Origin of the sequence: Streptomyces sp. NPDC020996 (assembly GCF_040641355.1) — a bacterium.
Classification (GTDB): domain Bacteria; phylum Actinomycetota; class Actinomycetes; order Streptomycetales; family Streptomycetaceae; genus Streptomyces.
Window position 1 is genome coordinate 114,402 of record NZ_JBFADM010000003.1, and the last position, 56,972, is coordinate 171,373.

51 protein-coding genes and 1 tRNA gene (1 of these 52 only partly in view) are annotated in these 56,972 nt (G+C 72.0%); 31 read left to right on the plus strand and 21 right to left on the minus strand.

Going from position 1 to position 56,972, the window contains the following annotated elements; genetic code table 11:
* Nucleotides 1-96: 96 nt before the first annotated feature.
* The 3 genes from AB0G63_RS03380 to AB0G63_RS03390 all read right to left on the minus strand — a co-directional run bounded on the left by AB0G63_RS03380 (nt 97) and on the right by AB0G63_RS03390 (nt 3,067).
* On the minus strand, nt 97-1,320 hold the full coding sequence (locus AB0G63_RS03380) for an Ig-like domain-containing protein (protein ID WP_360743502.1): 1,224 nt from the start codon (nt 1,318-1,320) through the stop codon (nt 97-99).
* A 237-nt stretch (nt 1,321-1,557) separates the two neighbouring features.
* Nucleotides 1,558-2,586 (minus strand): P1 family peptidase, encoded by a 1,029-nt coding sequence (locus AB0G63_RS03385; RefSeq protein WP_360743505.1) that lies wholly within the window; start codon nt 2,584-2,586, stop codon nt 1,558-1,560.
* Nucleotides 2,576-3,067, minus strand: a complete 492-nt coding sequence (locus AB0G63_RS03390) for a low temperature requirement protein A (RefSeq protein WP_360743508.1) — start codon at nt 3,065-3,067, stop codon at nt 2,576-2,578. Before AB0G63_RS03390 ends, AB0G63_RS03385 begins: the two co-directional genes overlap by 11 nt.
* A 24-nt stretch (nt 3,068-3,091) precedes the next feature.
* On the opposite strand from AB0G63_RS03390, the gene pflB reads away from it, so the two are divergent.
* From pflB to AB0G63_RS03405, 3 genes are read left to right on the plus strand one after another with little or no spacing between them, the layout of a single operon-like run.
* The gene (gene pflB / locus AB0G63_RS03395) at nt 3,092-5,392 is read left to right on the plus strand and encodes a formate C-acetyltransferase (protein WP_360743511.1); all 2,301 of its coding nucleotides are present in this window, start codon (nt 3,092-3,094) and stop codon (nt 5,390-5,392) included.
* A 12-nt stretch (nt 5,393-5,404) separates the two neighbouring features.
* Nucleotides 5,405-6,232 carry a pyruvate formate-lyase-activating protein gene (gene pflA, locus AB0G63_RS03400; RefSeq protein WP_360743514.1) on the plus strand — a complete coding sequence of 276 codons (828 nt, stop codon included), beginning with the start codon at nt 5,405-5,407 and terminating at the stop codon, nt 6,230-6,232.
* Between the two features lie 43 nt (nt 6,233-6,275).
* Nucleotides 6,276-6,470 (plus strand): hypothetical protein, encoded by a 195-nt coding sequence (locus AB0G63_RS03405; protein WP_360743517.1) that lies wholly within the window; start codon nt 6,276-6,278, stop codon nt 6,468-6,470.
* 43 nt (nt 6,471-6,513) lie between these two features.
* On the opposite strand, the gene mscL is transcribed toward AB0G63_RS03405, so the two are convergent.
* From mscL to AB0G63_RS03435, 6 genes are all read right to left on the minus strand, one after another.
* Entirely contained in the window at nt 6,514-6,996 is a 483-nt protein-coding gene (gene mscL / locus AB0G63_RS03410) for a large conductance mechanosensitive channel protein MscL (RefSeq protein ID WP_360743520.1), read from the minus strand.
* 138 nt (nt 6,997-7,134) lie between these two features.
* Nucleotides 7,135-7,674 (minus strand): hypothetical protein, encoded by a 540-nt coding sequence (locus tag AB0G63_RS03415; protein WP_360743523.1) that lies wholly within the window; start codon nt 7,672-7,674, stop codon nt 7,135-7,137.
* Between the two features lie 202 nt (nt 7,675-7,876).
* A complete protein-coding gene (locus AB0G63_RS03420; protein ID WP_360743526.1) occupies nt 7,877-8,719 on the minus strand; it encodes an S-methyl-5'-thioadenosine phosphorylase in 843 nt (280 codons plus the stop codon).
* Nucleotides 8,720-8,798: 79 nt separating this feature from the next.
* Nucleotides 8,799-9,089: an FmdB family zinc ribbon protein gene (locus AB0G63_RS03425; RefSeq protein WP_360743529.1), complete on the minus strand. Its 291-nt coding sequence runs from the start codon at nt 9,087-9,089 to the stop codon at nt 8,799-8,801.
* 67 nt (nt 9,090-9,156) lie between these two features.
* The gene (locus AB0G63_RS03430) at nt 9,157-10,449 is read right to left on the minus strand and encodes an MFS transporter (RefSeq protein WP_360743532.1); all 1,293 of its coding nucleotides are present in this window, start codon (nt 10,447-10,449) and stop codon (nt 9,157-9,159) included.
* Nucleotides 10,450-10,857: 408 nt separating this feature from the next.
* Nucleotides 10,858-12,393, minus strand: a complete 1,536-nt coding sequence (locus AB0G63_RS03435; RefSeq protein WP_360743870.1) for a potassium/proton antiporter — start codon at nt 12,391-12,393, stop codon at nt 10,858-10,860.
* Nucleotides 12,394-12,621: 228 nt separating this feature from the next.
* Between AB0G63_RS03435 and AB0G63_RS03440 the strand changes: the two genes are divergently transcribed.
* Complete coding sequence (locus tag AB0G63_RS03440) at nt 12,622-15,462, plus strand: penicillin acylase family protein (protein WP_360743535.1); 2,841 nt, start codon at nt 12,622-12,624, stop codon at nt 15,460-15,462.
* Nucleotides 15,463-15,618: 156 nt separating this feature from the next.
* On the opposite strand, the gene AB0G63_RS03445 is transcribed toward AB0G63_RS03440, so the two are convergent.
* Entirely contained in the window at nt 15,619-16,260 is a 642-nt protein-coding gene (locus AB0G63_RS03445) for a 5-formyltetrahydrofolate cyclo-ligase (protein WP_360743537.1), read from the minus strand.
* A gap of 94 nt (nt 16,261-16,354) precedes the next feature.
* On the opposite strand from AB0G63_RS03445, the gene galU reads away from it, so the two are divergent.
* The 7 genes from galU to AB0G63_RS03480 all read left to right on the plus strand — a co-directional run bounded on the left by galU (nt 16,355) and on the right by AB0G63_RS03480 (nt 22,086).
* A complete protein-coding gene (gene galU, locus AB0G63_RS03450; protein ID WP_360743541.1) occupies nt 16,355-17,257 on the plus strand; it encodes a UTP--glucose-1-phosphate uridylyltransferase GalU in 903 nt (300 codons plus the stop codon).
* 4 nt (nt 17,258-17,261) lie between these two features.
* Complete coding sequence (gene glp, locus AB0G63_RS03455; protein ID WP_360743544.1) at nt 17,262-18,584, plus strand: gephyrin-like molybdotransferase Glp; 1,323 nt, start codon at nt 17,262-17,264, stop codon at nt 18,582-18,584.
* 132 nt (nt 18,585-18,716) lie between these two features.
* On the plus strand, nt 18,717-19,196 hold the full coding sequence (gene moaC, locus AB0G63_RS03460; RefSeq protein WP_360743547.1) for a cyclic pyranopterin monophosphate synthase MoaC: 480 nt from the start codon (nt 18,717-18,719) through the stop codon (nt 19,194-19,196).
* Complete coding sequence (locus AB0G63_RS03465) at nt 19,193-19,735, plus strand: MogA/MoaB family molybdenum cofactor biosynthesis protein (protein WP_360743550.1); 543 nt, start codon at nt 19,193-19,195, stop codon at nt 19,733-19,735. The genes moaC and AB0G63_RS03465 overlap by 4 nt, the downstream gene beginning before the upstream one ends.
* 20 nt (nt 19,736-19,755) lie before the next feature.
* The gene (locus AB0G63_RS03470) at nt 19,756-20,412 is read left to right on the plus strand and encodes a GNAT family protein (protein WP_360743552.1); all 657 of its coding nucleotides are present in this window, start codon (nt 19,756-19,758) and stop codon (nt 20,410-20,412) included.
* A 186-nt stretch (nt 20,413-20,598) separates the two neighbouring features.
* On the plus strand, nt 20,599-21,909 hold the full coding sequence (gene glpR, locus AB0G63_RS03475; RefSeq protein ID WP_360743555.1) for a gephyrin-like molybdotransferase receptor GlpR: 1,311 nt from the start codon (nt 20,599-20,601) through the stop codon (nt 21,907-21,909).
* Nucleotides 21,910-22,012: 103 nt separating this feature from the next.
* Nucleotides 22,013-22,086 (plus strand) — tRNA-Ala (locus tag AB0G63_RS03480).
* Between the two features lie 88 nt (nt 22,087-22,174).
* On the opposite strand, the gene AB0G63_RS03485 is transcribed toward AB0G63_RS03480, so the two are convergent.
* Nucleotides 22,175-22,528 carry a hypothetical protein gene (locus AB0G63_RS03485; protein ID WP_360743558.1) on the minus strand — a complete coding sequence of 118 codons (354 nt, stop codon included), beginning with the start codon at nt 22,526-22,528 and terminating at the stop codon, nt 22,175-22,177.
* Nucleotides 22,529-22,872: 344 nt separating this feature from the next.
* Here AB0G63_RS03485 and AB0G63_RS03490 point away from each other — a divergent pair, with 344 nt between their 5' ends.
* Nucleotides 22,873-24,102 carry an MFS transporter gene (locus AB0G63_RS03490; protein WP_360743561.1) on the plus strand — a complete coding sequence of 410 codons (1,230 nt, stop codon included), beginning with the start codon at nt 22,873-22,875 and terminating at the stop codon, nt 24,100-24,102.
* Here AB0G63_RS03490 and AB0G63_RS03495 read toward each other — a convergent pair.
* A complete protein-coding gene (locus AB0G63_RS03495) occupies nt 24,092-24,574 on the minus strand; it encodes a GNAT family N-acetyltransferase (RefSeq protein ID WP_360743564.1) in 483 nt (160 codons plus the stop codon). The two genes, AB0G63_RS03490 and AB0G63_RS03495, sit on opposite strands and share 11 nt — an antisense overlap.
* Nucleotides 24,575-24,640: 66 nt before the next feature.
* On the opposite strand from AB0G63_RS03495, the gene AB0G63_RS03500 reads away from it, so the two are divergent.
* Nucleotides 24,641-25,444: an exodeoxyribonuclease III gene (locus tag AB0G63_RS03500; RefSeq protein WP_360743567.1), complete on the plus strand. Its 804-nt coding sequence runs from the start codon at nt 24,641-24,643 to the stop codon at nt 25,442-25,444.
* A gap of 78 nt (nt 25,445-25,522) precedes the next feature.
* Here AB0G63_RS03500 and AB0G63_RS03505 read toward each other — a convergent pair whose 3' ends face one another.
* Nucleotides 25,523-26,173, minus strand: a complete 651-nt coding sequence (locus AB0G63_RS03505; protein ID WP_324783243.1) for a MerR family transcriptional regulator — start codon at nt 26,171-26,173, stop codon at nt 25,523-25,525.
* A gap of 134 nt (nt 26,174-26,307) precedes the next feature.
* On the opposite strand from AB0G63_RS03505, the gene AB0G63_RS03510 reads away from it, so the two are divergent.
* The 4 genes from AB0G63_RS03510 to AB0G63_RS03525 all read left to right on the plus strand — a co-directional run bounded on the left by AB0G63_RS03510 (nt 26,308) and on the right by AB0G63_RS03525 (nt 30,064).
* Nucleotides 26,308-27,951: an NAD(P)/FAD-dependent oxidoreductase gene (locus AB0G63_RS03510; RefSeq protein ID WP_360743570.1), complete on the plus strand. Its 1,644-nt coding sequence runs from the start codon at nt 26,308-26,310 to the stop codon at nt 27,949-27,951.
* The gene (locus tag AB0G63_RS03515) at nt 27,948-28,865 is read left to right on the plus strand and encodes an alpha/beta hydrolase (protein WP_360743573.1); all 918 of its coding nucleotides are present in this window, start codon (nt 27,948-27,950) and stop codon (nt 28,863-28,865) included. The genes AB0G63_RS03510 and AB0G63_RS03515 overlap by 4 nt, the downstream gene beginning before the upstream one ends.
* Nucleotides 28,862-29,746 (plus strand): SDR family oxidoreductase, encoded by an 885-nt coding sequence (locus tag AB0G63_RS03520; RefSeq protein WP_360743576.1) that lies wholly within the window; start codon nt 28,862-28,864, stop codon nt 29,744-29,746. Before AB0G63_RS03515 ends, AB0G63_RS03520 begins: the two co-directional genes overlap by 4 nt.
* Nucleotides 29,747-29,833: 87 nt before the next feature.
* Nucleotides 29,834-30,064, plus strand: coding sequence for a hypothetical protein (locus AB0G63_RS03525; protein ID WP_360743579.1), 231 nt, complete (start codon nt 29,834-29,836; stop codon nt 30,062-30,064).
* Between the two features lie 103 nt (nt 30,065-30,167).
* Here the strand turns inward: AB0G63_RS03525 and AB0G63_RS03530 are convergent, their stop codons facing one another.
* Entirely contained in the window at nt 30,168-33,539 is a 3,372-nt protein-coding gene (locus AB0G63_RS03530) for a S41 family peptidase (protein ID WP_360743581.1), read from the minus strand.
* A gap of 181 nt (nt 33,540-33,720) precedes the next feature.
* Here AB0G63_RS03530 and AB0G63_RS03535 point away from each other — a divergent pair, with 181 nt between their 5' ends.
* From AB0G63_RS03535 to AB0G63_RS03560, 6 genes are all read left to right on the plus strand, one after another.
* Nucleotides 33,721-34,323 carry a TetR/AcrR family transcriptional regulator gene (locus AB0G63_RS03535; RefSeq protein ID WP_360743584.1) on the plus strand — a complete coding sequence of 201 codons (603 nt, stop codon included), beginning with the start codon at nt 33,721-33,723 and terminating at the stop codon, nt 34,321-34,323.
* Nucleotides 34,324-34,558: 235 nt separating this feature from the next.
* On the plus strand, nt 34,559-36,823 hold the full coding sequence (locus AB0G63_RS03540) for an MMPL family transporter (protein WP_360743587.1): 2,265 nt from the start codon (nt 34,559-34,561) through the stop codon (nt 36,821-36,823).
* Between the two features lie 128 nt (nt 36,824-36,951).
* On the plus strand, nt 36,952-37,461 hold the full coding sequence (locus tag AB0G63_RS03545; protein WP_360743590.1) for a YbaK/EbsC family protein: 510 nt from the start codon (nt 36,952-36,954) through the stop codon (nt 37,459-37,461).
* Nucleotides 37,458-38,303, plus strand: coding sequence for an EamA family transporter (locus tag AB0G63_RS03550; RefSeq protein WP_360743593.1), 846 nt, complete (start codon nt 37,458-37,460; stop codon nt 38,301-38,303). Before AB0G63_RS03545 ends, AB0G63_RS03550 begins: the two co-directional genes overlap by 4 nt.
* A gap of 243 nt (nt 38,304-38,546) precedes the next feature.
* Nucleotides 38,547-38,894, plus strand: a complete 348-nt coding sequence (locus tag AB0G63_RS03555) for a hypothetical protein (protein ID WP_360743596.1) — start codon at nt 38,547-38,549, stop codon at nt 38,892-38,894.
* A gap of 111 nt (nt 38,895-39,005) precedes the next feature.
* Nucleotides 39,006-39,281: a DUF1876 domain-containing protein gene (locus AB0G63_RS03560; RefSeq protein WP_360743599.1), complete on the plus strand. Its 276-nt coding sequence runs from the start codon at nt 39,006-39,008 to the stop codon at nt 39,279-39,281.
* Nucleotides 39,282-39,325: 44 nt separating this feature from the next.
* On the opposite strand, the gene AB0G63_RS03565 is transcribed toward AB0G63_RS03560, so the two are convergent.
* The 4 genes from AB0G63_RS03565 to AB0G63_RS03580 form a co-directional block, all read right to left on the minus strand.
* Nucleotides 39,326-40,492: a serine hydrolase domain-containing protein gene (locus AB0G63_RS03565; protein ID WP_360743601.1), complete on the minus strand. Its 1,167-nt coding sequence runs from the start codon at nt 40,490-40,492 to the stop codon at nt 39,326-39,328.
* 288 nt (nt 40,493-40,780) lie between these two features.
* Nucleotides 40,781-41,548 (minus strand): ABC transporter ATP-binding protein, encoded by a 768-nt coding sequence (locus tag AB0G63_RS03570; protein WP_360743604.1) that lies wholly within the window; start codon nt 41,546-41,548, stop codon nt 40,781-40,783.
* Nucleotides 41,536-42,297 (minus strand): cobalt ECF transporter T component CbiQ, encoded by a 762-nt coding sequence (cbiQ, locus tag AB0G63_RS03575; protein WP_360743607.1) that lies wholly within the window; start codon nt 42,295-42,297, stop codon nt 41,536-41,538. Before cbiQ ends, AB0G63_RS03570 begins: the two co-directional genes overlap by 13 nt.
* A 1-nt stretch (nt 42,298) precedes the next feature.
* Nucleotides 42,299-43,354 carry an energy-coupling factor ABC transporter permease gene (locus AB0G63_RS03580; RefSeq protein ID WP_360743610.1) on the minus strand — a complete coding sequence of 352 codons (1,056 nt, stop codon included), beginning with the start codon at nt 43,352-43,354 and terminating at the stop codon, nt 42,299-42,301.
* A gap of 196 nt (nt 43,355-43,550) precedes the next feature.
* On the opposite strand from AB0G63_RS03580, the gene AB0G63_RS03585 reads away from it, so the two are divergent.
* The gene (locus AB0G63_RS03585) at nt 43,551-43,904 is read left to right on the plus strand and encodes an SsgA family sporulation/cell division regulator (protein WP_360743613.1); all 354 of its coding nucleotides are present in this window, start codon (nt 43,551-43,553) and stop codon (nt 43,902-43,904) included.
* A gap of 126 nt (nt 43,905-44,030) precedes the next feature.
* On the opposite strand, the gene AB0G63_RS03590 is transcribed toward AB0G63_RS03585, so the two are convergent.
* From AB0G63_RS03590 to AB0G63_RS03600, 3 genes are all read right to left on the minus strand, one after another.
* Complete coding sequence (locus AB0G63_RS03590) at nt 44,031-45,719, minus strand: penicillin-binding transpeptidase domain-containing protein (protein ID WP_360743616.1); 1,689 nt, start codon at nt 45,717-45,719, stop codon at nt 44,031-44,033.
* 94 nt (nt 45,720-45,813) lie between these two features.
* A complete protein-coding gene (locus AB0G63_RS03595; RefSeq protein ID WP_360743619.1) occupies nt 45,814-47,439 on the minus strand; it encodes a penicillin-binding transpeptidase domain-containing protein in 1,626 nt (541 codons plus the stop codon).
* Nucleotides 47,440-47,543: 104 nt separating this feature from the next.
* Nucleotides 47,544-49,298 (minus strand): phospholipid carrier-dependent glycosyltransferase, encoded by a 1,755-nt coding sequence (locus AB0G63_RS03600; protein ID WP_360743622.1) that lies wholly within the window; start codon nt 49,296-49,298, stop codon nt 47,544-47,546.
* A gap of 96 nt (nt 49,299-49,394) precedes the next feature.
* Between AB0G63_RS03600 and rsmI the strand changes: the two genes are divergently transcribed.
* The 7 genes from rsmI to AB0G63_RS03635 all read left to right on the plus strand — a co-directional run.
* The gene (gene rsmI, locus AB0G63_RS03605) at nt 49,395-50,255 is read left to right on the plus strand and encodes a 16S rRNA (cytidine(1402)-2'-O)-methyltransferase (RefSeq protein WP_360743625.1); all 861 of its coding nucleotides are present in this window, start codon (nt 49,395-49,397) and stop codon (nt 50,253-50,255) included.
* Nucleotides 50,256-50,488: 233 nt separating this feature from the next.
* Entirely contained in the window at nt 50,489-50,968 is a 480-nt protein-coding gene (locus AB0G63_RS03610) for a hypothetical protein (protein ID WP_360743628.1), read from the plus strand.
* Nucleotides 50,969-51,009: 41 nt separating this feature from the next.
* The gene (locus tag AB0G63_RS03615; RefSeq protein ID WP_360743631.1) at nt 51,010-51,924 is read left to right on the plus strand and encodes a TatD family hydrolase; all 915 of its coding nucleotides are present in this window, start codon (nt 51,010-51,012) and stop codon (nt 51,922-51,924) included.
* Between the two features lie 129 nt (nt 51,925-52,053).
* Nucleotides 52,054-52,920, plus strand: coding sequence for a 16S rRNA (adenine(1518)-N(6)/adenine(1519)-N(6))-dimethyltransferase RsmA (gene rsmA / locus AB0G63_RS03620; protein WP_360743634.1), 867 nt, complete (start codon nt 52,054-52,056; stop codon nt 52,918-52,920).
* Between the two features lie 130 nt (nt 52,921-53,050).
* Complete coding sequence (locus AB0G63_RS03625; protein ID WP_360743637.1) at nt 53,051-53,980, plus strand: 4-(cytidine 5'-diphospho)-2-C-methyl-D-erythritol kinase; 930 nt, start codon at nt 53,051-53,053, stop codon at nt 53,978-53,980.
* A gap of 489 nt (nt 53,981-54,469) precedes the next feature.
* Entirely contained in the window at nt 54,470-56,287 is a 1,818-nt protein-coding gene (locus AB0G63_RS03630; RefSeq protein WP_360743640.1) for an ABC-F family ATP-binding cassette domain-containing protein, read from the plus strand.
* Nucleotides 56,288-56,532: 245 nt separating this feature from the next.
* Nucleotides 56,533-56,972: the beginning of a PQQ-binding-like beta-propeller repeat protein gene (locus AB0G63_RS03635; RefSeq protein WP_360743642.1), read on the plus strand. Its footprint extends 1,417 nt past the window's final position; the window shows 440 of its 1,857 coding nt (coding positions 1-440); it begins with the start codon at nt 56,533-56,535; its stop codon lies off the right edge, out of view.

Below are 56,972 nucleotides of genomic sequence, written 5' to 3' on the forward strand. Positions count from 1 at the left end.
CCCGGGCCGCGCGAGTTGTTCCCCGCGCGGCCCTTGGATCCGCCAAAATCCGCTGTGCGCACGGAACTTGGGTCGATCAGGCGCCCAGTGCCGTGATCACGCCGCGCTGCCCGCGGTCCACTCGCTCCACGACATGTTCCAGCCGTTGAGCCCGTTGTCCGGCGCCACCGTCTTGTCGGGAGAGTTCTTGACGATCACGACGTCACCGATGAGCGAGTTGTCGTAGAACCACTTCGACGGCGTGGCGCCCTGCGCGCCCTCCACGTCCGCGAGCCCGACGCAGCCGTGGCTGGAACCCACCCTGCCGAACGGCGGGTTGCCCCTGTTGTACCAGTAGTTGCCGTGGATGAACGTGCCCGACGACGTCAGGCGCATCGCGTGCGGCACGTTCGCGATGTCGTACTCGGAGCCCAGGCCGACGGTCTGGCTGTTCATGCGGGTCTGCACGAACTTCTCGGAGATCACCATCTGCCCGTTGTACGTGGTGTGCTGAGGGTCACCCGTCGAGACGGGCACCGTCTTGAGGGTCTTGCCGTCCCGCACGACCGTCATCGTCTGCGTGGCGGTGTCGACGGTGGAGACCTGCGAGCGCCCGATGGTGAAGGTGACGGTCTTCTTCTGCACCCCGTAGACGCCGTTCGCGCCCTCCACGCCGTCCAGGTCGATCTTCATCGTGACCTTGGAGCCGGCCTTCCAGTACTCCTCGGGCCGGAAGTCGAGCCGCTGCGACCCGAACCAGTGCCCCACCACCTCCTGCCCGCTGCTCGAGGTGACGTCGATGTGCGACTGCACGGCCTTCTTGTCGCTGATCGCCTTGTCGAAGGTGAACGACACCGGCATCCCGACACCGACCGTCGTGCCGTTGTCCGGCGTGTACGTGCCGATGAAGCTGTTCCCCGAAGAGACGGTCGTGAAGATGGAGTTGGCCGCGGACGTGTGACCGCCCGCATTCTTGGCGGTCGCCGATATCTGGTATTTGGTCCCGCGCTCCAGTTGCTCCTTCGGCTTCCAGCTGGTGCCGTCCGCGGACAACGAGCCCGGCACGGTCTGTCCCGTCCCCGCCACCGTCATCTTCACCTCGGTCAGCTTGCCTCCGCTGACCTTCACCCCGGTCGTGTTGATCGACGCGCCGGTCGATCCGTCCTTCGCCGAGATGACGATCTTCGCTGCCGACGTCTTGGAGGCACTCCTGCCGCCCTTGCCGTCGGTCTTGGAATCGGCTTTGGCGTTGCCGCCGCAGGCGGTCAGGGTGAGGGCGCCGACCATCAGGGCGGCACAGGCCCCCAGTGCGCGCCGCGCTGCTATGTTCGGCGTTGTCACGGGCTGCTCCAGGTTCGTGTGATGTGCGTGATCCGCTCCAGTGCGTGGAGAAAGAGGGCGGCAACGGCCGGAGAGGTTCCCGCCGCTCGTCCGGAACGGCGACACGTGACAGAACCGGGACAATCGGAGGCGTGCGGCGCGTCCGCACCCGCCGGTGCGGCGAGCCGCGGTTCCCCGCCCACCTGCCAGCCCCCGCCCCGGACGGCGTGCGAGAGAGCCGAGCAGGGCCCCGTCGTGTCACACCCTCCCGTACAACTCCTCGTACGACGGCCACACTCCACCCGGCCCGTCCACCGACTCCGCGGCTCGCACGGCGCGCACGATGGCGCGGGTCACCACGTCCGCGCCGGCCGCGAGGATCTCGTTCAGTGCGAGGAGGTTGTCGGCGTCGAGGGGACGCGCCCCTGTCGCCAGCGCGAACACCGTGTCGCCGTCGTTGAGCAGGTGCACCGGCCGCACGGCGCGCGCGATGCCGTCGTGCGCCGTGCCGGCCAGCTTCTGCGCCTGCGCCTTCGACAGGTCGGCGTCGGTGGCGACCACGGCGAGTGTCGTGTTGAGCGGGGGGCGCCCGTTCGCCGCCGCGATGTCGGTGAGGCGTCGGCGCGCGGCCGCATGGACGCGCGCCTCCGGATAGTTCACGCGCCCCTGGAGCAACTCCCCGTACAGAACGCCCGTCTCGGGATCCATCGCCGACCCGGCCGCATTGGCCACCACCAGCGCGGCCACCGTGATCCCGGACTCCAGTACGACGCTCGCGCTGCCGACCCCGCCCTTCAGTGCGCCCACGACGGCTCCCGCACCGGCGCCCACGCACCCTTCCGGCACTCGCGCGCCCGAGCCGCTCTCCGCCGCCGCCTCGACCGCGGCGCGGCCGGTGGACGCGTCCGGCCGGGCGGAGAAGTCGCCGCCCCGCCCCAGATCGAAGACGCACGCGGCGGGCACCACCGGCACGACATGCGCGGGATCGGTCCCGACGCGAACGCCACGCCGCTGTTCTTCCAGCCAGGCCATCACCCCGGACGCCGAGTCGAGCCCGTAGGCGCTCCCGCCCGTCAGCACGATCGCGTCGACCCTCTGCACGAGATTGCGCGGGTCGAGGGCGTCGGTCTCCTTCGTCCCGGGGCCGCCGCCCCGTACGTCCACGGCGGCGACGGCCCCGCCCTCCGGCGCGAGCACGACCGTGGTGCCGGTGAGCCAACCGGCGCCGATGCGCGTCGCATGGCCCACTCGCACTCCCGCGACGTCCGTCAAAGCGTCAACTGTCATGGCCCCAGTCTGGCCCGGCCCGCCGCGCGGACGGCCGTCTCCCGCGCCGTCCGCGCCCGCCCCCCGCTCGCCGCACGTCTCCTCGCGCCGCCCGCCCCTTCGCGGGAAGCCCGAAGTCCATCCACGCCCACCAGACGGCGAGCAGGACTCCTGCGAATCTCAGTACCCCCGTGCCCGCGTGCCCGTCTGCGGCGGTGTCCAGCAGTGAGACGCACGCCTGGGCGAGAGTCACGACGAAACAGAGATCGAGAAACAGTCCGAGTGCGCTGCGCGTCGAGCGTCCAAGCACCGCGGCCGACCGGCCCAGAGTTTTGTGAAGCATTTCACAAGGCGCTGGCCTGTCCCTTCTCCGGCGAATAGGCCAGGTCAGACCCTTCGCGCCGGAGACTGATCGATTATCGATAGGACCTTTGGACCCCGATAGGGGACCAACGCGACTCCCGGACGCGCCCTCACTGACGTGCAATGGAATCGACCCCATGAAGCGATGTGGAAGGTGCGGGCCATGACTGCCACTCCTGCGGAGACCACCAACGTCACTCCCGCCGCGCCCCGGACGGCGCCTGAGCCGTCGGCGCAGGGAGACGCCTGGGCCGGCTTCCGAGGCGGCCTGTGGCGCGACGCCATCGACGTCCGGGACTTCGTGCAGCACAACTACACCCCCTACGAGGGTGACGGAGCCTTCCTCGCCGGACCCACCGAGCGCACCACCAAGGTCTGGAACAAGCTCCTCGCCATGTTCCCGACCGAGATCGAGCGCGGCATCTACGACGTCGACGCCAAGACGCCCTCCCGCATCGACGCTTTCGCCCCCGGCTACGTCGACCGCGACCTCGACCTCATCGTCGGCCTCCAGACCGACGCCCCGCTCAAGCGCGCCATCATGCCCAACGGCGGCTGGCGGATGGTCGAGGGTGCCCTCAACGCCTACGGGTACGAGGCCGACCCCACCGTGCGGGAGATCTACACCAAGCTCCGCAAGACCCACAACGACGGTGTCTTCGACGCCTACACCCCCGAGATCCGCGCCTGTCGCTCCTCCGGCATCATCACCGGCCTCCCGGACGCCTACGGCCGCGGCCGCATCATCGGCGACTACCGTCGCGTAGCCCTCTACGGTGTGGACCGGCTCATCGCGGCAAAGCGAGCGGACAAGCTCGCCCTCGAAGTCGAGTGGCCGAGTGCGGAGGTGATCCAGGAACGCGAGGAAGTCGCCGAGCAGATCCGCGCCCTCCAGGAACTCAAGGTGATGGCTCTCTCCTACGGCTACGACATCTCCGGTCCCGCCCGGACCGGCCGCGAGGCCATCCAGTGGCTGTACTTCGCCTACCTCGCCGCCGTCAAGGAGCAGAACGGCGCCGCCATGTCGATCGGCCGCATCGACGCCTTCCTCGACGTCTACCTGCAACGGGACATCGAGGCCGGCGTGCTCACCGAGGCCGCGGCCCAGGAGCTCATCGACGACTTCGTCGTCAAGCTGCGCATCGTCCGCTTCCTGCGCACCCCCGAGTACAACGAGCTCTACTCCGGCGACCCCACCTGGGTCACCTGGTCCATGGGCGGCATCGGGGACGACGGGCGGCCGCTGGTCACCCGTACCACCTTCCGCGCCCTGAACACCCTCTACAACCTCGGCCCGGCGCCCGAGCCCAACCTCACCGTCTTCTGGTCCCCGCGCCTGCCCGAGGGCTTCAAGAAGTACGCCGCCCGGGTCGCCATCGACACCAGCGCCCTGCAGTTCGAGTCCGACGAGCTGATGCGCCCCAAGTACGGTGACGACACCGCCATCGCCTGCTGCGTCTCCGCGATGGCCATGGGCAAGCAGATGCAGTTCTTCGGCGCCCGCGTCAACGTCGCCAAGGCCCTGCTGTACGCCATCAACGGCGGCCGCGACGAGAAGTCCGGCAAGACGGTCGTCGAGGGCTTCGAGCCGATCACCGACGAGTACCTCGACTACGACACGGTCCTCGCACGCTACGACGCCATGCTCGGCTGGCTCGCGAAGACCTACGTCCACGCGCTCAACGTCATCCACTACATGCACGACAAGTACGCCTACGAGCGCCTGGAGATGGCCCTGCACGACCGGGCGATCCTGCGCACCATGGCATGCGGCATCGCCGGCCTGTCGGTCGCCGCCGACTCGCTGTCCGCCATCAAGCACGCACGCGTGAAGGTGATCCGGGACGAGACCGGCCTCGCCGTCGACTACGTCATCGAGGGCAGCTACCCGGCGTACGGCAACAACGACGACCGGGCCGACTCCATCGCCCAGTGGATCGTCCACGAGTTCATGGAGAAGGTCCGCCGGTACCCGACGTACCGCAACGCGGTGCACACCCAGTCGGTCCTGACGATCACCTCGAACGTCGTCTACGGCAAGAAGACCGGCAACACGCCCGACGGCCGCCGCGCGGGCACCCCCTTCGCGCCCGGCGCCAACCCGATGAACGGGCGTGACGAGCACGGATACATCGCTTCGGCGCTCTCCGTCGCCAAGCTCCCGTACGACGACGCGGAGGACGGCATCTCGCTGACCAACACGATCACCCCGGACGCCCTCGGCCGCACTCCCGAGGAGCGCGTCGCCAACCTCTCCGGCGTCCTGGACGGGTTCATCGCCAGCGACGGCTTCCACATGAACGTCAACGTGCTCGACAAGGTGACCCTCGAGGACGCGATGGAGCACCCCGAGAAGTACCCGCAGCTGACCATCCGGGTCTCCGGCTACGCGGTCAACTTCATCCGCCTCACGCGCGAGCAGCAGCTCGACGTCATCAACCGCACCTTCCACGGTTCGCTGTAAGGGAGCACGGCGATGACCACGCTTCATCCGCCGGCGTCGGCTCTGCCGACGCCGGCCGGCGGGCCCGTTTCCGCGGCGGCCACCCCGGCCGCCGCGGCGACCCGCCGCCCGGTCGTCGGAACCGTCCACTCGTGGGACCTGTCGACCGGCGTCGACGGTCCGGGCACCCGCTTCGTCACCTTCCTGTCGGGCTGCCCGCTGTCCTGCCTGTACTGCCACAACCCCGACACCTGGCGGATGCGCGACGGCAAGCGCACCACGGCCGACGAGATCGTCGCCGAAGCCCGCAAGTACACGCGGTTCATCGCGGCCGCCGGCGGCGGCGCCACCATCAGCGGAGGGGAACCGCTGCTGCAACCCGTGTTCACCGGCGAACTGCTGCACCGCTTCAAGAACGAACTCGGCCTGCACACCGCCCTCGACACCTCGGGCTTCCTCGGCGTTCGCGCCACCGACGCCCTCCTGCGCGACACCGACCTGGTCCTGCTCGACATCAAGTCCTGGGACCCCGCCACCTACCGCAAGGTCACCGGTCGCCCCCTGCGCCCCACCCTCGACTTCGCCCGGCGCCTCGCCGACCTGGGCCAGGAGGTCCACGTCCGCTTCGTGCTCGTGCCCGGACTGACCGACGCCCCCGACAACATCGACGGAGTCGCCGCCTTCGCCGCCTCTCTCGGCAACGTCACACGCGTCGACGTCCTGCCCTTCCACAAGCTGGGCGAGGCCAAGTGGCAGGCGCTCGGGCGGCCGTTCGTGCTGCACGACACGCCCTCCCCGACCGCTGAGCAGACCGCTGTGGCCAGGAGCATCTTCGCGGCCCACGGCCTCAACGCCGTCTGAGCCGCCGGGGCCCGGCCCGCGCTCGGAGCCGTACTCTGGACGCATGAGCACCGCCCCCGAGCCCGAGCCCGAGTCCGCGCCGCGCGAGCCGAAGGCCTCGCTGATCTTCGACGACCCGCTGGACCAGCAGTCCTCGGACGACACGGACCGCGGATGGGGCGAGCGGCCCGGCCCTGACGGCGGTGACGCCTCGGACCTGAAGCGTTTCCTCGACGAGAAGCCGCCCCACCACCTGTGAGCCACGCGGGCCACGGCCCGCCATGCACGGCGGGCCGCTGTCCCTACCGCTCGTCGGGCACTGTCCCGCGTCCGCGCTGGGCGACCAGGGCGTCGCGGATCTCCTTCAACACCTCCAGCTCGGTCACCTCGATGACCTCCTGCGTGCCCTCCCGCGCCTTCCGGCGGGCCTCCTGCCGTGCCAGGTACTTCGACATCGGCAGGACCATCAGGAAGTAGACCACCGCTGCCGCGGTCACGAAGCTGAGCGTCGCACCGAGCACGGAGCCCCACATGATCGGTATTCCGCTCTTCACCGTGCCGTCCGCTGCAACCTGGCACGGAGCCTCCAGGCACGAGCTGTAGCCGTCGAGGCTCTTCGTCCCGATCGCACCGACGAGCGGATTGATGATCCCCTTCACCACCGAGTTGACGATGTTGGTGAACGCGGCGCCGATGACCACCGCCACTGCCAGGTCGACGACGTTCCCGCGCATCAGGAAAGCCTTGAAGCCCTGCCAGACGCTCGGTTTCTTCTTCTCGCTCACCGCGGGGCCTCTCCTCGCACGCACAGGGTGTGGAACAAACAGCTCCGCAACCTACGTCAACGCGACGCGCGCCGGTACGGCCGGGTGGCTTCCAAGAGGGACTTGACAGCATTTCACGCAGGATGCGGGAGACCCTGTTCAGCACAGCGTCACCGCCAACCGGGCCGCCGCGCCCGCACCCGCGAGGCGCGCCGCGGTCGACCGGGGCACCGAGAGCACGACCAGCGCGCCGCTGTCGGCCGCACCGTCCAGGGGTTCCGGCACCTGTGCGACCCGAGCCCCGCGCGCGACCACACGGGCATCGCCGCCCGTCGCCGTCTCCTGCGCGGCGATGACGTCCACCCGGTCACCCGGCCGCAGCAGGCGGACCGTGGCCGCGTCGGCGATCCGCACCGGAGCGGACACCGTCTCGACGGCACGATGCCTGCGGACGGGATCCGCCGCCGGATGCCCGCGCGCCCGGTCGGCGTCCCGCGGCACGGCCGCCACCAGCGCGGCCGCGGTCACGGCGAGGCCGACCGTCAGTGCCCGCCTCCGGTGCCCCAGGAGCCGGCGCAGCTGGTACCGCCCGCCGCGCACCCGCACGGGAGCGAAGTGCGGAACCTCGCATGTGGCGGGAGCGTCCGCACCCGGCGGGCGCGGAGGGGGCGGGGAGAGGGACGGATGGTGCAGGGACATCGCGGATCACCACCTGCGAAGAGGAATCGGCTGGCGAGCCCACGATGAGGCTTCGCGCCGCCGCTCGCCGGAGCCGGTGGATTACCGACGGGTTGTGGACAACCTGCCCACCCGCACGAGGGAACGAGTGGATGAGTGGACGAGCGCATGCGCGCTGTCATAGGGCCCGCAGTAACCTCCCCCGGTTCCCCGTTTCTGCTCCCTACGGCAGAGCGAAGCCCGGATCCATCCCGCCCAGCGCGTTCCTGCACAGGCAGTCCCGCTCCTCGTTCGCGGGCAGACCGGCCACCACGTCGAACAGCACGCCGCGCAGCCGGTCGACGTTGGCCGCGAACACTCGCAGCACCTCTTCGTGTGAGACGCCCTCGCCGGTCTCGGCGCCCGCGTCGAGGTCGGTGACCAGCGTCATGGACGTGTAGCAGAGTTCGAGTTCGCGGGCGAGCGCCGCCTCGGGATGCCCGGTCATGCCGACGACGGACCAACCCTGCGCCTGGTGCCACAAGGATTCGGCACGGGTCGAGAAACGGGGCCCCTCGACCACGACGAGTGTGCCGCCGTCCACCGGCTCCCAGTCCCGGCCGCGTGCGGCCTTCAGCGCTGCCGTGCGCCCTGCGGGGCAGTAGGGGTCGGCCAGGGAGACGTGCACGACGTTCGGGACGGTCCCGTCGGGAAGCGGCAGCCCGTCGAAGTACGTCCCCGCCCTGGATTTCGTACGGTCGACGAGCTGGTCCGGCACGAGCAGCGTGCCCGGGCCGTACTCGGGGCGCAGACCGCCCACCGCGCACGGGCCGAGGACCTGGCGCACCCCGACCGACCGCAGCGCCCAGAGGTTGGCCCGGTAGTTGATGCGGTGCGGCGGCAGGTGGTGCCCGCGTCCGTGCCGGGGCAGGAAGGCGACCCGTCGGCCGGCGACCTCCCCGAGGAAGAGGGAGTCGCTGGGTGGCCCGTAGGGGGTGTCCACCTGTATCTCGGTCACGTCGTCGAGGAACGAGTAGAAACCGGAGCCGCCGATCACGCCGATCTCGGCGTTCGCCTTGTTCGCCATGCTCCGCACCCTAGCCGCCGCAGGAAGCGCCGAAGACCCTGCCGTCGGATGACGGCAGGGTCCCGCAAGAAGTGGTTGCCTACGCGGCGGAGCTGCTGGAGGCGGAGCCGGTGCTGGACGGCTTCGCGTCCGAGGACGACGAAGAAGACGACGTCGACGGCTTCGAGGACGCCGGCGAGCTGCTGGACGACGAGCCGCGGCTGTCGTTCCGGTAGAAGCCGGAACCCTTGAAGACAATGCCGACCGCGGAGAACACCTTCTTGAGGCGGCCACCGCAATTGGGGCACTCGGTCAGGGCGTCGTCGGTGAACTTCTGCACCGCCTCGAGGCCCTCGCCACACTCGGTGCACTGGTACTGGTAGGTGGGCACTGTCTTCCTCCTGGCACTCTCACTCAATGAGTGCTAACGAGGATCCATAGTGACGTATTCCTGAGGATCAGTCCACTGCGACGGCCTCGCGGTGACCGACGCCACGTGCGACGGTCACCTGCCTGGGCCGGGCCGCGAGCCGCGAGCGGAGGGTGAGCAGGGTCACCAGGGCGAGCACCGTGCCGCCCATCGGGACGAGGAATCCGGCGCCGTCCCGGAGGCGGTCCTCCAGCTGTCCGGCGACCGTGACGGCGGCCGCCTGGCCGAGCGCCACCGCCCCCGTCAGCCAGGTGAAGGCCTCCGTGCGGGCGCCGGCCGGCACCAGGCCGTCGACCAGTGTGTAGCCGGTGATCAGCGTGGGCGCGATGCACATGCCGACGAGCAGGCCGAGCCCCGCGAGGAGCGGCGCCGAGTGCGCGGCCCACAGACCGGAGGCCGCCAGCGCCAGCGCGCCGTACCCGACCACGAGACGCTGCCGCGGAGCCGCCTTCCAGGCGATCGCACCGCAGACGACGCCGGAGAGCATGTTGCCCGCGGCGAAGATCCCGTACAGCACGCCGTTCAACCCGGGCTCGCCGATCGACTCGGCGAAGGCCGCCAGCGAGACCTGCATGCCCCCGAAGACGGAGCCGATGCCCAGGAAGGCGACGACGAGCACGCGCACGCCGGGCACACGCAGTGCCGACCCGTGCTTCACGCGCGCGTGCCCGGTGCCGGTCACCGCGGGCTCCGTGTTCTTCTGCGCCGCGAACAGCAGGCCGCCGAGCAGTGTGAGCGCGGCTTCCGTCACCAGGCCCGCGGCCGGGTCCACGGCGGTGCACAGGGCGGTGGCCAGCAGCGGGCCGATGACGAAGGTCAGTTCGTCCGTGACCGACTCGAAGGCCGCGGCAGTGGTCATCAGGGGCGAGTCCTGGAGCCTCACGCCCCAGCGGGCGCGCACCATCGGCCCGATCTGCGGCACCGAGGCGCCGGTGGGCACGGCCGCGGCGAACAGCGCCCACAAGGGCGCGTGTCCCAGCGCGAGCGCCGTCAGAGCCAGGCCCGACAGCGCGTGCAGCGTCACGCCCGGCACGAGTACGGCGCGCTGCCCGTACCGGTCGGCGAGCCGGCCGCTGAAGGGCGCGAACAGCGCCATGGAGACGCCGGTGACCGCCGCGGCGGCGCCCGCCGCGCCGTACGAGCCGGTGGTGTGCTGCACGAGCAGCACGATGGAGATGGTGAGCATCGCGAACGGCTGCCGCGCCGCGAAGCCCGGAATCAGGAACGTCCAGGCGCCACGGGTGCGCAGCAGTTGCCCGTATCCCGGACGGGAGGATGCCGACGAGTCCTTCGACGACTCGCTGGTGACCGTGGATGCCACGGCCCGTGCCTTTCCGCCGCCTGGTAGCGCGCCGTTGCGGAAGCGCCGAGAGCTGTCCTCATGCGCGGACTGCGGTAGATGCCGGCGCTGATGCGAGGAGCGTCCCGGCCGCCATACGGTCGCGCCAGCTCTGCGTCAGGCAGAGTTGGTTCGATCAGGGTGCGCCTTCAGCATACAAGGATCACGGCCGGTGGGCCTGTGAAAGCGAGCACCATGAGGTCGTCAGCCTGCGATTGCCGGGGTGGTGAACCGTATGAAACACGCCCTTAACGGAAGGCTGCGCCGTTCTGCGCGCTGCGCACGCCCCTCACGCCCGCGCCGCGGACCAATACAGCCGGCGCCTGCGCGCGCGTCCGTGAATGGCCGCCGCGCCGCGCACGCCCGGCGCGAGCGCGACGCCCTCCGCCCTCAGCCCCTCGCCTCCGCGCCGTCCGTCCCCAGCCATCCGGCCAGCTTTCCACCGCGTCCCACGGCGCGCAGTCGGCGCTCCGCCGCGTCCCGCACCGGGTCGGTGGCGACGACCAGGAGTTCGTCCCCGCGCCGCAGCACCGTCGCGGGAAGCGGGACGAACGATTTTCCGTCACGTACGACGAGCGTGACGGCGGATCCGGCCGGCAGGCGCAGTTCGTTGATCTCGACGCCGTGCATCTTCGACCCCTCGGCGATGGTGACGGACAGCAGATGTCCGCGCAGCCGCTCCAGGGGCGCCGACTCGATGCCCAGGTCAGCCGCCTCGCCGCTCTTGCCCAGGCCGAGGGTACGGGCGACCCAGGGCAGCGTCGGCCCCTGGATGAGGGTGTAGACGACGACCAGGACGAAGACGATGTTGAAGATCCGGCGGCTGGCGTCGACGCCCTCCACCATGGGGATCGTCGCCAGGATGATGGGCACGGCGCCGCGCAGTCCGGCCCAGGACAGCAGGACCTGCTCCGACCGGGGCACCCGGAAGGGTGTGAGACACGCCACGACGCTGAGCGGACGCGCCACCATGGTCAGCACCAGCCCGATGACGAGGGCGGGCCAGACGTCGTCGCCCAGGTCGTGCGGGGTGACCAGCAGGCCGAGCAGGACGAACATGCCGATCTGGGCGATCCAGCCGAGCCCTTCGGCGAACCCGCGCGTGGCGGGCCAGTGCGGCAGCTTCGCGTTGCCCAACACCATCGAGGCGAGGTAGACGGCGAGGAAGCCGCTGCCGTGCGCCAGCGCGCCCGCCGCGTACGCCGTGACGGCGATGGCCATGACGGCGATGGGGTAAAGGCCGGAGGCGGGCAGGGCCACGTGCCGAAGGCCCCAGGAGCCGAGCAGGCCCACCGCGAGGCCGACGGCCGCGCCGATGGCCAGCTCGAGGGCTATCTCGCCCAGCAGTGTGTACCAGTGGTCGATCGGGCCGGCGGTGGAGAAGGCGACGACCAGGATGACCACGGGTGCGTCGTTGAAGCCGGACTCGGCCTCCAGGGTGCCCGTCACGCGCGCGGGCAGAGGTATTTTCCGCAGCACCGAGAAGACCGCCGCCGCGTCCGTGGAGGACACGACCGCCCCGATGATGAGCGCCTGCCGCCATGGCAGACCCGTGAGGTAGTGCGCCCCCGTCGCGGTGACTCCCACGCTGACCGCGACCCCGACCAGCGCCAGTGCGGAGGCGGCAGGCAGGGCCGGCCTGACCTCGTTCCACTTCGTGCCCAGACCGCCTTCGGCGAGGATCACGACGAGGGCGGCGTATCCGATGACCTGGGTCAGTTCGGCGTTGTCGAAGTGGACGTGGCCGATTCCGTCCTGGCCCATGAGGACCCCGATCCCCAGGTACACGAGCAGGCTGGGGAGCCCGCTGCGCGAGGAGATCCGGACCGCTGCCACGGCGACGAGCAGGACGAGCGAGCAGACGAGCAGAAGCTGGTTGAGGTGGTGGACAGTCAGCGGCCGTTCCCTTCGACGGCTCGCGCGCATCCCGCGCGGGAGCTCTCGTACATAGGACACGAAGCGGGGTAACTCCGCACCCAAGTACTTTGTTACCTTACCTAACTCTTGACGATCTCTTGACGCTTGCACGGCAAGATCGAACGCTCATCCGGGCCGGTTCCCGACTCCGCGTCAAGTGGTGTCGGGCCCTGCGCCTATGGTTGCTCCAGCACTCCAGGACCGCCTGCCGCTCGCGTTAGGACAGCAAGGACAGCGATGCCCCCCAACACCACCGCCTCAACGGGTCAGCAGCCCGGCAAGTCCGGCAGGAAGAAGGGGCGCAGAGCCCGCCTGCTCGTCCTCGTCCTCGTGCTGGCCATCGTCGGAGGCGTCGCGTACGGGGCGTACTGGTCAGTCAGTACGGTCCGGGCCTCCTTCCCGCAGACGAAGGGCTCGGTCACCATCGAGGGCCTGTCGGGGCCCGTGGACGTCAAACGCGACGGCTACGGCATCCCGCAGATCTACGCCTCCTCCGAAGAGGACCTGTTCATGGCGCAGGGCTACGTGCAGGCGCAGGACCGGTTCTACGAGATGGACGTGCGCCGTCACATGACCTCCGGGCGCCTGTCGGAGATGTTCGGCAAGAGCCAGGTCGGCAACGACGAGTTCCTGCGCACGCTCGGCTGGGACCGGGTGGCGAAGAAGGAGTACGACACCAAGCTGTCGGCCTCCACGAAGAAGTACCTCCAGGCGTACGCCAAGGGAGTCAACGCCTACCTCAAGGGCAGGGACGGCAAGGAGATCTCCCTCGAATACGCCGCTCTGGGCTTCACCAACGACTACAAGCCCGAGAAGTGGACCCCCGTCGACTCGGTCTCCTGGCTGAAGGCGATGGCCTGGGACCTGCGCGGCAACATGCAGGACGAGATCGACCGCGCCCTGATGACCAGCAGGCTCGGCCCCAAGCAGATCAAGGACCTGTACCCGGACTACCCGTACAGCCGCAACAAGGCGATCGTGCAGGAAGGTCAGTACGACGAGCTGACGAAGACGTTCCAGAAGGCCGGCAGCACGTCGACCGCCGGGACGTCCACGAGCGGTACGACCGGTACGACCGGTACGACCGGTGCGTCGGGTACGTCGGGTACGTCGGGTACGTCGGGCACGACCGGCACGACGGGCACGGCCTCGCCGGCCTCGGCGACCGGGTCCTCCGCCCTGGAGAGCCAGCTGTCGGGCCTCTACGACGTCCTGGACGACGTGCCCGCGGCGGTCGGGGTGAACGGCCAGGGCATCGGCTCGAACTCCTGGGTCGTGGCGGGGAAGTACACCATCACCGGCAAGCCCCTGCTGGCCAATGACCCGCACCTGTCGGCCTCGCTGCCGTCCGTGTGGTACCAGATGGGCCTGCACTGCCGGACCGTCTCCAGCAAGTGCCGGTACGACGTCACCGGTTACACCTTCGCCGGCATGCCCGGCGTGGTCATAGGCCACAACCAGAACATCGCCTGGGGCATGACGAACTCCGGAGTCGACGTCACCGACCTGTACCTGGAGAAGCTCAGCGGCGACGGCTACCTGTACGACGGCAAGGTGAAGCCCTTCACCACCCGCGAGGAGACCATCAAGGTCGCCGGCGGCAAGTCGAAGAAGATCGTCGTCCGGGAGACCAACAACGGACCCCTGCTGTCCGACCGCGACAACGAACTCGTGAAGGTGGGCAAGAAGGCCACCGTCGACACCGCGGCGCCCGACCGCGGCGACGGCTACGGCATCGCCCTGCGCTGGACCGCCCTCGACGCGGGTACCACCATGGACGCCGTCTTCGCTATGGACAGGGCGGCCGACTGGAGCGGCTTCCGGGCCGCCGCCACCCTGTTCGACGTGCCCTCGCAGAACCTGATCTACGCCGACACCAAGAACCACATCGGCTACACGCTGCCCGGAAAGATCCCCCTGCGCGCGCAGGGCCACGACGGCTCCATCCCGGCGCCCGGCTGGGACTCCAAGTACGAGTGGACCGGATACATCCCGCAGGACGCGCTGCCCTACGAGTTCGACCCGGAGCGCGGCTACATCGTCACCGCCAATCAGGCCGTCGTCGACGAGGACAAGTACCCCTACACGCTCACCACGGACTGGGGCTACGGCACTCGCAGCCAGCGCATCACCGACCTGATCGAGTCGAAGATCAAGGGCGGCGGCAAGATCTCCACCGACGACATGCGCCAGATGCAGATGGACAACAGCAGCCAGATCGCCAAGCTGCTCGTGCCCAAGCTGCTCAAGATCGACATCGATGACAAGGCGGTCCGCGACGCGCAGGAGCTGCTCGAGGGCTGGGACTACACCCAGGACGCCGACTCGGCCGCGGCCGCCTACTTCAACGCCGTCTGGCGCAACATCCTCAAGCTCGCCTTCGGCAACAAGCTCCCCAAGGAGCTGCGGGTCAAGGGACAGTGCCTGTGGGTCGACCCGGTCAACACCACCGGCCCCGTGGACGACACCGAGAAGGTGCGGGAGTGCGGCCAGCGCGACACCGACCAGGCGCAGCCCGACGGCGGCGACCGCTGGTTCGAGGTGGTCCGCAACCTCATGGACGACGAGAACAGCGACTGGTGGAGGACCCCGGGCGGGGTCGGCGACCGCCCGAAGGCCGAGAACCGCGACCAGCTGTTCAAGCGCGCCATGATCGACGCTCGCTGGGAGCTGACCGCCAAGCTCGGCAAGGACACCGACACCTGGAGCTGGGGCCGGCTGCACCGCCTGTTCCTGAAGAACCAGACGCTCGGCACCGAGGGCCCCGGCTTCCTGCAGTACGTCCTCAACCGCGGACCCTGGAAGCTCAGCGGCGGCGAGGCCACGGTCAACGCCAGCGGATGGAACGCCGCCGGAGGCTACGGCGTCGTGTGGGTGCCGTCGATGCGGATGGTGGTCAACCTCGGCGACCTCGACAAGTCGAAGTGGATCAACCTCACCGGAGCGTCCGGGCACGCCTACAGCGCCCACTACACCGACCAGACCGGCAAGTGGGCCAAGGGCGAACTGCTGCCGTGGTCCTTCTCGGGCGACGCGGTCGACAAGGGCACGAGCGACACGCTGGTGCTGAAGCCGTGAGCCGTCCCCGGGGCTGAGGCCGCGAGGCGCGCGAAGGGGCCCTCCACGCACGCGTGGAGGGCCCCTTCGCGCGCCGGGGCGCGTGCGTGGGGGTGTGCGCCGGGCGCGGCAGGCGTGCGCGAGGTGTCCGGCTGGTGCCGTGCGCCTGCCGGACGGTCACGCGCCGCCGCTGCCGTCCTCACCACCACCGAAGCGGCGCACGCCCGACGGTGTCACCACCGCGTGCACCGGCCGGTCGTGCGCCTCCTCCGGCACGCGCGCGACGACTTCCGAGTCGTAGAGCAGTACCAAGAGCGCGGGGCGTGCGCCCGCGCGTTCCAGCCGCGCGAGCACACGGTCGTACGATCCTCCGCCGCGCCCCAGCCGCAGCCCGCGCGTGTCGACCGCCAGCCCCGGCAGCAGCACCACGTCCGCCTCGGCCACGGCATCCGGCCCCAGTCGGTCGCCGACCGGCTCGAAGAGCGCCATCTTCCCGCCGTGCCGCACCCGCGCGAGGGAGCCCTCGCCGGCGTACGCACTCCAGTCCAGGTCGTTGTCCGGGAGGAGCACCGGGAGCAGTACGCGCACGCCCCGCGCGCGCAGCGCGTCCAACAGGGCGACAGTTCCCGGCTCGGTTCCCACCGAGACGTACGCCGCCACCGTGCGCGCGTGCGCCAACTCCGGCAGTTCGAGCGCGCGCCCGGCCAGCGCGTTCGCCGCCTCCTGCACGTCATCCGCGGTCAACCTGCTTCTCACCGTCAGGATCTCTCGCCGCAACATCCGCTTGCCAGGCTCGGCAGCACGTCCGATGTGATTCACAGGTCGTACCTGTACCTTTCCTAATGTGCTCAAATAAGGGCCAATTAACTGAAGCTACAGATTCCTTGCAAAGGCACCGGATAAGGTTGCGGGCATGACCCAGTCGCACCTCAGGATCAGCAAGGCTGTCATTCCCGCAGCGGGCCTCGGTACCCGGTTCCTGCCGGCCACCAAAGCCACTCCCAAGGAGATGCTGCCGGTCGTCGACAAGCCGGCGATCCAGTATGTGGTCGAGGAGGCCGTCTCCGCGGGCCTCGACGACGTCCTCATGATCACGGGCCGCAACAAGCGCCCCCTGGAGGACCACTTCGACCGCAACTACGAGCTCGAGTCGGCTCTCCAGAGGAAGGGCGACGCCGGCCGGCTCGCCAAGGTCCAGGCCTCGAGCGACCTGGCGACCATGCACTACGTGCGACAGGGCGACCCCAAGGGCCTCGGCCACGCCGTCCTGTGCGCGGCCCCGCACGTCGGCCAGGAGCCCTTCGCCGTCCTGCTCGGTGACGACCTGATCGACCCGCGCGACCCGCTCCTCGCGCGCATGGTCGAGGTGCAGGAGCAGCGCGGCGGCAGCGTCATCGCGCTGATGGAGGTCGCCCCGGAGCAGATCCACCTCTACGGGTGCGCGGCCGTCGAGCCCACCGAGGACAGCGACGTCGTCAAGGTGACCGGCATGGTCGAGAAGCCCGACGCGGCCGACGCGCCGTCCAACTACGCGGTCATCGGACGATATGTGCTCGACCCGCACATCTTCGACATACTGCGCAAGACCGAGCCGGGCCGTGGCGGCGAGATCCAGCTCACCGACGCCCTTCAGCAGCTCGCGGAGGGCGACAAGGCCGGCGGCCCGGTGCACGGCGTCGTCTTCAAGGGCCGTCGCTATGACACCGGTGACCGTGGCGACTACTTGCGTGCCATTGTCAGACTCGCGTGCGAACGTGAAGACCTGGGCCCGGACTTCCGGGCCTGGCTTCGCAGTTACGTAGCCGAGGAGATGTAGCGATTTGAACAGCGCCGCGCCCCGCACCGTCGGCCAGGACCACTTGTGGTCGGTGGACGAGCACCTGGAGGACATCCTCGCGACCGTCCGTCCTCTCGAACCCATCGAGCTGAACCTGCTGGACGCACAGGGCTGCGTCCTGGTCGAGGACGTCACGGTGCCGGTCTCGCTGCCGCCGTTCGACAACAGCTCCATGGACGGCTACGCGGTGCGGGTCGCGGATGTCGCGGGCGCGAGCGAGGAGTTCCCCGCCGTCCTGGACGTCGTCGGGGACGTCGCGGCGGGCCAGGCCGATCTGATCCACGTGGGTCCCGGCCAGGCCGCGCGCATCATGACGGGCGCCCCGCTGCCGCCCGGCGCCGAGACCGTCGTCCCTGTCGAGTGGACCGACGGGGGCCTCGGCGAGGGCCCGGTCACGGGCATGCGTGCCAGCAGCCTGGCGCCCGAGGGCGCCGAGGGACAGGTGCACGTGTACCGGCCCGCGGAGGCACGCGCGCACGTGCGCGCGACGGGCAGCGACGTCAAGGCCGGCGACCGCGCGCTCGATGCCGGCACCGTCCTCGGGCCCCCGCAGATCGCTCTGCTGGCGTCCATCGGCCGGGGAACGGTACGCGTACGCCCGCGCCCGCGCGTGGTCGTCCTGTCCACCGGCAGCGAACTCGTCCAGCCCGACGAGGAACTGGGCAGCGGCCAGATCTACGACTCCAACAGCTTCGCCCTCACCGCCGCCGCCCGCGACGCCGGCGCCATCGCCTACCGGGTGGGCGCCGTGGTCGACGACGCCGAGATCCTGCGCTCCACCATCGAGGACCAGCTCGTCCGCGCCGACCTGATGGTCACCACGGGCGGTGTCAGCGTCGGGGCGTACGACGTCGTCAAGGAGGCGCTGTCGCACGTCGGCGACGAGGACGAGGCCGGCAGCGGCGTCGAGTTCCGCAAGCTCGCCATGCAGCCCGGCAAGCCCCAGGGCTTCGGCTCCGTCGGCCCCGACCACATCCCGCTGCTCGCACTGCCGGGCAACCCCGTCTCGTCGTACGTCTCCTTCGAACTCTTCGTCCGTCCCGCGATCCGCACTCTCATGGGACTCGACGACGTCCACCGGCCGAGGACCCGCGCCACCCTGACCACCGGCAAGGCGCTGACCTCGCCCAAGGGGCGCAGGCAGTTCCTGCGGGGCGAGTACGCCGATGGTTCCGTGACCCCGGTCGGCGGGGCCGGCTCGCACCTGGTCGCCGCCCTCGCGCGCGCGGACGCGCTGATCGTCGTTCCGGAGGACGTGGAGTCCGTCGAACCCGGTGCCGAGGTCGAGGTCGTCCTGCTCCGCTGAGCGCACGCGCGTGTGGCGGTCCGCGGGGACGGGTCCTGGTCCGCTGTCCGCGCCGTCTTGGCGGTACCGTGTCGCGCACAGCAGGCCTGCGCGCCGTACCGCGGCGGGCCCGGACCGGGAGTGCCACACAGCATGAGTACGCAGGACCGCTTGACGCACATCGACGACGCCGGCGCCGCCCGCATGGTCGACGTCTCGGACAAGGACGTCACCGCGCGCACCGCCCGCGCCAGCGGACGCGTCCTCGTCTCACCGCGCGTGGTCGAGCTGCTGCGCGGCGAGGGAGTCCCCAAGGGCGACGCGCTCGCCACGGCGCGGATCGCGGGCATCATGGGCGCCAAGCGCACACCGGACCTCATCCCGCTGTGTCACCCCTTGTCGCTGTCCGGTGTGAAGCTGGATCTGTCGGTCGCGGACGACGCCGTGGAGATCCGCGCCACGGTGAAGACGACGGACCGCACGGGCGTCGAGATGGAGGCCCTCACCGCGGTCTCCGTCGCCGCGCTCACCGTGATCGACATGGTCAAGGCCGTCGACAAGGGAGCGGTCATCACGGACGTCCGGGTGGAGGAGAAGACGGGCGGCAAATCGGGCGACTGGAGCCGGGCGTGAGCGCCGGGGCGCACGCCGGGAGCGGCACGCCCGCGCCCTATCGTGCGCTCGTCGTGACCGCGTCCAACCGTGCCGCTGCCGGCGTCTACGAGGACCGGGGCGGCCCGCTGATCGCCGAGGGCCTCGCGGGCTTCGGCTTCGCCGTCGAGGGGCCGCAGATCGTGCCCGACGGGGATCCCGTGGAGGCCGCGCTGCGTGCCGCGGTCGAGGCCGGGTACGACGTCGTCGTCACGACCGGCGGCACCGGCATCTCGCCGACCGACCGGACGCCCGAGGCGACGCGCCGGGTGATCGACTTCGAGGTGCCGGGCATTGCCGAGGCCATCAGGGCGTTCGGACGGGAGAAGGTGCCGACCGCCGTGCTCTCCCGGGGCCTGTCGGGAGTGGCGGGGCGGACGCTGATCGTCAATCTGCCGGGTTCGGCCGGCGGGGTGAAGGACGGGCTGGCCGTCCTCGAGCCCCTGCTGATCCATGCCGTCGACCAGGTCCGTGGCGGTGACCACCCGAGACCCGGCCCCACCCCTGGGGGTGCGAGCTGAACAGCCCATCCTGGCCCGTCGTGCTGGCGGACGGCGACGTCGTCCTCCGGCCGATAAGAATGCGCGACCAGCGGGCCTGGCGCGAGGTCAACCGGCGCAACCGGGACTGGCTGCGCCCCTGGGAGGCGACCATCCCGCCGCCCACGCCCAGCGGGCCCGTCACGCACCGGCCGACCTACCGCCAGATGGTCCGTCATCTGCGGTCGGAGGCCAACGCGCACCGGATGCTGCCCTTCGTCATCGAGTACCAGGGACGGCTGGTCGGGCAGTTGACGGTCGCCGGGATCACCTGGGGCTCGATGTGCTCGGGACACGTCGGCTACTGGGTCGACGAGGCGGTCGCCGGACGCGGTGTGATGCCGACGGCCGTGGCGCTCGCCGTGGACCACTGTTTCCGGACCGTCGGTCTGCACCGCATCGAGGTCTGCATTCGCCCCGAGAACGGGCCCAGCCGCCGGGTCGTGGAAAAACTCGGATTCCGTGAGGAGGGCCTGCGGCCGCGTTATCTCCACATCGACGGAGCCTGGCGCGACCACCTCGTCTTCGCGCTCACCGCGGAAGAGGTTCCGGACGGACTGCTGAGCCGCTGGCATCGGGCACGCTCCCAGCAGACGTCGCCGGGGACCTCGCGAGGCACTCCGCGGAACCCGCAGAACACGCCGGGTAATCCCGCCTAGTCCCAGGAATTGAATAAACGTTCGAATTCGGTGGCGCGTCGACCGTCTCCGGGCATTAATTCTCCGGTGGGTGGTGGACTGCTGATCGCGTCGGTCACAAAAAAAGTTCGAAATATCAGCCAGATCGTGCGACACACCGGCTCAATTGGCGGATGGCCTCACGCAAACCCCTCTACCGTGTGAGGCGTGAGCAGCAGCGGCCTCATCTACGCAGTCATTGTCGGGGCCTGGGCCGCCTACTTGGTGCCGATGTGGCTCCGTAGGCAGGACGAGCTGAACGAGGCCCGTCCGACGGAACGCTTCAGCACAGCCATCCGGTTGCTGTCCGGACGGGCGGGGATGGAGCGCCGGTACGCCAAGGACCTGCGCGCGCGCTCCGCCGACGAGGGGGAGCCCGACGCCGACGCTCCGGACGCCGTCACCGACTCGGTGGACGTCCGGGCCTTCGCCATGCCCCCGACCCGCCCGCAGGCCCGCGCAGAGGTGCAGGCGCGGGCGGCCGGGCGTGCGCAACCGGCGCACGAACCCTCGGACGCGCCGGCGTCGGCATCCGGTTCCGCACCGGCGCGCGCATCCGGTTCCGCGCCGGCGCCCGCACAGAACTCCGCACCGGCGCGCAAGCGCGTTCCCGCCGCCAGGCGTACGCCCTCGGCGGAAGCGGCCGCAGCGCGCGCCCGGCGCACGAAGGTGCTCGCGCGCCGCCGACGCACGACCGTCGTGCTGTTCCTCGCCTTCACCCTCGGCGCGATCGTCGCGGCCGTCGGCGGACTCGCTCTGCTGTGGGCGCCCGGCGTGCCCGCGATACTGCTCAGCGCGTACATCGCCCATCTGCGCTCCCAGGAGCGTCGTCGCTTCGCCTTTCAGATGGACCGGCGCCGCGCCGAGGCCGCCGCGCAGCGGCTGCGGGAGCGCCAGCAGCGCCAGCCGCGTCGGCGTCCCTCCGTCGAGGCGGACGCCGACGAACCGGAGGAAGGGCCTGAGCCGGAGACCGACCCCGGCTTGTCCGCGCTGGCCGCCGACCGGCGTGCGCTCGTCGAGCAGACCGACCACGCCGAGTGGGTCGACCAGCAGCGGGAGCGCCAGCGACTGCCCGGCCACGGGGAGAGCTGGGACCCGGTGCCGGTGCCGTTGCCGACGTACGTGACCGCGCCGGTCGCTCCGCGGGCCGCCACGGACGTGGACCTCGGGGCGCCGGACACGTGGAGTTCGGCGCGGTCGAGTTCCGTCGGCCGGGAGCAGGAGGCGGCGGCCGCGCCCGGCGCCGAGCGGACCGGGGACCCCGCCGCCACGCACGCGCAGGAGCACGCGCACCCGCACGCGGACTCGCACCCGCACGCGGACTCGCACGCGGACGCCGCCGAGGAGGACCGGGCCGACGACGACGTGCGCAGTGACGCCCGTCGGGCGGCCTCGGCCCGGCGGGCGCGGGAGCGGGGGCGTACGCCGTTGTTCGACCAGTACGAGGACGGCGAGCGGCCGCGTGCCGCCAACGAGTAGCGCGCCACCGTCCACCACGCCCACCTGCGCCGCCTTCGTCGGCGGGCCCGGGAACGGATTTCCAAGCACCGCGATCGGGATGCTAGAGTTTCACTCGTTGCAAGGGCCTGTGGCGCAGTCCGGTAGCGCACCTCGTTCGCATCGAGGGGGCCAGGGGTTCAAATCCCCTCAGGTCCACGCAGCTCGGAGCCCCGGTCGGTGAATACCGACCGGGGCTCCGGCATGTTGTACGGCAGCGACGTTCGGCTGCCGCCGGAGGCGGTACTCAGCTCGCCTGCCCTCGCCCCTGCCCCTGTCCCCGCTCCGTCCAGGTCGCCGACGGGACCGCCCGGAGCTTCGCCTCGACCTGCACCCAGGACAGGTCCGGGCCCTCGAGCTCGACGACAGCACTCCAGGCGGCCGGCAACTCGGTGAACTCCTTGTACGGCTGCCGGTGCATACGGGCCACCCGGACCGGGGAAATCACGGCGCCCGGTGGGCTGTCCACCGGGCGCACCGAACCGTCGATGAAGACTCCCCGCTCCCGGCTGACGCTGCGGGCGTGGCAGAGCACGCGGTGCGCCGAAGGACGCTCGTGGACGATCAACACGCGCAGCAGTCCCACCGGCTCAGTGCTCATCGTTGTGCGGATGCCTCCATCTGGGGTCCCGGTCGAGCACCTTGCCGACCCTGCCCTCCCTGCCGACCCTGCCCTCCCTGCCGACCCTGCCCTCCCTGCCGACCCTGCACTCCCTGCTGAACGGCCGGATCACGTCCGGCAGTTGGCGGGCGTCTGCCGGGTACGATGCCTGTCGTGCATCACCTCTGTGACTGACCAGCCGTCGTTCCGTGGTCCCTTGCTCGGGCCGCGGAGCACACGACGTCATTTCCGTCGTTCGTCCCGGCCGTCGATCGGGACGTCCACCGCTGGAGTCACTGGTGTTCCTCGCTCGACCGCGCTTTCATGGAGGCGTTGTCGCGCTCATGCGTGACAACGCCGACTTCCGGCGCCTCTTCTGCGCTTCCGCTCTCAGCCTGACAGGTGACTGGTTCACCTTCGTCGCCCTCAGCGGCTTTGTCTACCGCCACACGGGCTCGCCGGGCTGGACAGCACTGCTGTTCGCCGTCAACTCGCTGCCCGGCGTGGTACTGCTGCCGCTGATCGGTCCGCTCACCGACCGCTTCGACCGGCGACGCCTGCGCATCGCGTGCGACCTGGGCGCGGTCATCCCGGCCGCCGGCCTGCTGACCGCCTTTCACACCCGGTCCGTCCCGCTGGCCCTCGGCTGTCTGGCGGGGCTCTCCCTCGCCGCCGCCGTCGCGAGCCCCATCCCTGAGGCCGCCCTGCCGAACCTCGTCACCGCGCGCGAACTCCCCCTGGCCCAGACCCTGCTCGGAAGCCTGTACTCGGCGGGTCTGCTGGTGGGAGCCGGCCTCGGAGGCGTGGTCTGTGCGGCATGGGGCGCCTCGGCCACCCTCGTCATCGACGGTGCGTCCTTCGCCGTCTCCGCGCTCCTCGTCGCGAGGATCAGGCGGCCGCTCTCCGTGGCGATGACGACTCGTCGGATCCGGATGCGGGCCGATATGGCCGAACTCCGGAACTTCGTCCGGGCCACCCCGGTGGTGTCCGCGTTCCTGTGGCTGACTGTCGGAATGCGCCTCTGCTACGGCATCGTGGGCCTGCTGCCGGTGTACGCCCTCGACCGCTTCCACGCCGGTGACGCCGGCGTCGGGGCGCTGTACCTGGCCCAAGGGCTCGGGGCCGTGCTCGGTCCCTTCCTCGGCCGACGGCTCGTCGCCGGGTCGACGCGCCGGCGACTGCACACGGCCGGCGCCGCCCTGGCACTCTTCGGGTTCGGCTACCTTGCCCTGGCCCAGGTCACGGCCCTGGGCCCGGCCATGGCCGCGGCGCTGATCGGCCACCTCGGAGTGGGTGCGTGCGCCATCCTCGCCGTCAACGGCCTGCAACTCGCGACCCCGGACCACATCCGCGGCCGTGTCATGGTCCTCGTCTTCGGTCTGTCCTCCGCTTTCCAGGGCGTGTCGTCTCTCGCGGTGGCACCCCTGGCCGCGTCCATCGGCATGCCCGGCACCACCCGGCTGTCGGCAGGGCTCGCCGTTGTCTACGCGCTCGCGTGGGCGATCGGTGTGACGCGTGCGGACCGCTCGAAGAACAGGCAGGTCCGGGCCGTGGCCGACCGGCTCAGGGGTTGAGCGGCTTGGCGTAGCACAGGCTCTCCGGGTGGAAGCGGTAGTAGCCGAACTTCTCGCAGGGCTCGTAGCCGGAGGACGTGTACAGGGCGACGGCCTCCGGCTGCTTCGTGCCGGTCTCCAGGACCATGCGCAGGCGGCCGGCCGCGCGCGCGTCCTCCTCCAGGGCGGCCAGGATGCGGCGGGCGAGGCCGCGGCCGCGCATGCCGTCGATCACGTACATCCGCTTCAGCTCGGCGTCCCCGTCGCGGTTGCCCTCGCCGTTGGCGTCCCGGGAGCGCCAGCCGCCGGTGGCGACGGGGCTGTCGTCGGCGTCGTAGGCGATCAGGTACACGCCGTTCGGCGGCTCGAAGTCCTCCGGGGCCAGCTCGGTGGCGTCGCCACCGTCGCCGTAGCGGACGTGGTACTCGGCCTGGACCTGGTCGTTGAGCTTGACGGCGTCGGGGTGGTCGAACGGGACGCGGCGGATATGCATGTTATACACCGTATGTGAATTCATGAGGGAACGGGACGCCGTCCAGTGTGCCGGTATCGTTCCGGCGTGCTCACTGTGACCTCCGCCAACGTCAATGGACTGCGCGCCGCCGCGAAGAAGGGCTTCGTGGAGTGGCTCTCCGGCACCTCCGCCGATGTGCTGTGCCTGCAGGAGGTGCGGGCCGAGCCGGAGCAGCTGCCCGAGCAGGTCCGCGCGCCCGAGGGCTGGTACACGGTGCACGCGCCCGCCGCCGCCAAGGGGCGCGCCGGCGTCTCCCTCTACGCCCGCCGCGAGCCCGACCGGGTCCGGGTCGGCTTCGGGTCGGCGGAGTTCGACGCGAGCGGGCGGTACGTCGAGGCCGACCTGCCCGGCGTGACGGTCGCCTCCCTCTACCTACCCTCCGGCGAGGTGGGCACCGAGCGGCAGGAGGAGAAGGTCCGCTTCATGGGCGAGTTCCTCGCGTACCTGAAGGAGTTGCGCGAGCGGGCCGCCGCCGACGGCCGTGAGGTGGTCGTCTGCGGCGACTGGAACATCGCCCACCAGCGCGCCGACCTGAAGAACTGGCGCGGCAACGTCAAGAACTCCGGCTTCCTGCCCGAGGAGCGGGAGTGGCTCGGACGGGTCCTCGACCCGGCGGACGGCGGCTACGTCGACGTCGTACGGGCCCTGCATCCGGACGTGGAGGGGCCGTACTCGTGGTGGTCCTACCGCGGGCGGGCCTTCGACAACGACACCGGGTGGCGCATCGACTACCACGTCGCGACGCCGGGACTGGCCGGCCGGGCGGTCAAGGGGTTCGTCGAGCGCGCGGCCACGCACGCCGAGCGGTGGTCGGACCACGCTCCGGTGACGGTCGTCTACGACCTCTGAGCCTGCGGCCTCTGGCCCTGGGGCCTCTGAGCCTGCGGCCTCTGTATCTACGGCCGCTGAGGTCTGCGACCTCTGAACTTACGGTCTCTGCGCCCGCTGCAGCCGCCGGTCCAGCGCCAGGGACAGTTCCGCCTCCACGACGCTGCGGGCCAGCGGGCGCAGCCGGGTGAGGTCGTCCCGGCCCGCGTGGCGCAGCACCAGGTCGGCGAAGAGGTCCGCCAGGGCCTCCGCGTGCTCGCGGACCCGGGCGCCGGTGGTGAGCACCTCGGCCAGCGGGATGCCCTCGCGGACCAGGGCGGAGGAGACGTCGAGCAGGCGGCGGCTGATGTGGACGATCTCGTCGCCGTCGGCGCCCACGTAGCCGAGTTCCATCGCGGAGGCGAGGTTCTCGGGGGTGACCTCGCCCTCGAAGCGGGCGGCGAGTTCCTCGGGGGTGAGGCGGACCGGCTCCTCCTCGGTGGGGGTGCCGAGACCGAGGACGTCGCCGACGCCGCGGCCGTGTTCGAAGGCCTCGGCCAGTTCGGCGATGCCGCTGAGCGTGTGTCCGCGTTCCAGCAGAGCGGCGATGGTGCGCAGGCGGTTGAGGTGACTCTCGTCGTACCAGGCGATACGGCCCTCGCGGCGCGGTGGCCCGATCAGCTTGCGCTCGCGGTAGAAGCGCAGGGTGCGCACCGTGATCCCGGCCTCCCTGGCCAGCTCCTCCATGCGGTATTCACGCTTGTCTGCCACGCCCCGACCCTATGTCGTACTCGGGGTAACTTTCCCGGTCCGGCCCCCTACCGATCGGTACGGAAGTGCCCTACAGTCCCATTGCGCCAGTATTCACTGGCGGGATCCATCGGGCGATGCGTGGAGGCTTCGGGATGGCCGAGCACGAACACGAGCATGTGCGGGTGGCGGTGATCGGGTCCGGATTCGGCGGGCTCGGGGCCGCCGTACGGCTGCGGCGCGAAGGCGTCACCGACTTCGTGGTCCTGGAGCGGGCCGGCAGTGTCGGCGGCACCTGGCGGGACAACAGCTATCCGGGGTGCGCCTGCGACGTGCCGAGCCACCTGTACTCCTTCTCCTTCGCGCCCAACCCCGACTGGCCGCGCACCTTCTCCGGACAGGAGCACATCCGCGCCTACCTGGAGCACGTCGCGGACGTCTTCCGGCTGCGCCCGCACATCCGCTTCGACTCGGAGGTGAAGCGGATGACGTGGAACGGCGAGCGGCTGTGCTGGGACATCGAGACCACCGGCGGGAACCTGTCGGCCGACCTGGTGGTGTCCGCCACCGGGCCGCTGTCCGACCCGAAGGTCCCCGACATCCCGGGCCTGGACTCCTTCCCGGGCAAGGTCTTCCACTCCGCCCGCTGGGACCACGACTACGACCTGCGCGGCAAGCGCGTGGCGATGGTCGGCACCGGCGCCTCCGCGATCCAGATCGTGCCGAGCATCCAGCCGCAGGTCGGCAGACTGACCCTCTTCCAGCGCACCCCGGCGTGGGTGATGCCCCGCGTGGACCGGGCCATCAGCGGCGTCGAGCGGGCGCTGCACCGGGCGCTGCCCTTCACCGCCCAGGCCCGCCGCGGACTGCTGTGGGGCATCCGGGAGCTGCAGGTGCAGGCGTTCACCAAGCACCCGAACGAGCTCGGTTTCGTGGAGCAGCTGGCCAGGCGGAACATCGCCCGCGCGATCAAGGACCCGGTCCTGCGCGCCAAGCTGACCCCCGACTACCGCATCGGCTGCAAGCGGATCCTGCTGTCCAACGCGTACTACCCGGCCCTCGCACAGCCCAACGTGAACGTCGTCGCGAGCGGACTGAGCGAGGTCCGCGGCTCGACCGTCGTCGCCGCCGACGGCACCGAGGCGGAGGTCGACGCGATCGTCTTCGGTACCGGGTTCCACGTCACGGACATGCCGATAGCCGAGCGGGTCGTCGGCGCCGAGGGCAGGACGCTCGCGGAGAGCTGGAAGGACGGGATGCAGGCACTGCGGGGCGCGTCCGCGGCCGGCTTCCCCAACTGGATGTCGATCATCGGCCCCAACACCGGCCTCGGGAACTCCTCCATGATCCTCATGATCGAGTCCCAGCTGAACTACCTGGCCGACTACGTGCGCCAGCTCGACGTCCTCGGCGGCCGGGTCGCCCTCGACGCCCGCCCGAGCGCGGTCGGCGCCTGGAACCGCCGGGTGCAGGAGCGTATGAAGCGCACGGTGTGGAACACCGGCGGCTGCACCAGCTGGTACCTCGACGCGAGCGGCCGCAACACCACCGTCTGGCCGGGCACGACCTCCGAGTTCCGGCGGGCGACCCGGCGCGTGGACCTGGCGGAGTACCAGGTCCTGCGGCCGCCGGCCGCCGCAGCCGACAAGCAAGCCCAGCAGAGCGCGCAAGCCAAGCAGAGCACGCAAGCCCAGCAGAGCGCGCTAGCCCAGCAGAGCGCGAAGGGCGAGCAGAGCGCGAAGGGCGGGCAGGCCGGGCAGGCCGGGCAGGCCGGGCAGGCCGCGGAGGTGACCGCGTGAGCCGGCTCACCGCCGTGGCCTCCGGCCCGTACGCCCCGCCCGTCCCCACCCGGGAACTCACCGTCGTCTCCGCCGACGGCGCCCGCCTGCACGTCGAGGTGCACGGACCCGACAAGGCGCCCGCCGTGATCCTCGCCCACGGCTGGACCTGCTCCACCGCCTTCTGGGCCGCGCAGATCCGCGATCTCGCCGTCGACCACCGGGTCGTCGCCTACGACCAGCGCGGCCACGGACGCAGCCCGCACAGCGCAGCCTGCGGCACCGAGGCCCTCGCCGACGATCTCGAGGCCGTGCTGAAGGCGACCCTGGCGCCCGGCGAGAAGGCCGTGGTCGCCGGTCACTCGATGGGCGGCATGACGGTGATGGCCGCCGCCGAGCGGCCCGGCTTCCGGGAGCACGCGGCAGCGGTCCTGCTGTGCAGCACCGGCTCCTCGCGGCTGGTCGCCGAGTCCACCGTCGTCCCCCTGCGGGCCGGCCGGTTGCGGACCTGGCTGACCAAGCACATCCTCGGGTCACGGGCACCGCTGGGGCCGGTCACACCGCTCGCCCGGAAGATCCTGAAGTACGGGACCATGGGCCCGGGTTCGGCGCCGCACATGGTGGAGGCGTGCGCGCGTATCGTGCACGCCTGTCCGACCAAGGTGCGGCACGCCTGGTCGCAGGTGCTGGACCTGCTCGACCTCGACCACGGCGTCCGCGAGCTGCGGGTGCCCACGGCGGTGGTCGTCGGCACCGCGGACCGCCTGACGCCGCCCGTGCACGCGGCCGCGCTGGTGGCCGCGCTGCCGAACTGCGTCGGCCTCACCGAACTGCCGGGGATCGGCCACATGACGCCCATCGAGGCACCCGAGCTGGTCACCGCCCGGATCCGGGAGCTCGTGACCACGTACGCAACGATCAAGGAGGGCGCATGAGCAGGGTCAGCCTCGACGGACAGGTCGCCGTCGTCACCGGAGCGGCGCGCGGCGTCGGGGAGCTGCTCGCACGCAAGCTGTCCGCGCGCGGCGTCAAGGTGGCGCTGGTCGGGCTGGAGCCGGACGCCCTCAAGCAGGTGTCCGAACGGCTGCACACCGACAGCGCCCACTGGTACGCCGACGTCACCGACCACGAGGCGATGGCCCGGGTGGCGCGCGAGGTCAAGGAGCGGTTCGGGAAGGCCGACATCGTGGTCGCCAACGCCGGCGTCGCGACCGGTGGGCCCCTCGTCGACTCCGACCCGGAGGCCTGGCGGCGGGTGATCGAGGTCAACCTCGTCGGGTCGGCGGTCACCGCCCGCGCCTTCCTGCCGCTGCTGATGGAGAGCCGGGGCTACCTGCTGCAGATCGCCTCCCTCGCGGCCATCACCCCCGCGCCCATGATGACCGCGTACTGCGCGTCCAAGGCCGGCGTGGAGGCGTACGCGCACAGCCTGCGCGCCGAGGTCGGCTACCGGGGCGTCCGGGTCGGGGTCGGCTACCTGTCGTGGACCGACACCGACATGGTGCGCGGGGCCGACCAGGACGCGGTGCTGCGGGAGTTGCGGCAGCGGTTGCCGTGGCCGTGCAACAAGACCTATCCGCTGGGCCCCGCGGTCGACCGGATCGTGGCCGGCATCGAGCGGCGGTCGAGCCATGTGTACGGGCAGTGGTGGCTGCGCGGGATGCAGAGCGTGCGCGGCTACCTGCCGGCCCTCATCGGCACGGCCGGGCAGCGGGAGATGAAGCGGTTCGGGCCCCGGCTCGACGGGATGCGCAACGGGCTCGTCGGCGCGGGCGGGGCGGCGGACGAGGAGTCGCGCGCTACGCACGGTAGTTGATCGACATGCGCAGGGTGACGGCTCGTGTGAATCTGGTCGAGGCCCGGTAACGGGCCGCTTCCCCACCCACAACGGGAGTGAACCCACATGGGTATGAAGGACCAGTCCCAGAACAAGCCGGAGCAGCGGCAGGAGCAGACCAGGCGGAAGGCGCAGCAGGGCCGCGAGCAGGCTCAGCAGGGCCGCGAGCAGGCTCAGCAGCGCGGGCCGCAGTCTCAGCAGCGGACACCGCAGGGTCAGGGCCGCGACCGCATGCGCAACGAGCCGGAGCGGATGCGTGAGGAGGAGGACCGCCTCGAGGCGGACTTCGACGCCTAGCCGCTGCGCTCGGCCTGGGCTGTGATGCGGGGCGTCCTTCCTTCGGAGGGCGCCCCGCGCTTCTGCTCGGTGCGCGGTTCCTCGCGCCCCTTTCGTGCCCCGTTCAGTGAGTCGGGCGGGGCGGGAGTGCCGGGCGGGTGCGGTCGGGGGTGTCGGAGTAGTCCGGCGGGGCTGCCGGGGGCTGGGTCTCCAGCAGGTCGAGGGCCAGGCGGACCGCGTCGTCGAGTTGGGCGTGGCGGCCCTCCGCCCAGTCGAGAGGGGTGCGCAGGACCTCCAGGTCGGGGGCGACGCCGTGGTTCTCCACGCCCCAGCCGTAGGCGTCGAACCAGGCCGCGTTCATCGGCACCGTGATCACCGTGCCGTCCACGAGCCGGTGTCGGCCGGTCATGCCGACCACTCCGCCCCAGGTGCGCTGGCCGACCACCGGGCCCAGCTTCAGCAGTTTGAACGCGGCCGTGATCATGTCGCCGTCGGAGGAGGTCGCCTCGTCCGCCAGCGCCACGACCGGGCCCCTCGGCGCGTTCGAGGCGTACGACACCGGCTGGGCGTCGCGGGTCAGGTCCCAGCCCAGGATGGTGCGCGTCAGCTTCTCGACCACCAACTCGCTGATGTGACCGCCCGCGTTGCCGCGCACGTCCACGATCAGGGCGGGCCTGGACATCTCCATGCGCAGGTCCCGGTTGAACTGCGCCCAGCCCGAGCCGCCCATGTCGGGGATGTGCAGATAGCCGCACCGGCCGCTGCTCAACTCCCTTACCACGGCGCGCCGTTTGGCCACCCAGTCCTGGTAGCGCAGCGGCCGTTCGTCGATCAGCGGGACGACGGCCACCCGCCGGGGCCGTCCCGCCCCGCCCGGCGCCGGGGCGAACGTCAGCTCCACCGTCGTACCGCCCGCGGCCGCGAGCAGCGGGGAGGGGCCGGTCGACGGGTCCACGGGGCGTCCGTCGACGTGGGTGAGCACCGCCCCCTCCCGGATGCCCGTGCCGGCCAGTGGTGAACGGGCCCTGGAGTCCGAGGAGTCGCCGGGCAGGATCCGCCGGACCGTCCATCCCTCGTCCCGGCGGGTGAAGTTGGCGCCCAGCAGCCCCTGCCACCGCTGGTAGTGGGGCGGGCCCTCGTTGCGGCGGGCCGGGGTGACGTAGGCGTGCGAGGTGCCGAGCTCGCCGAGGACCTCGCGCAGCAGGTCGGCGAAGTCGTCGGGGGAGGCGACCCGTTCGACCAGCGGCCGGTACTGCTCCAGCACCGCGTCCCAGTCGATGCCGCACATCCCCGGCTCCCAGAAGTAGGCGCGGATGAGGCGGCCGGCCTCCGCGTACGCCTGGCGCCACTCGGCGGCCGGGTCGGCCTCGTGCAGGATGCGGCGCAGGTCGATCCAGACGGTCGTGTCGCCGTTGCCGGGCTCGTCGGACGGTACGGCCCGCAGCTCGCCCTCGTCGGCCACGACCAGCCGGGTGCCGTCGCCGCTGACCGCGAACCAGTCCAGGTGGCCGACGAGTTCGGACTTCCTCGCCTTGCCGATGGTGAAGTGCTCCAGCGTCGGACGGCCGGTGGTGTCGTCGGGGTTGGCGAAGGTCTCGCCGAGCGCGCCCGATATCGGCCAGCGCAGCCAGACCAGCCCGCCGCCCGCCACCGGGCGCAGCGCCGAGTACTTGGAGGCGATGACCGGGAAGGGCGTGACCCGGCTCGCCAGTCCCTCCGCCTCCACGGTCACCGTGCCGTCGCCGCCCTCGCCGTCCGGCAGCGGGTCCAGGCCCCCCGCGGCCGGGCGGCCCTCGGGGCTGAGGGCGAAGGGGGAGGGGGTAGCCGAGGAGAGGGGGACGAGGTAGGGGCGGCAGCCGAGTGGGAAGGACAGGTCGCCCGTGTGGACGTCGTACACCGGGTCGAAGCCGCGCCAGGAGAGGAAGGCGAGGTAGCGGCCGTCCCGCGTGAAGACCGGGTTCTCGTCCTCGAAGCGGCCGTCGGTGACGTCGACGATCAGCCCGTCCTTCATCCGGGCCAGCCTGATCTGCCGCAGCGAGCGGCCGATGACGGGGTGCGACCAGGTCAGCCAGCCCCCGTCCGGGGAGAACGCCAGGTCCCGTACGGGCCCGTTGGCCGACAGGACCAGCTCCCGGACCAGCTCGGTGACCGCACCGGGCGCGTCTGCGACTCCGTCGACTTCGTCTCCGTCCCCGTCGGCTGCGTCCCCGCCAGCCTCCCCCGTGCCCTCGCTCGTGCCTTCCCCCGCGCTCTCGCTCGTGCCTTCCCCCGCGCTCACGCTCGCGTCCTCGCGCACGTCGACGAGCAACAGCCGTCCGTCGTGCGAGGCGACGGCGAGGCGTTCGCCCTGCGGGTCGGCGACCATCTCCAGGACCCGGCCGAGCCGGCCGGCCGCGAGCCTGCGCGGCTCACGGCCGCCGCCGGCCCGCGGCAGGCCGGCGATCTCGATCGCGTCCTCGCCCTCCGCGTCCGTCACGTACGCGATCCGGTCGGCCGGGCCGAGCATCTCCGGCAGCCGCACGCGGACGCCGGGCGTGTCGGTGATCGTGCGGGCCGGGCCGTCCCGGTGGGTCAGCCAGTGCAGGCTGCCGCGTACGACGACGGCGCTCGCGCGGCCCGTCTCGTCCACCGACACACCGTCCACGTGCTGGGCGGCCGGCACCTGGTACGGGCGCCGGCCCGCGCGCGGACCGCTCAGCCGTACGTCCAGACGGCGCGGGACGGAGCCCGCGGCCAGGTCGTCGACGATCCACAGGTCGCCCGCGCACTGGTAGACCACCCGGACCCCGTCGCTCGCGGCGTGGCGGGCGTAGAAGTCGTCGTGGTCGGTGTGGCGGCGCAGGCCGGAGCCGTCGGGGGCGCAGGAGTAGAGGTTGCCGATGCCCTCGTGGTCGGAGAGGAAGGCGATCCGGCCGCCGACGAACAGGGGCGAGTGGAGGTGGCCGTCCAGGTCGGCGAGCAGGCGTTCGCCGTGCAGCCAGAGGCGGCCCGTGGCGCCGCCGCGGTAGCGCTTCCAGGCCGCGGGCTCGTGCGGCGGGGTGCCGGTGAGCAGCAGTGTGCGGCGCTCCCCGGCGATCTCGCCGACCTGGATGTCGGAGACGGGTCCCCAGGGCAGCTTGCGGCCGGGGTCGCCGTCGGTGGAGACCTTGTAGGCCCAGGTGAAGTACGAGAACGGCTCGCCGTGGGAGGCGACGGCGAGGATCTGCCCCTCCGGGGTCCAGCCGCACACCCGCGTGTCCGGCGAGCCCCAGTAGGTCAGCCGCCGGCCCGGCCCGCCGTCCACCGGCATGAGGTGGATCTCCGGCGTCAGGCTGCGCCAGCTCGTGTAGGCGATGTGGCGGCCGTCGGGGGAGATGCGGGGGTGACCGGCCTTGGTGCGGTCCACGGTCAGGCGCCAGGCGCGGTTGGCGCCGTCGAGGGAGGCGAGCCACAGGTCGTCCTCGGCCACGAAGCACAACAGGTCGCCGCGCAGATGCGGCAGGCGCAGATAGCTCACCTTTTCCATGCTTTTCCCCCGAATGGGGGGCGGCAACTTATGCGTCCCTGACGGACGTGACTCACCCCACGTACGAAACAGTTTCGTTTCGCTAGCGCTCGGGGTATCTTCATGGAGTACGAGGAACGCGCAGCCGGACGACAACCGGACGGACGGAACGGAAAGCGGGAAGGTGACAGGCATGACCGCGGCCACCACGGCACGTCGCAGTCGGATCACGCCCGAGCGTGCGGCCGAGCTGTACGAGGCCGTGCTCGACCTGCTCCGGGAAGTCGGCTACGACGCCCTCACCATGGACGCCGTGGCAGCCCGCACCCGGTCCAGCAAGGCGACGCTCTACCGCCAGTGGGGCGGCAAGGCCGAGCTGGTGGCCAAGGCGGTCCGGCACAGCAAGCCGGGCGGCTCCGCGGACGAGATCGACACCGGGTCCCTCAGAGGCGACCTGCACGCGTTCGCGCTGCGCTCGGACGACTGCGAGATGGAGCAGAGCTCTGCCCTGATGCGGGGCCTGGCCATGGCCGTCCATGGCAACCCCGATCTCCTCCAGGCGTTCCGGGAGCACCTGATCGAGCCGGAGATGGCGGAGTTCCGCCGGATCCTGCACCGGGCGGTCGACCGCGGCGAGGTCCGTGCCGACAGTCCCGCGATGGACTACATCGTGCACATGATGGTCGGCGCGTTCGCCGCCCGCACGCTCATCGACGAGCAGCCTCCGACGCAGGCCTTCCTCCTGTCGTACATCGACGCCGTGGTCCTCCCCGCCCTCGGCGCGCCCACCGCCTGAACATCCCCGCCGGGCACCTGCGCGGCCCCGGGCATCCCGCCGGGCACCTGCGCCGCCTGAACACCCCACCAGGCACCTGCGCGGCCCGGGCATCCCCGCCAGGCATCCGCACCGCCTGAGATCCCCTGCAAGGCACCAGTAAAGGCACCCGCACCACCTGACGCGACCGCTCACGTCGTCGGGCCGATGACCCCTGCCCCGAAACACCCCACGACCTGACCGGGAGTACGCCCCCGTGGCCACATTCCTCTACCGACTCGGCCGGTTCGCCTTCAGGCGACGGCACTTCGTCGCCCTGTTCTGGGTGGCCCTGCTGACACTGGCGGGAGTCGCCGCGGCGAGCGCGCCCGCCGCCGGCAGCACCGCCTTCTCGATCCCCGGAACCGAGGCGCAGAAAGCTTTCGACCTACTGGAACAGCGCTTTCCCGGCATGAGTGCCGACGGTGCGACGGCCCGCGTCGTCTTCAAGGCGCCGGCCGGCGAGAAGACCACCGACCCCGGCAACAAGGCGATCGTGAAGAAGACGGTGCGGGAACTCGCCGACGGTTCCGAGGTCGCCTCCGTCGCCGACCCGTTCAAGGCGCACGCCGTCAGCAGGGACGGCACGATCGCCTACGCGTCGGTGAAGTACGACGTCTCCGGCATGGAGTTGACGGACGCCTCCCGGGACGCCCTCGAAAGGGCCGCGCAGGACGCCCGCGACGCCGGGCTGACCGTCGAGGTCGGCGGTGACGCGTTGCAGAGCACGCCGGAGACCGGCGCCTCCGAGGTCATCGGCATCGCGGTCGCCGCGGTCGTCCTCGTCATCACCTTCGGCTCGCTCGTCGCGGCCGGGCTGCCGCTGCTGACGGCGATCGTCGGCGTCGGCATCGGCGTGTCGGCGATCACCGCGCTGGCGAGCACGCTCGACCTGGGCTCCACCACCTCCACGCTGGCCACGATGATCGGCCTGGCGGTCGGCATCGACTACGCCCTGTTCATCGTCTCCCGCTACCGCGCCGAACTCGCCGAGGGCCGCGAGCGCGAGGAGGCGGCCGGCCGGGCCGCCGGAACGGCCGGGTCCGCGGTGGTCTTCGCCGGCCTGACGGTCGTGATCGCGCTGGTCGGCCTGTCGGTGGTCGACATCCCGATGCTGACGAAGATGGGCGTCGCGGCCGCTGGCACGGTGGCCGTCGCGGTGCTGATCGCGCTGACCATGATCCCGGCCCTGCTCGGGTACGCGGGCCGCAGGATCAAGCCCGCCGGCGAGCAGCGCAGGCTGCGGGGCGGCGCGCGGAAGAACGCCTCCGGCAAGCCCAACCTGGGCACCCGCTGGGCGAGCTTCGTCGTACGGCGCCCGGTCGCCGTCCTGCTGCTCGGCGTGGTCGGCCTCGGGGCGGCCGCCGTACCCGCCGCCTCGCTGGAACTGGGCCTGCCGGACGACGGCTCCCAGCCGACGTCGACGACGCAGCGCCGCGCCTACGACCTGCTCTCCGAGGGCTTCGGCCCGGGCTTCAACGGCCCCCTGCTGGTCGTCGTCGACGCCAGTACCGCCGACGATCCCAAGGGCGCGGTGGCCGCGGTCACCGACGACATCAAGGGCCTCAAGGACGTCGTCACCGTCACCCCCGCGACCTACAACAAGGCCGGCGACACCGCCACGATCACCGTGATCCCGGGCTCCAAGCCGTCGTCGGTGAGCACCGAGGACCTGGTGCACGGCATCCGCGACGCGGGCGCCGGCGTGCGGGCCGACACCGGCGCGACGGTGCTGGTCACCGGCTCGACCGCGATGAACGTCGACGTCTCGCAGAAGCTGAACGACGCGCTGCTGCCCTACCTGGCCCTCGTGGTCGGCCTCGCGTTCCTGCTGCTGATCGTGGTCTTCCGCTCGGTCCTGGTCCCGCTGAAGGCGGCCCTCGGCTTCCTGCTGAGCGTCACGGCGGCCCTGGGCGCGGTCGTCGCGGTGTTCCAGTGGGGCTGGCTGGCCGGCCTGATGGGGGTCGAGGAGACCGGCCCGGTGATGTCGATGATGCCGATCTTCATGATCGGCGTGGTCTTCGGCCTCGCGATGGACTACGAGGTGTTCCTCGTGACGCGGATGCGGGAGGCGTACGTCCACGGCGAGAGGCCCAGCCAGGCCGTGGTGACGGGCTTCCGGCACGGGGCCCGGGTGGTCACGGCCGCCGCGGTGATCATGATGGCGGTCTTCTCGGGCTTCATCGGCTCCAGCGAGTCGATGGTGAAGATGATCGGCTTCGGTCTCGCGATTGCTGTCTTCTTCGACGCGTTCCTCGTGCGCATGGCGATCGTGCCGGCGGTACTCGTCCTGCTCGGCCGCAGGGCCTGGTGGCTGCCGAGGTGGCTGGACCGGGCGCTGCCGAACGTCGACGTCGAGGGCGAGGGCCTGCGCACCCCGGCCGACGGCCGTGACGCGGGCGCGGGCACGGGCACGGGCGTGGACGAGGACCCGGACGAGGACCCGGACGCGGACGAGGACCGGGAACTGGTCAGGGCCTGAGCCTCCGCGGGCGGGGGCGGAGGCCGGCCCTCGCGGGGCCGACGGCGCACACCGGTCCTCGTGCAGCCGGGGGCGGACACCGGAAACCCGGTCGTCCGCCCCCGGCCCGCACCGCTAGCGTGCGGTGCATGACGACCGCCGACACCACCGGTGACTCCGCCGCCCACCCCCGGTTCGCCGAGGCCCTGCGCGCGCTGGGCCTCGACGACCTGCCTCCGCGCATCCAGCGCTTCCCCGACGCCACCCGCACCGCGGCCGAGGCCGCCGCCGCGATCGGCTGCGAGCTGAGCCAGATCTGCAAGTCGCTGGTCTTCGCGGCGGACGGGGAACCGGTGCTCGTCCTCATGGACGGCGCGTCGCGGGTGGACCCGGAGCGGGTCCGCGCGGAACTCGGCGCCGCGAAGGTGACCCGGGCGAACGCCGACGTCGTACGGGAGACCACCGGGTACGCCATCGGCGGCGTGCCGCCCTTCGGGCACCGCACCAGGACCCGGGTGCTCGCCGACCGCTCGCTGCTCGTCCACGACACGGTGTGGGCCGCCGCAGGAACCCCGTACACCGTCTTCCCGATGGCACCGCAGGAACTGATCGCCCACGCCGGCGCCACGGTGACGGACGTGCGCGAGCGGACTTCGTGACCCCGCTGGTCACCGCGGCCGTATTGCTGGCCGCGGTGACACACGCCGGCTGGAACGCCCTCGCCCACCGCATCACCGACAAACTGGCCGGCTTCACGCTGATCGCGGGCGGCGGCCTGCTGATCGGGCTCGCCCTGACGCCGTTCACGGCGGTCCCGCGGGCCGACGCCTGGCCGTACCTGATCGCCTCCGCGGTCGTCCACGCCGCCTACTACGCGCTGCTGATGCGGTCCTTCCGGCTGGGGGACTTCGGGCAGGCGTATCCCATCGCGCGCGGCACCGCGCCCCTGGTCGTCACGCTGCTCGCCGCCGTCTTCGCGCACGAGGTGCCGGACGGCTGGGCCGCCGCGGGCATCGCCCTGTCCTGCGCGGGCCTGACCGGAGTGGCGCTGTGGGGACTGCACGGGCACCGGCCCGACCGGGCGGCCATCGGCGCGGCCCTGGCCACCGGCCTGACCATCGCGGCGTACACGGTCCTCGACGGCCTGGGCGTACGCGCCTCCGGCTCGTCCCTCGGATACGTCGCCTGGCTGATGGCGGTCGAGGGCGTGACGATCCCGGCGTACGCGCTGTACCGCCTGCGCGGACGGTTCATCGCCGTGCTGCGGCCCTTCGCCGGCGTCGGACTCCTGGGCGCCGCCCTGTCCGTCCTGGCCTACGGGCTGGTCCTGTGGGCGCAGACGAAGGCGGAACTGGCCCCGGTGGCGGCCCTGCGCGAATCCTCGATCATCGTGGGAGCGGCCATCGGCGCCGTCTTCTTCAAGGAACGGTTCGGCGTGCCGCGCGTCGTCGCGGCGGGGCTGCTGGTGGCCGGCATCGGCCTCATGCTGCACGCGGCGTAGCGGCGGCGGCTGCGGCAATACGTGTACGTCGAGTGCGGCAAGGGCAGCAAGGAGAACGTGACCATGTCAGGCCGAGCCCTCAGGGGATTGAGCATCGCGTGCGCTGCCGTGCTGCTGTCAGTGGCAGCCGCTGCCTGCGCACCGGACGACGAGGGTGCCGAGCGGCCGGAACGCCCCAGCGCGGCCTCCTCCGACGACGCACCCCGGGCGGCGGCCGTCTCCCCAGGAGACTCCCGGCCCTCTGTGCGAACGCCCCCGGAACTGGACGATGACGAGACGCTCGCCGGGCGGGCGGGGGCGACCACCGGGAACGCCGCCGTCGAGTTCCAGGCGGGGAAGAAGGGCGACGCGCTGATCGTCGCGGTGCGGTGCCAGGGCAAGGGGGAAATCGATGTCGCACTGCGACCGGTGCACGTCTCGTTCCCGCTGGAGTGCCTCGCGGGCGAAGTCAGCACCACTTACCACCAGGTGGCGGTGAGGGGGGTGGACCGGAGCGGAGTGGTCTCGGTCGTAGCGCCGTCGACCGTGCACTGGTCCCTGACCGTCGGCCGCGGCGCGCCCGCGCAGGAGGAACCGCCCGGTGCCGGCTGAGGCCCGGCCCTGGCGCGCGCAGGGGTCCGGGGCGCTGCGCCGTGCAGGCGGCGGGTGCGTTCGGGGGTGGACAGGCGCACTCTGGGAGGAGGAGTTCCGGAGGTGATCCTCATGATGCACGCCCCAGTGGGATGGCACGTCGAGATGGAGTTCCAGGAGGACGACCAGCACACGCGGGCGGTGGCGCTGCTGCGCCTGCCCGACGGGAGCGAGGTGCGGGCGCACGGTCACGCCAGCCGCCACTACAGCGACTCCAATCAGCCGCGGGTCGGCGAGGAGATCGCCGGGGCTCGGGCGTTGAACGAACTCGCCATGGAACTGCTCACCAAAGCGCATGGCGAGATCGACTCCGCGTCCGGGCGGACGTCGCACCCGATCCACGTCTGAGACCGGCAGTACGGCGTGCCCTACGGCGGCACGGCGTGCGTGCCCTACGGCAGTACGACGTTCCGTACCGCCCGCAGCAGTGCCTGCGCCCGCGGGTCCGCCGTCACGCTCTTGCGGAAGCCGTTGGTGACGTAGCCGAAGGCGACGCCGGCGTCGGGGTCGGCGAAGCCGAGGGACCCGCCGCGGCCCGGGTGGCCGAAGGAGGCGGGTGACAGCAGCGGGGAAGTCGCCCCGTGCAGCATGTGGCCGAGGCCGAACCGGGTGTTGACCACGAGCACGCGGTCCGGTCCGGCGCTGCGCTCGGCGCGGGCCAGCTCCGCGGTCTCCGGGGTGAACAGCCGGGTGCCGCCGTCCACCTCGCCGATCAGCGACGCGTAGACGCGGGCCAGGCCGTCGGCGGTGGCGATGCCGTTGGAGGCGGGCAGGACGGCGGCCCGGTACGCCGGGTCGTTCTCGTCGGGCTGCGGGGTGATCGCGGCGAAGGCGCGGCGGGTGAGTGAGGCCGGGTCGGCGTAGGCGTCGGCGACCGCGCGCTTGGGGCGGATCCTGAGCGCGGCCGCCGGGTCCGCCGGAGGATCGATCTGTGCCACCCGGCCCACCCGCGCCGTCTCGCCGGCCGGCAGCCCCAGCCACAGTTCGGCCCCGACCGGGCCCGCGATCTCGTCGGCGATCCAGTCGCCGATCTCCCGGCCGGTGACCCGTCGCACCAGCTCGCCGGTCAGCCAGCCGTACGTCTGCGCGTGGTAGCCGTGGTCCGTGCCCGGCTCCCAGACGGGCGCCTGCGCCGCGACCGCCTCGGCGGCCGTCACCGGGTCCAGGGCCTGCGCGGGCGTCAGCGGCCGGTCCAGCACGGGCACGCCCGCCCGGTGCGCGAGCAGGTGCCACACCCGCGTCCGCTCCTTGCCGGCCGCCTTGTACTGCGGCCAGTACTCGCCCACCGGCGCGTCCAGGTCGAGCTCCCCGCGCTGGTGCAGCAGCAGGAGCGCGGCGGCGACGACGCCCTTGGTCGCCGAGCGCACGATCTGTGCGGTGCCCCGCTGCCACGGCTCGGTCCCGTCGACGTCCTTCGTGCCGCCCCACAGGTCGACGACCTTGTGGCCGCCCCGGTAGACGGCGACGGCCGCGCCCCGCTCGCCGAGCACCTCGAAGTTGCGCACGAACGCTTCCCTGACCGGCTCGAACCCCTCGGCCACCGTGCCGTTCACGTCCACGTCCGCGCCCTCCTCCGGCTCACCTGCGACGCTGGGACCAACGTCCGCACACGGCGTGCGATTCCCCGGCGACGCGGCCCGGACGCGATCGTTACGGCGGCGCGGCCGCGCGTCGCCGTCGATGACGGGCGCCGTGCAAGGCGCACGCAGACGGCGCGCTCCCAATGCGGTCGCGCCGATTGCGTGACCCGCGCCGGCGTGTGCGCTGTCGAGCCCTGACCGCGCGCTGGGCGCCGGCAAGGCACGCCGCGCGCTGTGTCACGTGCCCGGAGTCACCGGCGGGCCGTGTCACGGACGGCCGGCGGGGGCCGCCACGGAGCGCGGGTCGAAGCCGAAGGGCAGCTCCAGACGGTGGGCGCGCATCAGCTCCTCGTCCGACAGCAGCTCGGCCGTCTTCCCGTCCGCCGCGATCACGCCCTCGCTCAGGATCAGGGAACGCGGGCACAGCTCCAGCGCGTACGGCAGGTCGTGCGTGACCATCAGGACGGTCACGTCGAGCGAGCGCAGGATGTCGGCCAGCTCACGGCGGGAGGCGGGGTCGAGGTTGGAGGACGGCTCGTCCAGGACGAGGATCTCCGGCTCCATGGCCAGCACGGTCGCCACAGCCACCCGGCGCCGCTGTCCGAAGGACAGGTGGTGCGGGGGACGGTCCTTGAACTCCGCCATGCCCACCCGCGTGAGCGCCCGGTCCACGCGCTCCTCCAGCTCCGCGCCCTTCAGCCCGGCCGCCGCGGGTCCGAACGCCACGTCCTCGCGGACCGTCGGCATGAACAGCTGGTCGTCGGGGTCCTGGAAGACGATGCCGACCCGGCGCCGGATCTCGGCCATGTGCTCCTTGCCGACGGGCAGCCCGGCGACCTTCACCGTGCCCGCGCCGCCGGTCAGGATGCCGTTGAGGTGCAGGACGAGGGTCGTCTTGCCGGCGCCGTTCGGGCCGAGCAGGGCGACCCGCTCGCCGCGGGAGATGCGGAAGTCCACGCCGAACAGGGCCTGGTGGCCGTCCGGGTAGGCGAAGGCGAGGCCGGAGACCTCGAGAGAGTCGGTCACAGCATCCATCCCAGCAGGCAGACGACGAGGGCGGCGAAGGGGAGGGCGAGAGCGGACGACCACTGCGCCCGGGAGGCGGTCACCTCGTCGATGACCGGCATGGAACCGGCGTACCCGCGGCTGACCATGGCCAGGTGCACGCGCTCGCCGCGCTCGTAGGAGCGGATGAACAGGGCGCCCGCGGACTTGGCGAGCACCCCCCAGTGCCGCACCCCGCGCGCCTCGAAGCCCCGCGACTCCCGCGCGATCCGCATGCGCCGCATCTCGTCGGTGATGACGTCGCCGTAGCGGATCATGAAGGACGCGATCTGCACGAGCAGCGGCGGGAGCTTCAGCCGCTGCAGGCCGAGCAGCAGTTCGCGCAGCTCGGTGGTGGCGGCCAGCAGCACGGACGCGGCGACGCCCAGGGTGCCCTTGGCGAGCACGTTCCACGCGCCCCACAGGCCGTTCACGCTCAACGACAGGCCCAGGACGTCCACCCGGTCGCCCTCCGCCACGAACGGCATCAGCACGGCGAACGCGACGAACGGCACCTCGATCAGCAGCCGTTTGAGCAGGAAGGCGGCGGGCACGCGCGCGTGGCGCGCGACGGCCGCGAGCAGCAGGGCGTACAGCCCGAACGCCCACATCGCCTCCCGCGGGGTCGACACCACGACCACCACGAACGCGAACGCGGCGGCGAGCTTGGTGTGCGGCGGCAGGGCGTGCACGGGCGAGTGCCCGTGCCGGTAGAGCCTGTGCGCATGACCGGCGCCCACGTCAGACCCCCGTGCTCACGGGGGAGGCGTCGTCGACGCGACGCCGGCGCACCACCCAGAACACCGTGCTGCCCGCGACGACGGTGGCGCCCACGCCGATCACGCCCGCGAGGCCACCGGACAGTCGGGCGTCCGCGATGTCCTTCACGCCGTAGCCGGCGAGCGGGGAGTCCTCCGTGGCGTGCCGCCCGGTCTTCTGGTCGATGCCCTTGTCGTGGGCGACCTTCTCCAGGCCGTCGGGGCTGGAGGAGGCGTAGAAGCTGACGAACCCGGCGAGGACCAGAGAGGTGGTGAGGCCGGTGATCCACAGCGTGCGGCGGGAGGTGCGCGCCGCCACGGGCGCCGTGCGCGCCCCACCGGGCGCCGGTGCGTCGACCAGCACGCCGTTCACGCGCAGCTTCAGGCGCTGCTGCAGGCCGCGTGCGCCGTACACCAGGTCCGGGCGCACGGCGATCACGGCGCCCACCGTCAGCGCGGTGATCGCCGCCTCGCCGACGCCGATCAGCACGTGCACGCCGACCATCGCGGTGGCGACCTTGCCGATCGAGACGTCGGTGGTGCCGCCGACGGCGTAGACGCACGTGAAGGCGACGGCGGCGGCCGGGACCGAGACGAGCGCGGCGACGAAGGAGGCGACGGTGACCGAGCGCCGGCGCCGCGGCAGCACCTTCACCAGGAACCGGAAGAGGGCGTACGCGACGACCGTCGTGACGATGGCCATGTCGGTGATGTTCACGCCGAGCGCGGTCAGGCCGCCGTCCGCGAAGAGGATGCCCTGCATGAGCAGGACCACGGACACGCACAGCACCCCGGTGAACGGGCCGACGAGGATCGCGGCCAGCGCTCCGCCCAGCAGATGGCCGCTGGTGCCCGCCGCGACGGGGAAGTTCAGCATCTGCACGGCGAAGATGAACGCCGCCACCAGACCGGCCAGCGGCGCCGTCCGCTCGTCGAGCTCACGCCGCGCTCCGCGCAGGCTCACCGCGACGGCGGTCGCCGCGACCGCGCCGGCCGCGGCGGACGTGGGGGCGTCTATGAATCCGTCAGGTACATGCACCGTTCGATGATAGTGGCTTGTTGCGAACGTTTTGCAAGAGCGGAGGGAGGAGAACAGGAACGGTTCCTGTACCGAGGGCGCCGGGGAACAGGGGCGTTCCCGTTCCCCGCGGGGTGTTGTCCCGAAAATATGGGACATTGAAGAGGGGTGGACGCACAGCTTCCGTATAGGTCACGCTGCGTGAGAGGGTCGACCGATGTCCGTAGTCGAGCAGTACGCACGAGCCCACATCGTCACCGGCGCGGACGCCCCCGAAGAGGAACGCGACGCCGTACCGGTGCGCCTGCGCTACGACCCCGAGGCCGACCCGCGCGCGGTCCGGGTCGGACTGCCCGGAACCCATGAATGGACCTTCTCGCGCTCGCTGCTCGAGCAGGGCCTGCGCGCCCCCGCCGGCAGCGGTGACGTCCGCGTGTGGCCGTGCGGCCGGGTGCAGGCCGTGGTGGAGCTCCACTCCGACCAGGGCGTCTCGGTGGTGCAGTTCGAGACGAAGGCCCTGTTGCGGTTCCTGCGCCGCACGTACCTGGCCGGCGCGCCGGTCGGAGGCTGACCGGCGCCCGCCCCGGGCGGCCCGCTCGCCGCCCTCAGTCGCCGGCCGCCCTCAATCGCCTGCCGCCCTCAGTCGCCCGCCGTCAACCGGCAATCGCCCGCCGCCTGCCGACGACTCCGACAACCGTCAGCCGCCTGCCTTCAGCAGCGCCGCCACGATCGGCCCCGCCGTGTCGCCGCCGTGCCCGCCCGCCTGCACCACGCCCGCCGCCGCGAGGTCGCCACGGTACGCCGTGAACCAGCCGTTCGGCTTCTTCTGCCCGTCGACCTCCGCGGAGCCGGTCTTGGCGCCGTAGTCGGGGCCGAGCCCGGCCATGGCCTCGGCGGCCGTGCCGTACGCGGCCGTGTACTGCATCAGCTCGCGCAGCTGCGAGAGCGTGGACGCCGACAGGGTGCGCGAGGCGGTCGCCGTCTTGCGGTGGTCCACCGCCGGGGAGACCAGGTAGGGCTGGTGGAACGTGCCCGACTTCACCGTCGCGGCCACCGACGCCATGTTCAGCGGGTTCATGCGCACCCCGCCCTGCCCGATCAGCGACGCCGCCATCGGCGCCGCCGACTGCACCGGCACCGAGCCGTCGAAGGTCGGGACGCCGATCGCCCAGTTGTTCATCGACAGACCGAAGACCTGCTGGGCCTGCTTGGTCAGGTCGTCGTTCTCCAGCTTCTTGGCCTGGCTGATGAAGGCCGTGTTGCAGGAGCGGGCGAAGCTCGCCTTGAACGTGCCGCCCTTGATCGAGAAGTCGTCGTCGTTGTGGAACTTCCAGCCGCCGTAGGTCACCGTCTTCGGGCAGGGGTGCACCTTGTCCGCCGACGCCAGACCCTTCTCGATCAGCAGCGACGACGTGATGATCTTCATGGTGGAGCCGGGTGCCAGCGAGCCCTGGAAGGCCGCGTTGAAGCCGTGCGAGGAGTTCGCCACGGCGAGGACCTCACCCGTCGACGGACGCAGCACCACGACCGACGCACGCGCGCGTGCCGCCACCTTCTGCTCGGCCACCGCCTGCAGCGCCGGGCTCAGCGTCGTCTTCACCGAACCCGGCGTGCCCTTGCTCAGCTCCAGCAGCGTCTTGTCGGACAGCTTCGCCTTCTGCGACGCCTTGCCGCGCACCACGCGCAGCTCCACGCCCGCCCGGCCGCCGGCTGTCTTGCCGTACTTCTCGCGCAGCCCGTCCAGGACCGGGCCCAGCGACGGGTACTTCGCCGTGGTCAGCTCGCCGCCGTCACGGTCGTAGGCCTTCACCGGGGGCGTGCCGGCGGCGCCGGTGACCAGTCTGTCGCCGTCCTTCAGGTCGGGATGGACGACGGACGGCCGCCAGTCGACGACCGGCTCGCCGTCGGAGGCGCGCCGCACGACCGTCAGCGAACTGTCGTAGGCCAGCGGCTTGCTCGCGCCCTTGTACGACACCGTGCCCTTGACGGAGAAGGGGACCTTGGCGCCGGTGCGGGCGCCCGCGGTGAACTTGACGTCCTTGATGTGGGCGTCCCTGGTGTAACCGGCCAGCAGGGCGGCGGCCGCCGCCGAGTGGTGCGTGTCGGCCGCGTCCGTGGCGGCCGCCGCGGCGGTGGCCTTGCCCTTCTGCCAGGCGGTGAGGAACCGCTCGGCGGCGGAGGTGACCTCGGCGGCGGACAGCGGGCCGGTCTTCTTCTCGTGCCCGGCGGTGGCGGATGTCGGGGCCGTCCGGTCGTCGGCCGCGGCACCGCCGCCGTACAACGCGTAGCCGCCGAAGCCGGCGCCGCCGACGACCACGGCGATCATCCCGCCGACCACGGCGGGCCCGGTCTTCCGTCGCTCGGCGACGCGCCTTCTCTTGCCCACAGCCTGCGTTCCTCCGCGTTTCCCCAGGGTCCCCGTTGCCCTCGTCAGTCCCAACGACTGCACCACCCTAAAGTCCCGCCCGCACGGAGTGACGTCAGCCGCCGGTCCGTAGCACAGCTGCGACAATCGGACCGGCGGCGTCGATGCCGTGACCGCCGTCCTGGGTCATGGCCGCCGCGGCGACGTCGTCGCGGTAGCCGGTGAACCAGCTGTCGGATCTCGCCTGCCCGTCGACCTCGGCGGAGCCGGTCTTGGCGCCGATGCTGCCGCTCAGACCGGCCATCACGCCGGCCGCGGTGCCGCTGGTCGCGGTGCGGTTCATCATGGCGCGCAGCTGCTGCACGGTACTCGCCGGCAGCCCCCGCGCGGTGGCCAGTTCCCGGTCGTCGAGGCTGCGGGGGACGATCACGGGCTGCCGGAAGACGCCCGTCGTCGCGGTGGCCGTCACCGACGCCAGGTTCAGCGGGCTCATCTGGACCTGGCCCTGGCCGATCAGGTTCGCCGCGGTGTCCGGGCCGCCGGAGGCCGGGACCGAGCCGTCGAAGGACGGGATGCCGGTCTTCCAGTCGTCCCGGCCGAGCCCGAACCGGTTCTGGGCCTCCTCGGTGAGGGAGTCCGCCTTCACCTCGTCCGCGTACTTCACGAAGGCCGTGTTGCAGGAGCGGGCGAAGCTGTCGGCGAGGGTGGCGTGCTCGTCGGGGGCCAGGCCCTTGAGGTTGTGGAAGGTCTGGCTCTGCCACACCGCCTCGTCGGGGCAGGGGGCGGGGCCGTTCATGCTGGTGATGCCGTTGTCGATGAGCGTGGCCGCGCTGATGATCTTCATGGTGGAGCCGGGCGCCAGCTTGCCGAGGAACGCCGCGTCGAAGCCGTCGTCGCGGTGGTTGGCGACCGCGAGCACCTCGCCCGTGCTGGGCCTGACGGCCACCACGGACGACTCGGCGTACTTCTTCACCGCGCTCTCGGCGGCCGCCTGCACGCGCGCGCTGAGCGTGGTCGGCAGCTTCCCGGGCCTGCCCTCGGCCAGGGTCAGCAGCGAGGTGTCGGCGGCGCCCTCCGTCTCGTGCCGGATCGCGAGTTCGACGCCGGGCTTGCCGCCCGCCCGGTCGCCGTACTTGGCGCGCAGCTCGTCCAGGATCGGTCCGAGGGAGGGGTACTTCTCCTTCGTCAGGACCCTCCCGTCGCGGTCGACGGCCTCGACAGGCGGGTCCGCCGCCTCACCGGTGACCAGCGTGTCGCCCTGCCGCAGCTTCGGGTGGACCACGGACGGCTGCCAGTCGACCAGCGCCCGCCCGGTGGTCCGCCTGCGCACCACGGTCAGCTCGCTCTTGTAGCCGAGGGACTTGGACCTGCCCTGATACGACACCGTCGCCCGCACCGTGAACGGGACGGTCGCCCCGTTCGCCCGGCCCGGCGTGATCCGCACGCGGGTGATGTGCGCGTCGTCGGCGTAGGCCGTCAGCAGCGGTTCGGCCGCCGCCGCGTCGTTCGTGTACGTGGCCGCCTCGGCCGCGCGGCCCTTCTCCCACGCCGCGAAGAACTTCCCGGTCGTCTCGTCGACCTCGCCGGCGCCGGGCGGCCCCGTCCTCGCGGGCGCCGCCGCGCCGGCCGTCCCCCCGGTGTCGTTCAGCGCGGACAGCAGGTTGTAGGCCCCGTACCCCGCCCCTCCCACCATCACGGCGAACACACCGCCTATGACGGCGGTCCTGACGCCCTTGCCCATGGTCCCTCCCCGTTTCCCCGTCGGATGCCCGCAGGGTAAGCAGCGTGAGAGGCGGCTGTGAGGGGAGTTTCCCTTGTTGTCCGAAGACCGCCGGGCCGGGCCCGCTACACCCAGGTATCCAGCCACATCCGCGAACGCCAGTCGTCGATCGGGATGGAGGTGCCGGTGTACAGGGGCCAGAAGTAGATGAAGTTCCAGGCGATCAGCAGCACCAGCACGCCCGCGCCGGTGGCCCCGGCCACCCGGCGGGTGTCGCCGGCTCCGGGCGGTCCGACGATCGCGCCGAGCAGCATCGCCACCGCCAGGCACAGGAACGGCACGAAGACGACGGCGTAGAAGAAGAAGATCGTCCGCTCCTGGTACAGGAACCAGGGGAGGTAGCCGGCCGCGACGCCGCAGGCGATGGCGCCGGCCCGCCAGTCGCGGCGCAGCAGCCAGCGCCACAGGACGTAGACGACGGCGAAGGCGGCCGCCCACCACAGCAGCGGCGTGCCCAGCGCCAGCACCTCGCGCGCGCACTTCTCGCCCGCGTCGACGGGGCAGCCGTCCGTGCCGGGCGAGGGCGACTCGTAGAAGTACGAGACCGGGCGGCCGTCGACGATCCAGCTCCACGGGTTGGACTGGTAGGTGTGCGGCGAGGACAGGCCGACGTGGAACTTGTAGACCTCGTGCTCGTAGTGCCACAGGCTGCGCCACCAGTCCGGGAACAGCCAGGTCCAGTTGCCGCCCTTGCCGTCGGTCGCGGCCCAGTTGCGGAAGTAGCCGCCGGAGCCGTCCGTCGGGGAGAGGATCCAGCCGGTCCACGAGACCAGGTACGTCACCAGCGCGACCGGCACCGTGGCGAGGAAGGCCAGGCCCACGTCGTGCTTGAGCACCGCCGTGTGCGGGTGGCGGGCGCCGGCCACCCTGCGGGAGCCGACGTCCCACAGCACGCTCATCACGCAGAACGCCACCATGACGTACAGGCCGTTCCACTTGGTGCCGATGGCCAGGCCCAGCATCAGGCCGGCCAGCCAGCGCCACGGCCGCCACAGCATGCTCAGGCTTCCCGCCACGTCCGCGTCCGGGCGGACCCGGCCGTCGGGGCCCACCGGGAGCGCGGCGGCGAGCTTCGCGCGCGCCGTGTCGCGGTCGATCAGCAGGCAGCCGAACGCGGCCAGCACGAAGAACATCAGCACCCCGTCGAGCAGCGAGGTGCGGCTCATCACGAAGTGCAGCCCGTCCACGGCCATCAGCGCGCCCGCGAGGCAGCCGAGGAAGGTGGAGCGGAACAGCCGGCGCCCGATGCGGCACAGCATCAGCACCGACAGCGTCCCCAGCAGCGCGGTCATGAACCGCCAGCCGAACGGGTCGAACCCGAAGATCAGCTCGCCCAGCCCGATGACGTACTTGCCGACCGGCGGATGCACCACGTACGCCGCGTCCGACGGGATCGTGACGTGCCCGTTCTTCGCCAGGATCAGGTCGTTGGCGTTCTTGCCCAGCTTGTCCCAGTTGACCTCGTAGCCGCGGTGGACGAGCGCCCAGGCGTCCTTGGCGTAGTACGTCTCGTCGAATATCACCGCCTTCGGGCTGCCCAGGTTCCAGAAGCGCATCAGGCCCGCGAACAGCGTGACCAGCAGCGGGCCGCCCCAGCCCGACCAGCGCGTGAACCGGTCGGCGAGCGTCGGGGGCACACCGAGGACCTGCCACAGGCGCGGGGCGGGCTCGGCGTACGGGGGCACCAGACGCTCGCGCACGTCGCCGTCTCCGGGCCCCGCCCGGTAGCCGAAGCGGCGCAGCCGCTGCTGCCACGACGGCCGCGGGTCGTGCGGGGACTGGCCCTGCCGGGTGTCCGTGGAGGACGCGGTACTGGTCACCGCGCCATCGTAGGGAACCGCGCTGTGTGAGTCCCGTGCATGGCCGGTACCGGTGCGGATGCGTCCCGTCCGGCGGGGCACTGGGAGGATGGGGGCGTGACTGGAACCCTTGTCTTGGCCGGTACCCCCATCGGTGACGTCGCGGACGCGCCGCCCCGGCTCGCGCAGGAACTCGCGGCGGCCGACGTCGTCGCCGCCGAGGACACCCGGCGGCTGCGGCGGCTGACGCACGCGCTGGGCGTCACCCCCAGGGGGCGGGTGGTGTCGTACTTCGAGGGCAACGAGTCCGCCCGCACCCCCGAGCTGGTCGAGGAACTGGTGAACGGCGCGCGCGTGCTGCTGGTGACCGACGCCGGCATGCCGTCGGTGTCCGACCCCGGCTACCGGCTGGTCGCGGCGGCCGTCGAGAAGGACGTCCGGGTCACCGCCGTGCCCGGCCCGTCCGCCGTGCTCACCGCGCTCGCCCTGTCCGGGCTGCCCGTCGACCGGTTCTGCTTCGAGGGGTTCCTGCCGCGCAAGGCCGGCGAGCGGCTCACGCGGCTGCGCGAGGTGGCCGGGGAACGGCGCACGCTCGTCTACTTCGAGGCCCCGCACCGGCTCGACGACACCCTCGCCGCCATGGCGGAGGTCTTCGGCGCCGAGCGCCGGGCCGCCGTCTGCCGGGAGCTGACCAAGACGTACGAGGAGGTCAGGCGCGGCGGTCTGGGGGAGCTCGCCGCCTGGGCTGCCGAGGGCGTGCGGGGCGAGATCACCGTCGTCGTCGAGGGCGCTCCGGAGCAGGCGCCCGGGGAACTCGACGCCGCGGAGCTGGTGCGCCGGGTGCGGGTGCGGGAGGAGGCGGGGGAGCGGCGCAAGGAGGCCATCGCGGCGGTGGCGGCGGAGGCCGGGCTGCCCAAACGGGAGGTCTTCGACGCCGTTGTGGCGGCGAAGAACGCGGCTTCCCAGAGTGCCCCCTGAGACCTTCCGTACCCCCTCTGAGCAGGGCGCATCTCTACTGAGCGGGCGCCCCACGGGCAGGCAAAAGGGCTATCGTGGAGGGAAAGCCAGACCGGGCGAGCGGGACCGTTTCGGCAAGCAGTGTCCAAATCGGATCCAACACTCGGCAGGCCTGATGCATTCGCGCCGGTAGAAGCGTCCACTGGTGGCAGGGACGCACCCGTCCCTGTGTCCAGCGGACCAGAGGAGCTGGCATGAGCGAGATCGCAGGGCAGACCGGTTTCCGCCGCGCGGCGACCGCCGTCGTGCACGAGTCCTATTCCTTCGCCTGCATGCGCTGCGGGCAGGGCTGGGAGCAGTCGTACGAGATAGAGCACCACACCGACGCCGACGGCCAGGAGTTCGTCATGTACGTGGCCGACGGCGAGGTCGTGCCGTCGCCGTTGAGCAGGCCGACGTGCTTCAACTGCGACAGCCACGTCGTCCGGATCATGCGGGCCGGCCAGGTCTCCTCGGTGCGCGACGCGGTGCACCGGCACCGTACGGTGCCGCAGGCCGGGCCGGTGGAGGCGCCGCGGGTGCCGGTCGCGGAGACCGCGCAGGCCGCGCAGGCATCCGTGGCGGCGGCACGGGCCGCCGAGGCCGTGGCGGCCGCGGGGGGCGCGGGGGCCGGGGAACGTCGTCACTGGCAGCTGTCCGATCTCCTGCACCCCTTCCACCGCAGGGCGAGCTGATCACCCGCTGAGGCGGCATGCCCCTTCCGTAGGATCGGGGCATGCCTTCGAACGCCTCCGGTTCCCGCGACAAGCACGCGGCGCCTCCGCTCCCGGAACCCCTCCGGGTGCCGGTCGCCGACTCCCACACCCACCTCGACATGCAGTCCGGCACGGTGGAGGAGGCCCTCGCGAAGGCCGCCTCGGTGGGCGTGACGACGGTCGTCCAGGTGGGGTGCGACGTACGCGGCTCGCAGTGGGCCGCCGAGACGGCCGCCGCGTACGACGCCGTACACGCGGCCGTCGCCCTGCACCCCAACGAGGCTCCGCGCATCGTGCACGGCGACCCCGACGGCTGGTCCAGGCAGGGAGCGCGGGAGCCGGGTGGGAACGCCGGCCTCGACGAGGCCCTCGCCGAGATCGACCGGCTGGCCGCGTTGCCGCAGGTCAAGGGCGTCGGCGAGACCGGGCTCGACTACTTCCGCACCGGGCCCGAGGGCAAGGAGGCCCAGGAGCGCTCCTTCCGCGCCCACATCGAGATCGCCAAACGGCACGGCAAGGCCCTCGTCATCCACGACCGCGACGCCCACGCCGACGTGCTGCGCGTGCTGAAGGAGGAGGGCGCGCCGGAGCGGACGGTGTTCCACTGCTACTCCGGGGACGCCGAGATGGCCGAGGTGTGCGCCGCCGCCGGGTACTTCATGTCCTTCGCCGGCAACGTCACCTTCAAGAACGCCCAGCACCTGCGGGACGCCCTGGCGGTGGCCCCCCTCGAACTGCTGCTGGTGGAGACGGACGCGCCCTTCCTGACGCCGGCGCCCTACCGCGGCCGCCCCAACGCCCCATATCTCGTGCCGGTCACCGTGCGCGCCATGGCCGCCGTGCGCGGCATCGACGAGGACGCGCTGGCCACGGCACTCGCGGCGAACACCGCGCGCGCGTTCGGGTACGCGCCTACGGTGTGCGACCCCGCGTAGCCGGGGCGCCCGTGCCCCGTGCCCCGTGTCCCGTGCCCCGGGCCCCCGGTGCCTCGGGCCGCACCGTGGGGCGCGGGCGCGGGCGCACGGGTGAGCGGGGCCGCTCCGGCGCCCCGTACCCTTGTCGCCGTGAGCAGCCCCACCCCCGACGCCCTCCTGGGCCCCGCCGACGTCCGCGAACTGGCGGCCGCCCTCGGAGTGCGCCCCACCAAGCAGCGCGGCCAGAACTTCGTGATCGACGCGAACACGGTCCGCCGCATCGTCCGCACCGCCGAGGTCCGCCCGGACGACGTGGTGGTGGAGGTCGGCCCGGGGCTCGGCTCCCTCACCCTCGCGCTGCTGGAAGCCGCCGACCGCGTCACCGCCGTCGAGATCGACGATGTGCTGGCCGCCGCCCTGCCCGCCACCGTCGCGGCCCGCATGCCGCAGCGCGCCGACCGCTTCGCGCTGGTCCACTCCGACGCGATGCACGTGACCGAACTGCCGGGCCCGCCGCCGACCGCGCTGGTCGCGAACCTCCCGTACAACGTCGCCGTCCCCGTCCTGCTGCACATGCTCGACACCTTCCGGAGCATCGAGCGCACCCTCGTCATGGTCCAGGCGGAGGTCGCCGACCGCCTCGCCGCCGCCCCCGGCTCCAAGGTCTACGGCGTCCCGTCCGTCAAGGCCAACTGGTACGCCGACGTCAAGCGGGCCGGTGCCATCGGCCGCAACGTCTTCTGGCCCGCTCCGAACGTCGACAGCGGACTGGTCTCGCTCGTCCGCCGCGCCGAGCCGGTCAGGACCACCGCCTCGAAGGCCGAGGTGTTCGCCGTCGTCGACGCCGCGTTCGCCCAGCGGCGCAAGACGCTGCGGGCCGCGCTCGCCGGGTGGGCCGGATCGGCCGCCGCCGCCGAGGCGGCCCTGGTCGCCGCCGGGGTGTCGCCGCAGGCGCGCGGAGAGGCCCTGGCCGTCGAGGAGTTCGCGCGCATCGCCGAGCACCGCCGGCCCGCATGACCCGCCGCCCGGCCCCGGCCCCGGCCGCCGGATTCGCCCGGCCCAGCCCGCCGGGTCCGCTCGGCTCAGCCCGCCCAGTCCGCCGAGTCCGCCCAGCTCAGCCCGCCGACAACAAGGAGCCCGGTCAGCAGTGAGCGTCACCGTACGCGTGCCCGCCAAGGTCAACGTCCAGCTCGCGGTGGGCGCCGCCCGCCCCGACGGGTACCACGACCTGGCCAACGTCTTCCTCGCGGTCGGTCTGTACGACGAGGTCACGGTCACCCCGGCCGAGGAACTCCGCGTCACCTGCGAGGGCCCGGACGCCGACCAGGTCCCCCTCGACCGCACGAACCTGGCGGCACGCGCGGCCGAGGCGCTCGCCGCGCGGTACGGGCTCCGTCCCGACGTGCACATCCACATCGCCAAGGACATCCCGGTGGCCGGCGGCATGGCGGGCGGCAGCGCGGACGGCGCGGGCGCGCTGGCGGCGTGCGACGCGCTCTGGGGCACTGGCGCCTCGCGCGAGGAACTCCTCGACATCTGCGCCGAGCTGGGCAGCGACGTGCCGTTCAGCCTGGTCGGCGGCGCGGCGCTCGGTACCGGGCGGGGCGAGAAACTGGAGCTCCTCGAGGTCGGCGGCACCTTCCACTGGGTGTTCGCGATGGCCGCGCGCGGGCTGTCGACGCCGGCCGTCTTCCGCGAGTTCGACCGGCTGGGGGAGGGCGTCGAGATCCCCGCCCCGGTCGCCTCCCGGGAATTGCTCGACGCCCTCGCGACGGGCGACCCCGACGCGCTCGCCGCCGCCGTCTCCAACGACCTGCAGCCCGCCGCCCTCTCGCTCTTCCCCGAACTCGCCGCCACCCTCGCGGCCGGCCGCGCCGCGGGCGCGCTGGCCGCGCTGGTCTCGGGCTCGGGCCCGACCACGGCGTTCCTCGCCCGCGACCCGCGGTCGGCGGCCGCGGTGGCCCAGGCCCTGCACGCATCGGGCACGTGCCGAACGGTGCGTACGGCGTCGGGACCGGCGCCCGGCGCTACGGTGCTCGGCGCGGCGCGCGACGAGAGCGTGCACGCCGGCGCCTGACGAACGCCGTCCCGCCCGGCGCGGGAGTGAAGGCGCAGGCCCGGCGCGAAGCGAAGTAGCGGACGCCGGGCGCGGGACGAAGCGTGCGTGCCGGGCGCGAGGCGGGGTGGTGCACGCCTGGCTTGGGGCGAGGCAGCGCACGCCTGGGCGTGAAGCGGAGCAGCACGCGCCAGGCGTGACACGGAGTCGCGGACGCCGGGCGCCGGGTGCCGAGCGCGAGGCGAAGTGGTGCGCGCTGGGCGCGGGACGAAGTATGCGCGCCGGGTGTGAGGCGGAGTGGTGCGCGCCAGGCGTGAGGCGAGGCAGCGCACGCCTGGCGTGAAGCGGAGCAGTGCACGCCTGGCGTGACGCGCGGAGTCGTGGGCGCCGGGCGTGGAGTCAAGTCGTGCGCCGGACGGTGCCCAGGGCAGTGCAGTGACCGCTGCGACCGCCCACCGGCCGGCGCACATTACGCTGGGAGGCTGACCGATCCCCCCGGGCAGGAGAGAAATGGCCGTCAACCTGGTCAATGTCGAGAACGTCAGCAAGGTGTACGGCACCCGTGCCCTCCTCGACGGCGTCTCCCTCGGCGTCTCCGAAGGGGACCGCATCGGTGTCGTCGGCCGCAACGGCGACGGCAAGACCACCCTGATCCGGATGCTGGCCAAGCTGGAGGAGACCGACACCGGAAGGGTCACGCACTCCGGCGGGCTCCGGCTCGGCGTGCTGACCCAGCACGACTCCCTCGACCCGGCCGCCACCGTCCGCCACGAGGTCATCCGGGACCTGGCCGACCACGAGTGGGCCGGGAACGCGAAGATCCGGGACGTGCTGACGGGACTGTTCGGCGGCCTCGACCTGCCGGGGTTCCCGCAGGGACTGGACACCGTCATCGGCCCGCTCTCCGGCGGCGAGCGACGCCGTATCGCGCTCGCCAAGCTGCTCATCGACGAGCAGGACCTGATCGTCCTGGACGAGCCGACGAACCACCTCGACGTCGAGGGCATCGCATGGCTGGCGCGACACCTGCGCGAGCGGCGTTCCGCCCTCGTGTGCGTCACCCACGACCGCTGGTTCCTCGACCAGGTCTGCACGCGCATGTGGGACGTGCAGCGCGGGACCGTGTACGAGTACGAGGGCGGCTACTCCGACTACGTCTTCGCGCGCGCCGAGCGCGAGCGCATCGCCGCGACCGAGGAGGTCAAGCGGCAGAACCTGGTCCGCAAGGAGCTGGCCTGGCTGCGGCGCGGCGCGCCCGCCCGCACCTCCAAGCCCCGCTTCCGGGTCGAGGCGGCCAACGAGCTCATCAAGGACGTACCGCCGCCGCGTGACAGCAGCGAGCTGATGAAGTTCGCCTCCTCGCGGCTCGGCAAGACGGTCTTCGACCTCGAGGACGTCACCGTGCAGGCCGGCCCGAAGGTGCTGCTCAAGCACGTCACCTGGCAGCTCGGACCCGGCGACCGCATCGGCCTGGTCGGCGTCAACGGCGCCGGGAAGACCTCCCTGCTGCGGGCGATGGCCGAAGCGGCGCGGACGGAGGGCGAGGCGCAGCCCGCGGGCGGCCGGATCGCCGTCGGCAAGACCGTCAAGCTCGCCTACCTCTCGCAGGAGGTGGGCGAACTCGACCCGAACCTGCGCGTGCTGGAGGCCGTGCAGCGGGTGCGCGAGCGCGTCGACCTCGGCAAGGGACGGGAGATGACGGCCGGGCAGCTGTGCGAGACGTTCGGCTTCAACAAGGAGAAGCAGTGGACGCCCGTCGGCGACCTGTCCGGCGGTGAACGCCGCCGCCTGCAGCTGCTCCGCCTGCTCATGGACGAGCCCAACGTCCTCTTCCTCGACGAGCCCACCAACGACCTCGACATCGAGACGCTCAACCAGCTGGAGGACGTCCTCGACGGCTGGCCCGGCTCGATGATCGTCATCTCGCACGACCGGTTCTTCATCGAGCGCACCACGGACCGGGTGTTCGCGCTGCTCGGCGACGCGACGCTGCGGATGCTGCCGCGCGGCATCGACGAGTACCTGGAGCGCCGCCACCGCATGGAGGAGGCGGCAGCCGCCTCGGCGCCGGTCGCCGAGAAGCCCGCCGACGACGCCGGAGCCCCCCAGCGGAGCGCCGCCGATCAGCGGGCGGCGAAGAAGGAACTGCAGAAGATCGAGCGGCAGTTGGACAAGGTCTCCGAGCGCGAGAGCAAGCTGCACGCCCAGATCGCCGAGCACGCGACCGACTTCGGAAAGGTCGCCGAACTCGACGCGGAGTTGCGGGACCTGGCCGGCCAGCGCGAGGAGCTGGAGCTGCGCTGGCTGGAACTGGCCGAAGACGCCTAGAAGTCCGCGCCGCACCGGGACCCCACGCGAACGTGCCGCGCGCGCCGCGTGAAGGGGCCGTGAAGGCGCGTAACGAGGGCATCACGGGCCGGTCCTCCCTTGGGAACAGGGGAGGACACGGCCCCCTTCGCTGTCGGTGCCGGGTGATACAAAGGGCCGTCTGAGAACTGTCTGAGTATCACTCTGGGTCCGTCATGTGCCGCAGGGCCTGGCTAAAAATCAGTGAACGAGGGGGAGAGGCGCTGATGACTCAGCCGCCCAACCAGCCGCCGCAGCCCGGCGGTTTCGGAGCACCGCAGGACCAGCCGCCGCAGCAGCCGCAGGGCGGCTTCGGGGCTCCGCAGACCCCGCCGCCCCCGCAGACCCCGCCGTCCGGCCCGCCCCAGCCCGGCTATGGCTACCCCCAGGCCCCCCAAGCCCCCCAGGCCCCCCAACCTCCGCAGCAGCCCGGCCCGTACGGCCAGCAGCCCGCCGGTCCCTACGGCCAGCCGCAGCCCGGCCCGTACGCGCAGGGCCCGTACGCGCAGGGCCCGTACGGGCAGTCCGGCCAGTCCGGCCCGTACGGTCAGCCGCAGCAGCCGGGGCCGTACGGCCAGCAGCCCGGTTACGGCTACCCGCAGCCGCAATACCCTGGCGCGCCCGGCACCCCGCCGCCCGGCTCCGGCTCCGGCAACCCCTTCAAGGG

What these genes read in the sequence shown, in the direction of transcription:
- AB0G63_RS03385 (WP_360743505.1), bottom strand. Translation starts at nt 2,586, where the DNA reads ATGACAGTTGACGCTTTGACGGACGTCGCGGGAGTGCGAGTGGGCCAT.
- AB0G63_RS03390 (WP_360743508.1), bottom strand. Translation starts at nt 3,067, where the DNA reads ATGGGGTCGATTCCATTGCACGTCAGTGAGGGCGCGTCCGGGAGTCGC.
- pflB (WP_360743511.1), top strand. Translation starts at nt 3,092, where the DNA reads ATGACTGCCACTCCTGCGGAGACCACCAACGTCACTCCCGCCGCGCCC.
- pflA (WP_360743514.1), top strand. Translation starts at nt 5,405, where the DNA reads ATGACCACGCTTCATCCGCCGGCGTCGGCTCTGCCGACGCCGGCCGGC.
- AB0G63_RS03405 (WP_360743517.1), top strand. Translation starts at nt 6,276, where the DNA reads ATGAGCACCGCCCCCGAGCCCGAGCCCGAGTCCGCGCCGCGCGAGCCG.
- AB0G63_RS03415 (WP_360743523.1), bottom strand. Translation starts at nt 7,674, where the DNA reads ATGTCCCTGCACCATCCGTCCCTCTCCCCGCCCCCTCCGCGCCCGCCG.
- AB0G63_RS03420 (WP_360743526.1), bottom strand. Translation starts at nt 8,719, where the DNA reads ATGGCGAACAAGGCGAACGCCGAGATCGGCGTGATCGGCGGCTCCGGT.
- AB0G63_RS03435 (WP_360743870.1), bottom strand. Translation starts at nt 12,393, where the DNA reads ATGCGCGCGAGCCGTCGAAGGGAACGGCCGCTGACTGTCCACCACCTC.
- AB0G63_RS03440 (WP_360743535.1), top strand. Translation starts at nt 12,622, where the DNA reads ATGCCCCCCAACACCACCGCCTCAACGGGTCAGCAGCCCGGCAAGTCC.
- galU (WP_360743541.1), top strand. Translation starts at nt 16,355, where the DNA reads ATGACCCAGTCGCACCTCAGGATCAGCAAGGCTGTCATTCCCGCAGCG.
- moaC (WP_360743547.1), top strand. Translation starts at nt 18,717, where the DNA reads ATGAGTACGCAGGACCGCTTGACGCACATCGACGACGCCGGCGCCGCC.
- AB0G63_RS03485 (WP_360743558.1), bottom strand. Translation starts at nt 22,528, where the DNA reads ATGAGCACTGAGCCGGTGGGACTGCTGCGCGTGTTGATCGTCCACGAG.
- AB0G63_RS03490 (WP_360743561.1), top strand. Translation starts at nt 22,873, where the DNA reads ATGCGTGACAACGCCGACTTCCGGCGCCTCTTCTGCGCTTCCGCTCTC.
- AB0G63_RS03495 (WP_360743564.1), bottom strand. Translation starts at nt 24,574, where the DNA reads ATGCATATCCGCCGCGTCCCGTTCGACCACCCCGACGCCGTCAAGCTC.
- AB0G63_RS03510 (WP_360743570.1), top strand. Translation starts at nt 26,308, where the DNA reads ATGGCCGAGCACGAACACGAGCATGTGCGGGTGGCGGTGATCGGGTCC.
- AB0G63_RS03520 (WP_360743576.1), top strand. Translation starts at nt 28,862, where the DNA reads ATGAGCAGGGTCAGCCTCGACGGACAGGTCGCCGTCGTCACCGGAGCG.
- AB0G63_RS03525 (WP_360743579.1), top strand. Translation starts at nt 29,834, where the DNA reads ATGGGTATGAAGGACCAGTCCCAGAACAAGCCGGAGCAGCGGCAGGAG.
- AB0G63_RS03535 (WP_360743584.1), top strand. Translation starts at nt 33,721, where the DNA reads ATGACCGCGGCCACCACGGCACGTCGCAGTCGGATCACGCCCGAGCGT.
- AB0G63_RS03545 (WP_360743590.1), top strand. Translation starts at nt 36,952, where the DNA reads ATGACGACCGCCGACACCACCGGTGACTCCGCCGCCCACCCCCGGTTC.
- AB0G63_RS03560 (WP_360743599.1), top strand. Translation starts at nt 39,006, where the DNA reads ATGATGCACGCCCCAGTGGGATGGCACGTCGAGATGGAGTTCCAGGAG.
- AB0G63_RS03570 (WP_360743604.1), bottom strand. Translation starts at nt 41,548, where the DNA reads ATGGATGCTGTGACCGACTCTCTCGAGGTCTCCGGCCTCGCCTTCGCC.
- AB0G63_RS03585 (WP_360743613.1), top strand. Translation starts at nt 43,551, where the DNA reads ATGTCCGTAGTCGAGCAGTACGCACGAGCCCACATCGTCACCGGCGCG.
- AB0G63_RS03595 (WP_360743619.1), bottom strand. Translation starts at nt 47,439, where the DNA reads ATGGGCAAGGGCGTCAGGACCGCCGTCATAGGCGGTGTGTTCGCCGTG.
- AB0G63_RS03610 (WP_360743628.1), top strand. Translation starts at nt 50,489, where the DNA reads ATGAGCGAGATCGCAGGGCAGACCGGTTTCCGCCGCGCGGCGACCGCC.
- AB0G63_RS03615 (WP_360743631.1), top strand. Translation starts at nt 51,010, where the DNA reads ATGCCTTCGAACGCCTCCGGTTCCCGCGACAAGCACGCGGCGCCTCCG.
- AB0G63_RS03630 (WP_360743640.1), top strand. Translation starts at nt 54,470, where the DNA reads ATGGCCGTCAACCTGGTCAATGTCGAGAACGTCAGCAAGGTGTACGGC.